55 protein-coding genes and 7 tRNA genes (2 of these 62 running past the window's edge) are annotated in these 54,519 nt (G+C 66.2%); 38 read left to right on the forward strand and 24 right to left on the reverse strand.

Annotation, left to right across the window (positions count from 1 at the left end; translation table 11 throughout):
• The 5 genes from AC5P57_RS10720 to AC5P57_RS10740 form a co-directional block, all read left to right on the forward strand.
• Positions 1-194 carry the end of a DUF4189 domain-containing protein gene (locus tag AC5P57_RS10720; protein WP_495219569.1) on the forward strand. Its footprint begins 244 nt before the window's first position, so 194 of the gene's 438 nt are visible here — the last part of the coding sequence; the start codon falls outside the window, past its left edge; its stop codon occupies positions 192-194.
• Between the two features lie 392 nt (positions 195-586).
• Entirely contained in the window at positions 587-1,111 is a 525-nt protein-coding gene (locus AC5P57_RS10725) for a DUF4189 domain-containing protein (protein WP_262234919.1), read from the forward strand.
• A gap of 320 nt (positions 1,112-1,431) precedes the next feature.
• Positions 1,432-1,968: a hypothetical protein gene (locus tag AC5P57_RS10730; RefSeq protein WP_164135796.1), complete on the forward strand. Its 537-nt coding sequence runs from the start codon at positions 1,432-1,434 to the stop codon at positions 1,966-1,968.
• 57 nt (positions 1,969-2,025) lie between these two features.
• Positions 2,026-3,030, forward strand: a complete 1,005-nt coding sequence (locus AC5P57_RS10735) for an XVIPCD domain-containing protein (protein ID WP_262234920.1) — start codon at positions 2,026-2,028, stop codon at positions 3,028-3,030.
• A 97-nt stretch (positions 3,031-3,127) separates the two neighbouring features.
• On the forward strand, positions 3,128-4,396 hold the full coding sequence (locus AC5P57_RS10740) for a hypothetical protein (RefSeq protein WP_430542864.1): 1,269 nt from the start codon (positions 3,128-3,130) through the stop codon (positions 4,394-4,396).
• A 54-nt stretch (positions 4,397-4,450) separates the two neighbouring features.
• On the opposite strand, the gene AC5P57_RS10745 is transcribed toward AC5P57_RS10740, so the two are convergent.
• From AC5P57_RS10745 to AC5P57_RS10755, 3 genes are read right to left on the reverse strand one after another with little or no spacing between them, the layout of a single operon-like run.
• Entirely contained in the window at positions 4,451-5,776 is a 1,326-nt protein-coding gene (locus AC5P57_RS10745; protein WP_099551007.1) for an XVIPCD domain-containing protein, read from the reverse strand.
• On the reverse strand, positions 5,773-6,426 hold the full coding sequence (locus tag AC5P57_RS10750; RefSeq protein ID WP_099551008.1) for a hypothetical protein: 654 nt from the start codon (positions 6,424-6,426) through the stop codon (positions 5,773-5,775). Before AC5P57_RS10750 ends, AC5P57_RS10745 begins: the two co-directional genes overlap by 4 nt.
• Before the next feature lie 40 nt (positions 6,427-6,466).
• Entirely contained in the window at positions 6,467-7,123 is a 657-nt protein-coding gene (locus AC5P57_RS10755; protein ID WP_430542867.1) for a hypothetical protein, read from the reverse strand.
• A gap of 274 nt (positions 7,124-7,397) precedes the next feature.
• Between AC5P57_RS10755 and AC5P57_RS10760 the strand changes: the two genes are divergently transcribed.
• The gene (locus tag AC5P57_RS10760; RefSeq protein ID WP_262234923.1) at positions 7,398-7,904 is read left to right on the forward strand and encodes a GNAT family N-acetyltransferase; all 507 of its coding nucleotides are present in this window, start codon (positions 7,398-7,400) and stop codon (positions 7,902-7,904) included.
• Between the two features lie 22 nt (positions 7,905-7,926).
• On the opposite strand, the gene AC5P57_RS10765 is transcribed toward AC5P57_RS10760, so the two are convergent.
• The 3 genes from AC5P57_RS10765 to AC5P57_RS10775 form a co-directional block, all read right to left on the reverse strand.
• Positions 7,927-8,133, reverse strand: a complete 207-nt coding sequence (locus AC5P57_RS10765) for a hypothetical protein (RefSeq protein ID WP_262234924.1) — start codon at positions 8,131-8,133, stop codon at positions 7,927-7,929.
• Between the two features lie 56 nt (positions 8,134-8,189).
• The gene (locus tag AC5P57_RS10770) at positions 8,190-8,627 is read right to left on the reverse strand and encodes an acetyltransferase (protein WP_010484891.1); all 438 of its coding nucleotides are present in this window, start codon (positions 8,625-8,627) and stop codon (positions 8,190-8,192) included.
• A gap of 68 nt (positions 8,628-8,695) precedes the next feature.
• On the reverse strand, positions 8,696-9,463 hold the full coding sequence (locus tag AC5P57_RS10775) for an NAD(P)H-dependent oxidoreductase (protein WP_262234925.1): 768 nt from the start codon (positions 9,461-9,463) through the stop codon (positions 8,696-8,698).
• 78 nt (positions 9,464-9,541) lie between these two features.
• Between AC5P57_RS10775 and AC5P57_RS10780 the strand changes: the two genes are divergently transcribed.
• From AC5P57_RS10780 to AC5P57_RS10800, 5 genes are all read left to right on the forward strand, one after another.
• Positions 9,542-9,901, forward strand: a complete 360-nt coding sequence (locus AC5P57_RS10780; RefSeq protein ID WP_099551012.1) for a winged helix-turn-helix transcriptional regulator — start codon at positions 9,542-9,544, stop codon at positions 9,899-9,901.
• Between the two features lie 75 nt (positions 9,902-9,976).
• Complete coding sequence (gene tadA / locus AC5P57_RS10785) at positions 9,977-10,501, forward strand: tRNA adenosine(34) deaminase TadA (RefSeq protein ID WP_099551013.1); 525 nt, start codon at positions 9,977-9,979, stop codon at positions 10,499-10,501.
• A gap of 75 nt (positions 10,502-10,576) precedes the next feature.
• Complete coding sequence (gene orn, locus AC5P57_RS10790) at positions 10,577-11,149, forward strand: oligoribonuclease (RefSeq protein WP_099551014.1); 573 nt, start codon at positions 10,577-10,579, stop codon at positions 11,147-11,149.
• Positions 11,150-11,308: 159 nt separating this feature from the next.
• Positions 11,309-12,184 (forward strand): EcsC family protein, encoded by an 876-nt coding sequence (locus AC5P57_RS10795; RefSeq protein WP_099551015.1) that lies wholly within the window; start codon positions 11,309-11,311, stop codon positions 12,182-12,184.
• 139 nt (positions 12,185-12,323) lie between these two features.
• Positions 12,324-13,439: an alkene reductase gene (locus AC5P57_RS10800; protein WP_099551023.1), complete on the forward strand. Its 1,116-nt coding sequence runs from the start codon at positions 12,324-12,326 to the stop codon at positions 13,437-13,439.
• A 132-nt stretch (positions 13,440-13,571) separates the two neighbouring features.
• Here AC5P57_RS10800 and AC5P57_RS10805 read toward each other — a convergent pair whose 3' ends face one another.
• Together AC5P57_RS10805 and ppsA are read right to left on the reverse strand one after the other, a co-directional pair.
• Complete coding sequence (locus AC5P57_RS10805) at positions 13,572-14,465, reverse strand: mechanosensitive ion channel family protein (protein WP_099551016.1); 894 nt, start codon at positions 14,463-14,465, stop codon at positions 13,572-13,574.
• Between the two features lie 151 nt (positions 14,466-14,616).
• Positions 14,617-16,995, reverse strand: coding sequence for a phosphoenolpyruvate synthase (gene ppsA, locus AC5P57_RS10810; protein ID WP_495219570.1), 2,379 nt, complete (start codon positions 16,993-16,995; stop codon positions 14,617-14,619).
• 144 nt (positions 16,996-17,139) lie between these two features.
• Between ppsA and ppsR the strand changes: the two genes are divergently transcribed.
• From ppsR to AC5P57_RS10835, 5 genes are all read left to right on the forward strand, one after another.
• The gene (gene ppsR, locus AC5P57_RS10815; RefSeq protein WP_006452040.1) at positions 17,140-17,961 is read left to right on the forward strand and encodes a posphoenolpyruvate synthetase regulatory kinase/phosphorylase PpsR; all 822 of its coding nucleotides are present in this window, start codon (positions 17,140-17,142) and stop codon (positions 17,959-17,961) included.
• 206 nt (positions 17,962-18,167) lie between these two features.
• Entirely contained in the window at positions 18,168-18,677 is a 510-nt protein-coding gene (locus AC5P57_RS10820) for a DUF1249 domain-containing protein (RefSeq protein ID WP_099551018.1), read from the forward strand.
• 43 nt (positions 18,678-18,720) lie between these two features.
• Positions 18,721-19,209, forward strand: a complete 489-nt coding sequence (locus AC5P57_RS10825; protein ID WP_495219571.1) for an NUDIX hydrolase — start codon at positions 18,721-18,723, stop codon at positions 19,207-19,209.
• Positions 19,210-19,410: 201 nt separating this feature from the next.
• Positions 19,411-20,040 (forward strand): DUF2239 family protein, encoded by a 630-nt coding sequence (locus AC5P57_RS10830; RefSeq protein WP_262234927.1) that lies wholly within the window; start codon positions 19,411-19,413, stop codon positions 20,038-20,040.
• 118 nt (positions 20,041-20,158) lie between these two features.
• Positions 20,159-21,520, forward strand: coding sequence for an MATE family efflux transporter (locus AC5P57_RS10835; protein WP_142806242.1), 1,362 nt, complete (start codon positions 20,159-20,161; stop codon positions 21,518-21,520).
• 226 nt (positions 21,521-21,746) lie between these two features.
• Here the strand turns inward: AC5P57_RS10835 and AC5P57_RS10840 are convergent, their stop codons facing one another.
• Positions 21,747-22,448 (reverse strand): class I SAM-dependent methyltransferase, encoded by a 702-nt coding sequence (locus AC5P57_RS10840; protein WP_099553111.1) that lies wholly within the window; start codon positions 22,446-22,448, stop codon positions 21,747-21,749.
• Positions 22,449-22,741: 293 nt separating this feature from the next.
• Between AC5P57_RS10840 and AC5P57_RS10845 the strand changes: the two genes are divergently transcribed.
• From AC5P57_RS10845 to AC5P57_RS10890, 10 genes are all read left to right on the forward strand, one after another.
• Positions 22,742-23,356, forward strand: coding sequence for a CDP-alcohol phosphatidyltransferase family protein (locus tag AC5P57_RS10845; protein ID WP_049429661.1), 615 nt, complete (start codon positions 22,742-22,744; stop codon positions 23,354-23,356).
• 22 nt (positions 23,357-23,378) lie between these two features.
• Complete coding sequence (phaE, locus tag AC5P57_RS10850; RefSeq protein WP_099553112.1) at positions 23,379-24,443, forward strand: class III poly(R)-hydroxyalkanoic acid synthase subunit PhaE; 1,065 nt, start codon at positions 23,379-23,381, stop codon at positions 24,441-24,443.
• Positions 24,440-25,507: a class III poly(R)-hydroxyalkanoic acid synthase subunit PhaC gene (gene phaC, locus AC5P57_RS10855; protein ID WP_099553113.1), complete on the forward strand. Its 1,068-nt coding sequence runs from the start codon at positions 24,440-24,442 to the stop codon at positions 25,505-25,507. Before phaE ends, phaC begins: the two co-directional genes overlap by 4 nt.
• 51 nt (positions 25,508-25,558) lie before the next feature.
• Positions 25,559-25,933 carry a YfeK family protein gene (locus AC5P57_RS10860; protein WP_430542865.1) on the forward strand — a complete coding sequence of 125 codons (375 nt, stop codon included), beginning with the start codon at positions 25,559-25,561 and terminating at the stop codon, positions 25,931-25,933.
• Between the two features lie 67 nt (positions 25,934-26,000).
• Positions 26,001-26,204: a PspC domain-containing protein gene (locus AC5P57_RS10865; RefSeq protein ID WP_099553115.1), complete on the forward strand. Its 204-nt coding sequence runs from the start codon at positions 26,001-26,003 to the stop codon at positions 26,202-26,204.
• Positions 26,201-26,653, forward strand: coding sequence for a hypothetical protein (locus AC5P57_RS10870; RefSeq protein ID WP_099553116.1), 453 nt, complete (start codon positions 26,201-26,203; stop codon positions 26,651-26,653). Before AC5P57_RS10865 ends, AC5P57_RS10870 begins: the two co-directional genes overlap by 4 nt.
• A 724-nt stretch (positions 26,654-27,377) precedes the next feature.
• Positions 27,378-27,593: a hypothetical protein gene (locus tag AC5P57_RS10875; RefSeq protein WP_005417149.1), complete on the forward strand. Its 216-nt coding sequence runs from the start codon at positions 27,378-27,380 to the stop codon at positions 27,591-27,593.
• 207 nt (positions 27,594-27,800) lie between these two features.
• Positions 27,801-30,188 carry a Tex family protein gene (locus AC5P57_RS10880; protein ID WP_495219572.1) on the forward strand — a complete coding sequence of 796 codons (2,388 nt, stop codon included), beginning with the start codon at positions 27,801-27,803 and terminating at the stop codon, positions 30,186-30,188.
• Between the two features lie 207 nt (positions 30,189-30,395).
• Positions 30,396-32,585, forward strand: a complete 2,190-nt coding sequence (locus AC5P57_RS10885) for a PAS domain S-box protein (protein WP_262234930.1) — start codon at positions 30,396-30,398, stop codon at positions 32,583-32,585.
• Positions 32,586-32,647: 62 nt separating this feature from the next.
• Complete coding sequence (locus tag AC5P57_RS10890) at positions 32,648-32,947, forward strand: hypothetical protein (protein ID WP_262234931.1); 300 nt, start codon at positions 32,648-32,650, stop codon at positions 32,945-32,947.
• Here the strand turns inward: AC5P57_RS10890 and AC5P57_RS10895 are convergent.
• Positions 32,889-33,179, reverse strand: a complete 291-nt coding sequence (locus tag AC5P57_RS10895; RefSeq protein ID WP_099553120.1) for a putative quinol monooxygenase — start codon at positions 33,177-33,179, stop codon at positions 32,889-32,891. The genes AC5P57_RS10890 and AC5P57_RS10895 overlap by 59 nt on opposite strands.
• A gap of 61 nt (positions 33,180-33,240) precedes the next feature.
• Positions 33,241-34,341 (reverse strand): DUF5694 domain-containing protein, encoded by a 1,101-nt coding sequence (locus AC5P57_RS10900; RefSeq protein WP_262234932.1) that lies wholly within the window; start codon positions 34,339-34,341, stop codon positions 33,241-33,243.
• Between the two features lie 15 nt (positions 34,342-34,356).
• Here AC5P57_RS10900 and AC5P57_RS10905 point away from each other — a divergent pair, with 15 nt between their 5' ends.
• Together AC5P57_RS10905 and AC5P57_RS10910 are read left to right on the forward strand one after the other, a co-directional pair.
• Positions 34,357-35,040: a GNAT family N-acetyltransferase gene (locus AC5P57_RS10905; protein ID WP_495219573.1), complete on the forward strand. Its 684-nt coding sequence runs from the start codon at positions 34,357-34,359 to the stop codon at positions 35,038-35,040.
• Between the two features lie 255 nt (positions 35,041-35,295).
• Positions 35,296-37,122: a methyl-accepting chemotaxis protein gene (locus tag AC5P57_RS10910; protein WP_099553123.1), complete on the forward strand. Its 1,827-nt coding sequence runs from the start codon at positions 35,296-35,298 to the stop codon at positions 37,120-37,122.
• Here AC5P57_RS10910 and AC5P57_RS10915 read toward each other — a convergent pair.
• Together AC5P57_RS10915 and AC5P57_RS10920 are read right to left on the reverse strand one after the other, a co-directional pair.
• The gene (locus AC5P57_RS10915; RefSeq protein WP_099553124.1) at positions 37,119-38,558 is read right to left on the reverse strand and encodes a GGDEF domain-containing protein; all 1,440 of its coding nucleotides are present in this window, start codon (positions 38,556-38,558) and stop codon (positions 37,119-37,121) included. The two genes, AC5P57_RS10910 and AC5P57_RS10915, sit on opposite strands and share 4 nt — an antisense overlap.
• A gap of 200 nt (positions 38,559-38,758) precedes the next feature.
• Positions 38,759-38,844, reverse strand: a tRNA-Leu gene (locus AC5P57_RS10920).
• A gap of 132 nt (positions 38,845-38,976) precedes the next feature.
• Here AC5P57_RS10920 and AC5P57_RS10925 point away from each other — a divergent pair.
• The gene (locus AC5P57_RS10925) at positions 38,977-39,357 is read left to right on the forward strand and encodes a response regulator (RefSeq protein WP_262234934.1); all 381 of its coding nucleotides are present in this window, start codon (positions 38,977-38,979) and stop codon (positions 39,355-39,357) included.
• Between the two features lie 10 nt (positions 39,358-39,367).
• Here the strand turns inward: AC5P57_RS10925 and AC5P57_RS10930 are convergent, their stop codons facing one another.
• A complete protein-coding gene (locus tag AC5P57_RS10930; protein WP_142806236.1) occupies positions 39,368-40,324 on the reverse strand; it encodes an SOS response-associated peptidase family protein in 957 nt (318 codons plus the stop codon).
• 77 nt (positions 40,325-40,401) lie between these two features.
• Here AC5P57_RS10930 and AC5P57_RS10935 point away from each other — a divergent pair, with 77 nt between their 5' ends.
• Entirely contained in the window at positions 40,402-40,818 is a 417-nt protein-coding gene (locus tag AC5P57_RS10935) for a GNAT family N-acetyltransferase (protein WP_099553174.1), read from the forward strand.
• A 140-nt stretch (positions 40,819-40,958) separates the two neighbouring features.
• Here AC5P57_RS10935 and AC5P57_RS10940 read toward each other — a convergent pair.
• The 7 genes from AC5P57_RS10940 to AC5P57_RS10970 all read right to left on the reverse strand — a co-directional run bounded on the left by AC5P57_RS10940 (position 40,959) and on the right by AC5P57_RS10970 (position 42,295).
• Positions 40,959-41,034, reverse strand: a tRNA-Glu gene (locus AC5P57_RS10940).
• 47 nt (positions 41,035-41,081) lie between these two features.
• Positions 41,082-41,157, reverse strand: a tRNA-Ala gene (locus AC5P57_RS10945).
• A gap of 45 nt (positions 41,158-41,202) precedes the next feature.
• A tRNA-Glu gene (locus AC5P57_RS10950) sits at positions 41,203-41,278 on the reverse strand.
• 49 nt (positions 41,279-41,327) lie between these two features.
• Positions 41,328-41,403: transfer RNA gene (locus AC5P57_RS10955), tRNA-Ala, on the reverse strand.
• Positions 41,404-41,587: 184 nt separating this feature from the next.
• Positions 41,588-41,663 (reverse strand) — tRNA-Glu (locus AC5P57_RS10960).
• Between the two features lie 54 nt (positions 41,664-41,717).
• A tRNA-Ala gene (locus tag AC5P57_RS10965) sits at positions 41,718-41,793 on the reverse strand.
• A 103-nt stretch (positions 41,794-41,896) separates the two neighbouring features.
• Positions 41,897-42,295: a heavy metal-responsive transcriptional regulator gene (locus AC5P57_RS10970; protein WP_142806234.1), complete on the reverse strand. Its 399-nt coding sequence runs from the start codon at positions 42,293-42,295 to the stop codon at positions 41,897-41,899.
• A 186-nt stretch (positions 42,296-42,481) separates the two neighbouring features.
• On the opposite strand from AC5P57_RS10970, the gene AC5P57_RS10975 reads away from it, so the two are divergent.
• The 8 genes from AC5P57_RS10975 (at position 42,482) to AC5P57_RS11010 (ending at position 52,484) form a co-directional block, all read left to right on the forward strand.
• Entirely contained in the window at positions 42,482-43,549 is a 1,068-nt protein-coding gene (locus AC5P57_RS10975; protein WP_099553176.1) for a GlxA family transcriptional regulator, read from the forward strand.
• A gap of 80 nt (positions 43,550-43,629) precedes the next feature.
• Positions 43,630-44,433, forward strand: coding sequence for a TlpA disulfide reductase family protein (locus AC5P57_RS10980; RefSeq protein ID WP_262234935.1), 804 nt, complete (start codon positions 43,630-43,632; stop codon positions 44,431-44,433).
• A gap of 30 nt (positions 44,434-44,463) precedes the next feature.
• Positions 44,464-45,306 (forward strand): thiol:disulfide interchange protein DsbG, encoded by an 843-nt coding sequence (gene dsbG, locus AC5P57_RS10985; protein WP_099553178.1) that lies wholly within the window; start codon positions 44,464-44,466, stop codon positions 45,304-45,306.
• A 513-nt stretch (positions 45,307-45,819) separates the two neighbouring features.
• On the forward strand, positions 45,820-47,253 hold the full coding sequence (locus AC5P57_RS10990) for a DcaP family trimeric outer membrane transporter (RefSeq protein ID WP_099553179.1): 1,434 nt from the start codon (positions 45,820-45,822) through the stop codon (positions 47,251-47,253).
• Between the two features lie 76 nt (positions 47,254-47,329).
• Entirely contained in the window at positions 47,330-48,682 is a 1,353-nt protein-coding gene (gene adiC, locus AC5P57_RS10995) for an arginine/agmatine antiporter (RefSeq protein ID WP_006461445.1), read from the forward strand.
• Between the two features lie 20 nt (positions 48,683-48,702).
• Entirely contained in the window at positions 48,703-50,991 is a 2,289-nt protein-coding gene (locus AC5P57_RS11000) for an Orn/Lys/Arg family decarboxylase (RefSeq protein WP_262234936.1), read from the forward strand.
• Between the two features lie 28 nt (positions 50,992-51,019).
• Positions 51,020-51,922, forward strand: coding sequence for a cation diffusion facilitator family transporter (locus AC5P57_RS11005; protein WP_262234937.1), 903 nt, complete (start codon positions 51,020-51,022; stop codon positions 51,920-51,922).
• A gap of 127 nt (positions 51,923-52,049) precedes the next feature.
• The gene (locus tag AC5P57_RS11010) at positions 52,050-52,484 is read left to right on the forward strand and encodes a RidA family protein (RefSeq protein ID WP_099553182.1); all 435 of its coding nucleotides are present in this window, start codon (positions 52,050-52,052) and stop codon (positions 52,482-52,484) included.
• On the opposite strand, the gene AC5P57_RS11015 is transcribed toward AC5P57_RS11010, so the two are convergent.
• The 3 genes in view from AC5P57_RS11015 to AC5P57_RS11025 are tightly spaced (each overlapping or abutting the next) and all read right to left on the reverse strand, a layout consistent with a single transcriptional unit that may run on beyond the window.
• Positions 52,481-53,194 (reverse strand): energy transducer TonB family protein, encoded by a 714-nt coding sequence (locus tag AC5P57_RS11015; protein ID WP_099553183.1) that lies wholly within the window; start codon positions 53,192-53,194, stop codon positions 52,481-52,483. The two genes, AC5P57_RS11010 and AC5P57_RS11015, sit on opposite strands and share 4 nt — an antisense overlap.
• On the reverse strand, positions 53,187-53,987 hold the full coding sequence (locus AC5P57_RS11020) for a ChaN family lipoprotein (RefSeq protein ID WP_262234938.1): 801 nt from the start codon (positions 53,985-53,987) through the stop codon (positions 53,187-53,189). The genes AC5P57_RS11015 and AC5P57_RS11020 overlap by 8 nt, the downstream gene beginning before the upstream one ends.
• Positions 53,974-54,519 carry the final stretch of a TonB-dependent receptor gene (locus AC5P57_RS11025; protein WP_262234939.1) on the reverse strand. 1,926 nt of this gene lie beyond the right edge of the window, so only the last 546 of its 2,472 coding nucleotides appear in the window; the start codon falls outside the window, past its right edge; the stop codon is at positions 53,974-53,976. The genes AC5P57_RS11020 and AC5P57_RS11025 overlap by 14 nt, the downstream gene beginning before the upstream one ends.

Here is a 54,519-nt window from a genome sequence, read left to right on the forward strand (position 1 = left end):
TCGCGTACCGAAACCAGTGTGCCGCTTGGGTAGTTCCTCAGAGCCAAGGCAATGGGGCGCGTGGTGGCGTTGCGAGCGGTCAAGACTTGAAGGAAGCCATTGTGCAGGCACAAAAGATCTGCGTGGATCCGACTGGAACGCAATGCAAAGTTGCCTACTCAGCGTGTTCTGAACCGGTCTATGAGGCGTTCTAGCGAAAGAGCCCTGACTGCCAGTGCCCGGAGCGTGTTGATTCCCCAAGGCAAAGGCAAGCTTGGAGATGCTGATGTGAAGGTGATATTCGTGCGAAGGGCGTCTATTTGATCGGCAGTAATGTGTTGTGCTGGGGTGCTGTACTCCGATCGAGCCTGCGCTGATGCACAGTCTGACGCGATTGACCTTGAGCGTTCAGCGTGGCTACGCGACCATGGTGCTTGCCGAGCACTCCGGTTGGAATCGCAGAGTTCTCCAATGATCAGGTGCCCGGCCAGCCTGGGCCTTGTCTGCTCTGCGGAGCCCTCCCAATCCGGGAGGCAAGTTTGGGCAGCGATCGTCTGCTCAGGCCGTCCCACCTCCCACAATGGGCAGCAAAGGAATGAGTCTCCCGATGAAACGGATCCACCTCGCTTTTCTTCCGTGTCTGCTGATTGCAGGCCTGCTGCCGTTCACTGCGCTTGCCGAAGGCAACTGCCCGCAGGGCATGTATCCCATCGGTGGCCAGGGTGTACAGGGCTGTGCGCCCATTCCGGTGAGCAGCTCAGGATCCCCGTACAACAATCGCCCCAACTGGGCGCAGACCGTGCGCGGCGTGGCGATGGATGCCCGCGGCGATACCTTCATCAGCAACTCGATGCGCTCGCGGGGCAAGGCAAAGCGTGCATCCATGAAGGAGTGCAAGGAGTTCGGGAAAGGCGAATGTACGTTGGCGACCCTGTTCCAGGCGCAATGCGTGGCGGTCGCCCACGCGGGTCTGGGCACGGAAACCACCAGCGTCGCCACCGCCATGTCCGAACAGGGAGCGGTCGTTGTCGCGATGCAGCAATGCAGCGCGAAGGCGGCATGGAAGCAGCTGCCGCAGGGTCAATGCGGGATTGCCAGAACGGCCTGCACAGCGGATCTGTTCATCAGGTAAGGCGCCATTCACGCTAAGCCCCGTTTTCTGTGATCAATTCCGCTTTTCGATTTCCTTGCCCTTCGACGCGGCAGAACGCCTCGCGGTAAGCTCCCCGCGCGTCATGAAAATGACGCGCCAGTGCTGCCGAATGCAGGAGTTCTTCCGTCCAATGAGGACGCTGTCAGCCCCTGCAGCGGGTGACGCTCGCCATCATCACGGCCTTGCCGTACGCAAGGCTATGATCCCTGCCCGCGCAGGCGCGGATAAGCCGGAACGCCGCGTTCCGGCTGGGCAGGGAGGCGGGCATCGGCATGACCACATTGAAGGAGTGGGAGGGGATGGACGACAGGGTTGGCGCACACATGGACGATGCCCTGGCATTCGTTCCGTCCGGTGCGAACCTGCTGGAAGCTGTCAGGGGCGAGCTCAACGGCGATGGCATCGAGTATCAATTGCTGGTCATCGACCAGCCGACGCCGGAAGGGCTGGTGCCCGGTCAGCACGGACCAAACCGGGTGCTGCTGTTGCTGCGCGCTGACGGGCGCGGGCGTTGGCAGCTGGCTGCGCGCAACGACAAGCTGGTGCCGTGTTCCACCCGGGGTGGCCTGGCCGGCGACCCTTTTGCGTATGCAATGGTCGAGGAAGGCACCTTCAGCGTGATCACCAACGGCGGTAGCCGCGAGCGCTGGAGCAGCACCTACCGGTTCCGCTATGCGCCCGCGGACAAGGCCTGCTGGGTGGACGGGGTGAGACGCAAGGTCGTGGATATCGAGACCGAAGCGACCAACATCCGGGATTACTCGGTGGCGGAACTGGGCAGGGTGCGGTTCGAGGACTTCGACCCGTCCAGTGTCGCCGAGGTGTCGCTTCCATGAGCCAAGCTCCAACCGGCGGAAGGGAATCCGCGCTGATGAAGATTCAGGAGTTGCACTGTGTCGACCGATAGAGAGTCGCAGCTGTTGCGGCAGGCGACCAAAGCCGGCATCGACTCCCCGCTTGAACTGGCCAATTTCATGGCCCAGGCAGGGCACGAGTCGCGCGGCTTGAGCCGGCTCAACGAGAGTTTCAACTTCACCCGGGGAATCTCGCAGATCCCGGTGGAGGCTGCGTGGCGCAATGGCAACGCTGTGCTGGAGAGCGCCCGCCAGGAAGCGCTGCGTGGCCGCCCGGAAAACCTGGCCGAGCTGATGTACGGCGGGCGCATGGGCAACGACGCGCCTGGTGACGCGCTGAAGTACCACGGCCGCGGCTATCTGCCGCTCGTCGGCAAGGAAAATTACGAGCGTGCCGGCAAGGCGCTGGATCTGGACCTGGTGAATCAGCCGGAGCTGGCCGCGCAGCCCGAGCACGCAGGCCGTATTGCCGTCTGGCAGTGGCAGACGCGGGTGCCGGAGGCGGCGCGCGAGGATGTGCGCGAAGCAACGCATGCGCTCAATGGCGCGCTCAATGGCATCGAGGCACGCCGGCAACGCTTCGAGGTCTGGCAACAGAAGTTGACGCCGGACGTGATGGCGCGATTGGATCGAGGTGAAGTCGGTGCGCGGGCGCAGACCGTTGCACGCGACATGTCGCATGCCGGTGAGCCCGGCAATGCGTTGTTCGAGGATGCGCGCCGGCACCTGCAGCAGCTGGGACCGCAGAGTGGGCTGCGCAATGCACAGGATCTCGACAATGCCGCTGGTGCGTTGGCGTTGGGCGCGCAGAAGGCGGGGCTGTCGCGCATTGATCATCTGCTGGCCGGCAACGACGGCCGCACGCTGTTTGCGGTGCAGGGCGCGTTGGGTGATCCGGCCATGCTGCGTGCGTCCGTAGACCGGGAGCAGGCCGCACAGCAGCCACTGGCACAGAGCAGCCAGCAGTTGGCGGCCAGTGTTGCGCAACAGGACCCGGCGGCCGCACTCGCCCGCGAACAGGAGCAGCGTTCTCGATCCATGTAACACCTGATGCCGGCGGGCAGGGGGCCCAGCCGGTGCTTTACGTACGACGCGTGGCGCCCTGTGGCGCCGACATGGAAACCCAACGTAAGGACACTACATGCGAATCGTTCCCTTGAAGGCCCGGCACGCGGCTGCCCGCTGCAATGCATCCGCGCGCCGTCTGCCGCCGCTCTGGCTGCTGTCACTTGGACTAGCCGCAGCGTCGGCACAGGCTCAGGAGGCAGCGGTACCCGTCGGGGAGGCGCCCCTTGCTGCCGGGGCGCCCGTTGCCCCGCCTGCAGGGGCGGCGCCCGCTGCAGCACCCACGGCGGCGCATGCCGTTGTCGCTGCGCCGGCTCCCGAAGTACCAGTTGCCGTGACACCTCCTGCGGCACCTGGGGTGGACGCGCAGGCGATGCCGTCTGCGGAACCGGCGCCCGTGCCCGTTGTGCCCTCAGTGGCGGCGCCTGTGGCTGCACCGCCTGCCGCCGTCGAGCCAACCGTTCCGGCGATGGCACCGGCACCGCCCGCATTGGCCATCGTGCCGTTGCCGCCCGAGCAGGCGACCGAGCGTGCGCTCGGTGCCCGTTGTCCGGTGGATCTGGCCGGGCGACTGGCGGCCCAGGGCGAGCTGCTGATCGGCGCCTGCCAGGGCACGATGCCGGCGCATCTGGCCGCGCTGCTGGTCGCGCTGCCCCAGCAGGACATCCACCTGCCGCGCAGCTGGCGCGAGCGTGAGGTGCGGCAGAAGACGTGGTTCAAGGCGGTGCCGGGCTATGGCCAGCGCCCGGACTTCATCGTGCGGATGGGCGACATCTGGGTGCGCTCGCTGGAAGGGCGCGACGTCGGCAGCACGTTCTATCTGGTGTCAGCGCCGTTCACCTGCAGCGATCAGGTCGCCAACCGTGATGAGTACGGCGCGGAGCCGGTCCGCGTGCCAGCGGGGGATTGCCGCGAGGCCTATGTGGCCCAGCGTGTGTATCAGGTCCGCGGCGATGCCGCACCGCGGGATGTAACGGCCGAGGCCATGCCGGCCATGCCGCCGTTGACGGAAGCCGATCGCGCACGCCAGCTGGCCCGCGAAGGCCGGATCACACTGGACCACAGCAAGCTGCAGTACGGCCCGGCCATGCGATGGTTCGTGCAGTACCCGGAGTCGGCGCAGAAGGGCGGTCCGCGTGCCTACAGTGACTGGAACCGCGAGCACCTGGCCTTCGTGGTCTGGACCGGGGATCGCTTCGAGCTGCGCGAGAAGGTTTCGCGCAGCCAGTGGCCCTGTGACCCGGTGGCGCCGGGGGATCGGGCCTGTGGCGGCTTCCCGGATTCTGGCCCGGATCTGTTTGTGACCGCCAGTACGTCCGCGCCGGTCGCGGCCACCAGCCCCTGAGGCGCGATGCTGAAGTAAAGCGGGAGCCGGAATGACCGGCTCCCGCGCTGGCCATCAGGCCTGCATGCTGCGGGTCTGGTTCTGCTGCTGTTCCAGCTGCTGGTCGCGCTCCAGTGCAAGGCGCTGCCCCGTGGCCTGCTGGTCGATGCGCTGGCTGCTCTGTTCCAGCGGTGTGTTCATCGCCACCGCCGTATCCACCGACACGCGAAGGTGAGCGGGGTCGCCGCCCTGGCCCTGCACCGCGAAGCTGCGCGAGGCATCGGCATTCATCACCACTTCGTCGATGCGCTTGCCACCTGCCGCGTGCATCTCCGCCGCCAGGCTACCGGCCAACTGCGTACTCATCACATCCGGCACGCGGCCGACGCGAACGTCCTGCGCATGCACGCCACGGATCGCATCGTTGAACAGCGGGTTGCCCAGGTGGTTGGCATCGTCCATGCGCAGCATGCTGGTGTGATGGCCGTTCTTCTCCGCCTCGCGACGGGCCGGCTCACCGGGTTGCAGCGGGCCACGGATGTGGTCGTACAGATCGATGGCGCCGCCCGGGATACCGCGTGCCGCGCGGGTGACGCCACGGCGCAGTGACTCGACGTCATCGCGGTACTCCTCGATCATCTTGGCGTTGTCTTTCGCCAGCTTCTGGGTTTCTGGATGTTTCAGCACCGAGCCTTCGTCGAGGAAGTTGCCCAGTTTGTGCGCGCCGAACGAGCTGGTCGCCGCAATGATCGGCCGGTCCGGAATCAGATCACGCAGGGCGTGATTGCTGAAGCCGTTTGCCGCGAGCGTCTTGATCTCGTCGGGCTTGGCATAGATGCGGACCTGACCGAAGTGCGGCGAGGCAGCGCTGACCGGATCGGACGCCATGACGTGGTTGATCATGGTGTTTCCGCCTTCCGGGATGCGGTAGCTGAGGCTGACCGCGCCGTAGGCATTGAATGTCTCGCCCTTGACGTTGAAGTGGTGCGAGGTGATCTGGGCGAGGGCGCCGCCGAGGGAATGACCGGTGACGGTGACCTGGGGCGCGCGGCCTCCAAATGCAGCTTCCTGCTTCGCGTAGTCCAGCGCGCTCTTGGTCAGAGCGATGGCATCGGGGGCCTGCACATTGGTGCGGGCAACCACCATGCCTCCGTCGGTGAGGATCGCATCACGGGCGATCTGCTCGGTGCCGCGGTGGGCGACGACGATCTCGTTGGTATCGGTGCGCTGGTATATGGTGCCCTGATAGCCGTTGAGCCGGTTGTCGACGTGCTGCAGTACCTTGTACTCGTGCCCGTTGAGGATGACTTTCTCTTCCTGGCCCGGCGCGCGCCGGCCGACCGCGCGATCCTTGTAGGCGTCATCGGACAGCGCGGCATAGTCCTGGCTGGTGATGGTCATGGGGTGACCTCGCTGGCGCTGAGGCTCATGGTGAACAGCTTGCCCTGCAGCTCGGCGACGTAGTCGGCAGGGTTGGACTTGCCGGTGGCCGGATAGTCGGCTGCAAGCGGCGCGCGCGGATAGGCCGCGTCCGGATAGTAGAGGGTGTGCGCGCTGCCTTCGGTCAGCGGCTTGGCGTCGACGAAGGTCAGGAAGCGGGTCTCGCCTTCGGCGCCGGTGGCCTTCAACATCGCGCCGGCACCGCTGAACTGCCACCGGCAGACGCCGCGGCCGTAGTAGTCCTCATCCAGCATGCGGTCGAGATAGACGGTGCCGCGATACTCGCCGTCGGTAATCTTGCGCAGCTGCACCGGCTCCTGGCTGGTGATGCGTGCGGCGGTGCCGGTGGCCGGTTCGATGTGGCCGCACTGGTCTTCGTTGCTGACATCGTACTGGGCGACGCCCTCGACGACCGCGAAATCACCGGGGGCGTCCTTCAGGCGCAGGACCAGTTCATAGGCCTTGCGCGGGTTGGGGTTGAGCTTGGCGAGGCCGCGCCCACCCTGGGCGACATCGGCTTCAGCAGCGGCACGTTCCTGGTTCATGGCGGTCTCCGGGTTGCAGGCGGTCAATAGAAGCAGAGCAAGGCACGGAATCATCTTGTGGCGCAATGTCGGCCTCCTTGGGGGTAGGGGTTGTTGAACTGGCAGCTCATGGCACGAGCTTCTGCACAGTGGTGGTGGTTGAGAACAGCGCGTCGCGCAGATCTTCGCTGTACCCCGACGGATCTTCCTCGCCACTGGCGCCAAAGTTGGCGACAGTGTCGGCGCGCGGATAGATAAGGTTTGGGTAATAAAGCGTAAGAGGTGAGTCGCTCTCCATGCGCTCCTTGTCGGCGAACGTAAGGAATCGCGTATCCGCCTCGCCGGTCGTAGCGCGCAACATCGCACCGACACCCGTCAGCGTCCAATGGCAGACGCCACGCCCGTAGTAATCCTCGTCCTGCATGCGGTCGAGGTAGAACGTACCGCGGTATTCGTTCTCGTCGACCTTGTGTAGTTCCACCAACTCCTGGCTGGTGATACGGCTGGCGGTACCGGTCGCCCACAGGACCCGGCCGCAGTCCCTGTGGTTGCTGACGTCGTACTGGGCAACTCCCTCGACCACCGCGAAGGGACCGGGGGCATCCTTCAGGGTCAGTACCAGCTCGTAGCCCTGCTGCGGTGACGGGTTGAGCTTGGCCAGGCCGCGTCCACCTGCGGCAACGTCACGCTCTGCGTCCGCGTAAGGCGAGCAGGCCGTCAGCGCCAGCAAGAGGCCCATCGGTACCAGATGGCGTCCCTTGCGTGTCGGCATGGCTACATCCATGGCGGCATCCTGCATCGTGCGTCCGTGTCCATATATCCTTCCCTGGTGACAGGTTTATCGATTATGGAGTGTTCTGGAAACCTGGCGCCAGCTGCGGCAAGGCGTGGGTGACGGAATTTTGACGCACTCAGCGTTCGGCGGCGTCGCCGAATCGATTGCGGCACAGGCGATTCGAGGTTCGCGGAGCGATTACGCTTCGCGTTCGGCATTTCTCCATAAATTTGTGACAGAAATCACTAATTCACGCAGCTCTCACGCAAGCGAACATTACGCAATGAACTACGCGATCCGTGCCGAAGCCATTGATGATCACGCCACCCTCCATGCGCTCACCGAGGCCGCGTTCCGCGAGGCCCCGCACAGCAGCCACACCGAGCAGTTCATCGTCGATGCGTTGCGTTCGCGTGGGGAACTGAGCATTTCGCTTGTCGCCGAAGCTCAGCGCCAGGTGGTCGGACACATTGCACTGTCGCCGGTGACGATCAGCGATGGCAGCACGGGCTGGTTTGGCCTGGGCCCGATTTCGGTATTGCCCGCGTGGCAGGGGCAGGGCATCGGTGCGGCCCTGATGCATGCCGCACTCGAAGCACTGCGTCAGCAGGGTGCACATGGCTGTGTATTGCTGGGTGAGCCGGCCTATTACGGTCGCTTCGGCTTCCGTGCCGAGCCGGGCCTGGTGCTGCGGGGTGTGCCGCCGGAGTACTTCCAGGCACTTTGCCTGCAGCCTCCGTTGGCACAGGGCGAGGTGCAGTACTCACCGGCCTTCGAGGCGACGGCCTGATCCGGGCCTGGCACGTTTCTGCTCAGGGCGCGCGCCAGACGGTCGGTTCGGGTTGCGGCTTCGGAATGCGGTAACCGCCGATGTGCTCAAGCAGTTCATTGGTACGGCGCTGCTCGACCAGTGCCTCACGCAGCAGGTTGCGCACGGCGAAGATGGCGAACGGCACCAGGATCCAGACCAGGCTGATGCCCAGCGCAAACAGGGTCAGCAGGGCTTTTGCACCATCCATGCAGCATTCCTTGGTCGAAAGCAGCCACGCTAGCACGTGGCTGCTGCCGACGGATGTCAGCCGTTGTGCCGAAGGTGGATCAGCGGATACGGACGGCCTTGCGAATCGAGTGGTGAGCGGCCGCTTTCGACGAAGCCCATGCGCAGGTAGAAGCCGACGGCCTGTGCGTTCTGTTCGTTGACGTCAGTGCTCAGCTGCGGATGCTGGGCCAGTGCGTGCTGCAGCAGTTGCCGGCCGATGCCGGTGCCACGTACGTCCGGATCGATGAACAGCGCTTCCATGTGCGTGCCGTCGATCAGCATGAAACCGAGGGGGCGGTCCTGAGCGTCGACGGCCACGGTCATCGGTGCCTGCGGCAGGAAACCGGCGACTTCGGCATCGATCGCCTGGCGATCTTCCGCGCTGAGGAAGTCATGGGTGGCGTCGACGGCGCGGCGCCAGAGGTCGACAAGGGCGGCGCCGTCGTCGGCGCGCGAGGGACGGAGGGTGGTCATATGTTCACCAAGGTGCTTGACAGGAATGCGCAGTATGAAGCTTTCCGGCCGTGCCTGCAGGTGCGGATTCATCCCGCGTTGCGATGGCGGATGAAGGGACTGTAGGCAGTCGCTTCCGCGCGCAGTACCACACCATCCTCGAAATCGCCGCTGTCGTTGAAGGGCACGGTGGGCCACTGCGGCCATTGCGCCAGGCGTTCGCGGTAGTAGTGGGTTGCTGCGGCCAGTGCCTCGTCGTGTGCCTGCACGCGCTCCGGTGCCAGCCCGGAACGTACGCCATGCACCACATGCGGCTCCATCACCTCGAAGCCGACGTAGCGCAGGCTGTACATCAACGGCCACAGCAACAGCCGGGTATCGCCTTCGCGGCCATCGACCGCGCAGGCCCGCGCCGACGAACCGGTTGTCACGCTCAGCAACGCACGGTTGCCCTGCATCACGCCATGTTCGTGACGCTGCCGGCTGGTGTACATCGGCCCGTAGACCAGCACGCGGTCCAGCCAGCCCTTGAGGATGGCCGGCGCCGCGAACCACCACAGCGGGAACTGCAGAATCACCAGGTCCGCAGCCCGCAGCAGTCGCAGGTGACGCTGCACATCGGCGGGCAGCTGATCCTGTTCGGCGTTGTAGCGTTGTTCGCGCTGGGCATCGAAGCGGTCCGGTCGCAGGCGCCGTGGATGGTGCCAGGCCGCTTCCAGCGGATCGAAGGCTTCTGCATACAGGTCGACCACGTCCACCTGCAGGTGGTCGTGTCGCAGCTGCTCGGCCGCCTGCACGGCCAGGTGGGCATTGAAGGAGCGGGGTTCGGGGTGGGCAAGCAGGATCAGCGCGCGCATGGGACGAGGTGTTCGAGGAGTGTGCGACCATCCTCGCGGTGCCGGTATGCCCCGGCAATTACGCACCTTGAGGTAACCATGGCGTTCCCCGGAAATGTCTATGCCGCCGATTGCTCGGCGCGCGATGCGCTGGCGCTGATCTCCGGCAAGTGGGTGATGCTGCTGTTGCCGGCGTTGGCGCAGGGCCCGCAACGCAACGGTGCGCTGCTGCGGAAGATCGAAGGCATCTCGCAGAAGGTGTTGACCCAGACCCTGCGGCAGCTGGAGCGCAATGGCCTGGTCGAGCGGTGCGAACTGGGTAGCAAACCCTTGCATGTGGAGTACCACCTGACCGAGGTCGCGCGCGGCCTGGTCGAGACGCTGTCCGCTCTGGACCGCTGGGCCGAGCACAACTTCCCGGCGCTCGACGCGGCCCGCGAGCGTTTCGACGCACGTTAGCGGCGCCTGCACGGCCCCGGGCGTACAATGCGGCCCCGGCGGCCATCCTGGCCCAGGTGAAAAGCGAGAACCGCCATGACCGATGTCCTGGGTGTACCGGTGCACGACGCTGATGAACACTGGATGCGCCATGCACTGGCCTTGGCCGAGCGCGCACAGCGTGAGTTCGATGAGATCCCGGTTGGTGCGGTGCTGGTAAGCGCCGATGGCCAGCTGCTGGGCGAGGGCTGGAACCTCAATATCGCCTCGCACGATCCCAGCGCGCATGCCGAGATCGTGGCCATGCGGGCAGGGGGGAAGCTGCTGGCCAACCATCGCCTGCTGGGCAGCACCCTGTACGTGACCCTCGAGCCGTGCGCGATGTGCGCGATGGCGGTCGTGCATGCACGGGTATCGCGCCTGGTCTACGGCGCCAGTGATCCAAAGACCGGTGCCTGCGGCAGTGTGTTCGACCTGCTCGGCGATGCCCGCCACAACCACCGGGTCGAGATCCACGGCGGGGTGCTGGCCAAGGAAGCGAGCACGCGCCTGACCAATTACTTCCGTGCCAAGCGCGGCAAGCCGCCGCTGCTGCTGGAAGACCACGTCGGCGAGGGCTGAGGGGCGAACGGGTATGATGGGCGCCTCTTTCCTTCACCGGTAGGCCGCGCGCCTGCCCAGCAACGAGGCGACACAATGGCGGACACCGGCGCGGCCAACGAACGACTGATCTGGATCGACCTGGAAATGACCGGGTTGGACACCGACAACGATTCGATCATCGAGATCGCCACCGTGGTCACCGACGCCCAGCTCAACGTGCTGGCCGAAGGTCCGGAATTCGCCATCCATCATCCGCTGGAAACGCTGGAGGCGATGGACGAGTGGAATCGCAACCAGCATCGTCGTTCGGGCCTGTGGCAGCGCGTGGTGGACAGCACCACCACCCTCGGCCAGGCCGAGGCGCAGACGGTGAACTTCCTGGCGCAGTGGATCCCGTCGGGCCTCTCGCCGATGTGTGGCAACTCGATCTGCCAGGACCGCCGCTTCCTGCACCGCCAGATGCCGCGCCTGGAGAAGTACTTCCACTACCGCAACCTGGACGTGTCCACGGTGAAGGAACTGGCAAAGCGCTGGGCGCCGACCGTGGCCGCTGGCGTCGGCAAGAACAGCAACCACACCGCGTTGAGTGACGTGCACGATTCGATCGCCGAGCTGCGCCACTATCGCCAGTTCATGGGCGCGCTGTCGGGCTTGCCCACGACCTGAACAACGACGCCGGGCTTGGCCCGGCGCTACCGGGTGACACGCGACTTGGTAGTGCCGGCCGCTGGCCGGCAATTCGGCGGCTTTCGTGAGGTGTATCGGGTTGCCGGCCAGCGGCCGGCACCACCCTCCGTTCAACTCCCTGGCGCTAAGATCGGCGCCATGAACGAGCCCATCCTGCTTCCCCGCGATATTGCCCACGACGCCCGCGACTGGTCCGACCTGCAGCGGGCGGTGGCCCTGCTGGAAGCGCCAACCCTGACCGCGCGCATGGCCAATCTGGTCGGCACGCCGCTGGAGTTCGCGGTGAAGGCGCTGCCCAGCTCGGTCTCCAACCGCATCCACGGTGCGGTGCAGGCGGCGCTGTCCAAGTCGGCGCAGGCGGCGCTGTGGAGCATGGACAACACCCCCGGCAAGGGCGCATCCACCCGCTGGCACAAGCTGGCCGCAGCGACCTCCGGTGCGGTGGGCGGCGCCTTTGGCTTTGCCGCGCTGTTCATCGAGCTGCCGGTGTCGACCACCATCATGATGCGTGCGGTGGCCGACGTGGCCCGCAGCGAAGGCTTCGACCTGTCCGAGTTCAGCACCCGGCAGGCCTGCCTGGAGGTGTTCGCGCTGGGCGGCAACTCGCCGCGCGATGACGCCAGCGAGACCGGCTATTACCTGGCCCGCGGCTTCACCACCGACGTGATGCGCCACCTGTCGGCCGAGCTGGCCGGGCGCGTGGTGACCGGCCGCGACCTGACCCTGGGCGTGGCACCGAAGGAGGCCGGCAAGCTGCTGGCGAAGATGGTGGAGAAGGTGGCGGCGCGCTTCGGCGTGGTCGTCACCGAGAAATTCGCTGCGCAGGCGGTGCCGATTGTCGGTGCCGCCGCCGGTGCAACACTGAATACCATGTTCACCGACTACTACCAGGACATGGCGCGTGGCCACTTCATCGTGCGCCGACTGGAGCTGAAGTACGGGGAAGACGTGGTGCGCACCTGCTATGACCGGGTGGCGCATGGCGCGATCAGGATCGAGCCCAGCCTGGAGTAGATCCACGCCGTGCGTGGATGAGCCTTCATGCATGGCCATCCTTGCCTGCCGGGCACAACTGTTTTGCCACAACACGCCTGTTGCCTTTCGCAGGCGGTCCCCATTCTTGCTGGCACTCCCCCCGCAAGAGATGTCCGCCATGTTGTTCACCTCCCACCGCCTGGGCGCGCTGACGCTCCCCAACCGCATCGTGATGCCGCCGATGACACGCTCGCGCGCCGCCGACGGCAACGTCGCCACCGCGGAAATGGCCGCCTACTACGCGCAGCGCGCCGGTGCCGGCCTGATCGTCAGCGAAGGCACCCAGATCAGCCAGCAGGGCCAGGGCTATGCCTGGACCCCGGGCATCCACAGCGCCGAACAGATGCAGGGCTGGCGCCAGGTGACCGATGCGGTGCACGCCGCCGGCGGCCGCATCTACGCCCAGCTGTGGCACGTGGGCCGCGTTTCACACGTGGCGCTGCAGCCGGACGGTGGCGCACCGGTATCGTCGTCGGCCCTGCTGGCTGAAGGCGTGAAGGTGTTCGTCGATCCGACCGGTGCCGGTCCGGAGGCGGGCGTGGGGGAGATGATCCAGCACTCGATGCCGCGCGCGCTGGCCGAAGACGAGATTCCGGGCATCGTCGCCGATTATGCGCAGGCCGCGCGCAACGCGCTGGAGGCGGGCTTCGATGGCGTCGAGCTGCACGGGGCCAATGGCTACCTGATCAACCAGTTCATCGACTCGCAGGCCAACCGGCGCACCGACGGCTATGGCGGCGCGTTGCAGAACCGGCTGCGCTTCCTGCGAGAGGTGGTGCAGGCGGTAGTGGCAGTAGCCGGCGGTGATCGCGTGGGCGTGCGCCTGGCGCCGCTGACCACGCTGCAGGGGGCGGTGGACGATACGCCGCAGGCGACCTATCTGGCTGCCGCACACCTGCTCGGTGAGATGGGCGTGGGCTACCTGCACATTGCAGAGGCCGACTGGGATGATGCACCGCCGATGCCGGTGGCCTTCAAGCAGGCGCTGCGCATGATCTACCCGGGCACGCTGATCTACGCCGGCAAGTACACCGCCGAGCGCGCCGAGCAGGCATTGGCGGAAGGCTGGGCCGACCTGATCGGCTTCGGTCGCCCCTTCATCGCCAACCCGGACCTGCCGGAGCGCCTGCGCCTGGGTGCGGATCTGAATCCGCCGGACCGTGCGACGTTCTTTGGCGGTGGTGCGGTCGGCTTCACCGATTACCCGACGCTGGAAGAGAGCGTCGCTGCCTGATTCTGGAGGCTGCCGGCCAGCGGCCGGCACTACCGGTGTATGGAGATGGGGTGGGTGCCGGCCATCGGCCGGCACTACCAGGGTGCGCGGGGCAGGGTAGTGCCGGCCGCTGGCCGGCATTTCTGTCTGGGATCAGGGCTTGTCGCGCACCAGCGCATCAGCCTCTATGACGCCACCATCCTTGCCATGCAGGTACAGGTGCATGTCCTGCTGCGGGTACGGGATGTTGATGCCGGCCTTGTCATAGCCCAGCTTCAGCTGTTCCAGCAGCGTGACCTTGGTGCCGAACCAGTCGGCCGACTTCACGTAGCAGCGGATGCCCAGGTTGATCGCATGCGCACCCAGCTCATACACCACCACGTCCGGTGCTGGCGTCTGCAGCACGCGCGGGTCGGCCTTCATCAGTGCCAGCGCGGTATCACGTGCCAGCTGGATGTTGTCCTCGTAGCCGATGCCGATCACCAGTTCGACGCGGCGCGTCGGTTCGGCGGTCAGGTTGATGATCGGCGCGGCGGTGATCAGCGTGTTCGGAATGGTGGTGTGCTGGTTGTCGGCGCCGGTGATGACGGTCTGGAAGATGCGTACTTCGCGCACCGTGCCGGTCTGTCCGGCCACGGTCACCACATCGCCCACGCGGAACGGTCGCAGCGTCACCAGCATCACGCCCGAGGCGATGTTGGACAGTGAATCCTTCAGGGCCAGGCCAACCGCGAGGCCGGCGGTGCCGAGCACGGCCAGCAGCGGGGTGATCTTCACGCCCAGCGTATCGATGGCCAGCAATGCCACGATTACCAGAGCGGTGGCGTAGACCACATTGCGCAGGAAGCTGCCCAGCATCGGGTCCACGCCCATGCGCGCTGTGGCGCGCGGCATCGCGTTTGACAGGCGTCGCGCTGCCCACATGCCTACCAGGAACACAATGATCGCCGCCAACAGTGGCACGCCATAGGTTTCCAGCAGATGTTGCCAGTCGAGGGTGTGGAGCCAGGGCGTTGTGGCGGGCGCGGGTGCTGCTGCGGCGATCATGCGGGAGTCCTGTGCTGCGAAGTGGAGTCTGCGCGGGGCAGGGCGTACGTGGACGCCAGAAACAGCAAGCCCCGCAGAGGCGGGGCTTGCGTGCATCAGCAGTATCGGCTGACGCCGATGAACACGACGTCAGCCTGCGGCCTTCACGGCATCAACCGTTGGCCTTCAGCTTGGCCAGGCGCAGCCAGGTATCGACCACGGTATCCGGGTTCAGCGACACCGACTCGATGCCTTCCTGCATCAGCCATTCGGCCAGATCCGGATGATCGGACGGGCCCTGGCCGCAGATGCCGACGTACTTGCCCTTGGCACGTGCCGACTTGATCGCCATCGACAGCAGCTTCTTCACCGCCGGGTTACGTTCGTCGAACAGGTGCGCGACGATCGACGAGTCGCGGTCCAGGCCCAGGCTCAGCTGGGTCAGGTCGTTGGAGCCGATCGAGAAGCCGTCGAAGATTTCCAGGAACTCATCAGCCAGCAGTGCGTTGGACGGCACTTCGCACATCATGATGATCTTCAGGCCGTTCTCGCCCTGCTTCAGGCCGTTCTGTTCCAGCACCTCGATGACCTTGCGGCCTTCTTCCAGGGTGCGCACGAACGGAATCATGACCCACAGGTTGTCCAGGCCCATTTCGTTGCGCACGCGCAGCACGGCCTTGCATTCCAGCGCGAAGGCGGCCGAGAAGCTCGGGTCGACGTAACGGCTGGCGCCGCGGAAGCCGATCATCGGGTTCTCTTCGTGCGGCTCGTAGTTGCTGCCGCCGATCAGGTTGGCGTATTCGTTGGACTTGAAGTCCGACAGGCGCACGATCACGGCGTTCGGTGCAACCGAGGCGGTGAGGGTGGCGATGCCTTCAGCCAGGCGGTCCACATAGAAGCCGACCGGATCGGAATAACCGGCGATCTTCTCGTCGATCTTCTTCTTGGTCGCCGCATCCTGACGGTCGTATTCCAGCAGCGCGTTCGGGTGGATGCCGATGTGGCTGGCGATGATCATTTCCAGGCGGGCCAGGCCGATGCCGGCGTTCGGCAGCTGGCCGAAGTCGAAGGCACGTTCCGGGTTGGCCACGTTCATCATGATCTTCAGCGGTGCCGGCGGCATGTTGCCCAGATCGGTGGTGGTGCGCTCGAAGCCGAGCTTGCCTTCGTAGATGAAGCCGGTATCGCCTTCAGCGCAGCTGACGGTGACCAGCTGGCCATCTTCGATCACCTTGGTGGCGTTGCCCGAACCGACCACGGCCGGCACGCCCAGTTCGCGCGCGATGATCGCGGCGTGGCAGGTACGGCCGCCACGGTTGGTGACGATGGCAGAAGCGCGCTTCATCACCGGCTCCCAATCGGGATCGGTCATGTCGGCGATCAGCACGTCGCCCGGCTGCACGCGGTTCATGTCGTCCAGCGTCTTGACCACGCGGGCCACGCCCGAACCGATCTTGGCACCGACGGCGCGGCCTTCGGCCAGCACGTTGCCGCCCTTTTCGGTCAGCGCGAAGCGCTCGATCTGGGTGGCGTGGCTGCGCGACTTCACCGTTTCCGGGCGCGCCTGCACGATGAACAGCTTGCCGCTGACACCGTCCTTGGCCCACTCGATGTCCATCGGGCGGCCGTAGTGCTTTTCGATGACCAGCGCCTGCTTGGACAGTTCCTGCACGTCCTCGTCGCTGATCGAGAAGGTGTTGCGCAGTTCGACCGGGGTGTCCTCGATCTTCACGCGCTCACCGGGGACATCCGAATACACCATGCGGATCGCCTTGCTGCCGAGCGAGCGGCGCAGGATCGCAGGCTTGCCGGCCTGCAGGGTGGGCTTGTAGACGTAGTACTCGTCCGGGTTCACCGCACCCTGCACGACCATTTCGCCCAGGCCGAACGAGGAGGTGACGAACACCACGTCGCGGAAGCCGGACTCGGTATCCAGGGTGAACAGCACGCCGGAGGAACCGACGCCCGAACGCACCATCAGCTGCACGCCGGCGGACAGGAACACGTCCTCGTGCTTGAAGCCGTGGTGCACGCGGTAGGCGATGGCACGGTCGTTGTACAGCGAGGCGAACACTTCCTTGACCTTGTGCACGACGTCGTCCGCACCGGTGACGTTGAGGAAGGTCTCCTGCTGGCCGGCGAAGGACGCATCCGGCAGATCCTCGGCGGTGGCCGACGAGCGCACGGCAACGGCCACGTCGCCACCGCCGTTGTCGGCGCTCAGCTTGGCGTAGGCGGTGCGGATGTCCTGGTCCAGCTGCGGCTGCAGCGGGGCATCGATCACCCAGGTGCGGATTTCCTTGCCGGCCGCGGTCAGCGCGTTGACGTCCTCGACGTCCAGCGTGGCCAGCTTGTCGAAGATGCGCTTGGACAGATCGTTGTGCGCGATGAAGTCCTTGAAGGCTTCAGCGGTGGTGGCATAACCGCCCGGCACCGAAACGCCCAGACCGGCCAGGTTGCCGATCATCTCGCCCAGCGACGAATTCTTGCCGCCTACGCGGGCCAGATCGGCCAGACGCAGTTCGTGCAACCACAGGATGTTCTCGTTCAAGCGCGATGCTCCGTTTGGCCATCGCCCGAGGCGGGCTGAGTGGCCGCGTCCGTAGGAAGAAGCCGATATGATGCCGGGCAGAGCACCGTCGGCACAAGCTTGTGCTGGCGGCCTTTTTAAGCTTCGTAGGGGGTAAAAGCGCGCATGTCGACCATCCGTCCGGTGTTCTACGTTTCCGATGGAACCGGTATCACCGCTGAAACCATTGGGCATAGCCTGCTCACCCAGTTCTCCGGGTTCAGCTTCATTACCGACCGCATGTCGTTTGTCGACGACCCCGAAAAAGCGCGTGAAGCCTGCGCCCGGATCCAGGCGGCGGGGGAGCGGTACCAGGTCCGGCCGATCGTGGTGAACTCCTGCGTGGACCAGAGCCTGAGCCTGATCCTGGCCGACAGCGGTGCGCTGATGCTGGATGTGTTCGCACCGTTCATCGAGCCGCTGGAGCGTGAACTGGCCAGCCCGCGCCTGGCCCGGGTCGGCCAGGCCCACGGCATGGTCGATTTCGACACCTACCACCGCCGCATCAACGCGATGAACTTCGCCCTGACCCACGATGACGGCATCGCGGTGAACTACGACGATGCCGACGTGATCCTGGTGGCGGTGTCGCGCGCCGGCAAGACGCCTACCTGCATCTACCTGGCCCTGCATTACGGGGTGCGCGCGGCCAACTACCCGCTGACCGACGAAGACCTGGAAAGCGACCGCCTGCCGCCGCGCCTGCGCAACTACCGGCGCAAGCTGTTCGGCCTGACCATCGACCCGGACCGCCTGCAGCAGATCCGCCAGGAGCGCCGCCCGAACTCGCGCTACGCCAACCTGGACACCTGCAAGCGTGAGGTGGCTGCGGCCGAGGTGATGTTCCAGATGGAGCGGATCCCGACCCTGAGCACCACCCATACCTCGATCGAGGAGATCTCCAGCAAGGTGCTGGCCACGCTGGGGCTGCAGCGCGAGCTGTATTGAGGCGCGCGCCACGTTCGCCGGGCATTGCCCGGCGCTACCAGTGGATGCTGCGCGCTGTAGAGCCGAGCCCACGCTCGGCTGCTCTTCGGCCAGAACCCGGTGGCCCAGCCGAGCATGGGCTCGGCTCTACAGGGGGATCACAGTCGGTGGCTTGGCTGTGGCTCGAACCGCCCCCACGTTGAAGCACCAACGTGTAGGATCGACCCATGGCCCGAGCCTTGCCCCGTACCGAACGCATTCCCCGCCTGAGCCGGTTGAGCTGGCTCATGGGCCTGTACGCGGAAAACTACCGCCATCTGGTGCGCCTGTTCGAACCGGCCGGACTGGCGGCGGGCAGCTACATTTCCTCGATCGGCGACGGCCTGGATGTCCGCCTGGACGTGATCGAGTGCCACCGCTACACGGTGGAGCTGCGTCTGACCTACGACCTGGCCGATCCGGTCACCGGCGAGCCCGATCCGTCGGCCTATGTGCGCCTGTACCGTGACGCCCGCCAGGCCGAGACCACCCATTGCTACGTCGGTCGCCGCTGGCAGGACACCATGGGCCTGTACCCGCCGCCGGCGGAGCTGATCAGCCACCGCATGCGGATGAACACCTTCCTCGGCAAGTGGTTGGAATACCTGGCCGAGCGCGGCCACGGCGTGGCCACCCTGCGCCGTGATCCCGAGGGCGCAGGCGCGCCCGCCGAACGCCGCCTGTCGCTGGTGCGCTGATCGGCCATAATCCACGGCTGACCTGCTGCTGGATGCATGCCCCATGCCGTATACCCCGATCGTCGCCACCCTGGGCTACGTGCTGTCGCCTGATCGTCGCCAGGTGCTGATGATCCATCGCAATATCCGCCCCGGTGACCACCACCTGGGCAAGTACAACGGGCTGGGCGGCAAGATCGAACCGACCGAAGACGTCGCGGCTGGCATGCGCCGCGAGATCGCCGAGGAAGCCGGCATCCACTGCACCGGCATGCGCCTGCGCGGCACCATCAGCTGGCCGGGTTTCGGCAAGCACGGCGAGGACTGGCTGGGCTTCGTGTTCGTCATCGATGGATTCGAGGGCACCCCGCACGGTGGCAACCACGAAGGCACGCTGGAGTGGGTGGACCTGGACAAGCTGGACACGCTGCCGATGTGGGAGGGCGACCGCAACTTTCTGCCGCTGGTGTTCGACGCCGACCCACGCCCGTTCCACGGCGTGATGCCGTACAAGGACGGCCGCATGGTCAGCTGGTCCTACAGCCGGCTGTAACCCGGCGAATCGGGTGGGGGGGCGATCTTTCGGGTGGGGATCAACCTTTCGGGTGGGGATCAACCTTTCGGGTGGGGATCAACCTTTCCGGTGGGTGCCAACCTTGGTTGGCACGCTCTCCTGGCTTATTAATATCCGGGCAATATTGACGAATACAAATTACCCGGGCAATATTCGGGCATCGCCTCTGATGTCATTGCCATGCCTGCGTCCCGACTCCCTCCCTTCAGTTGCTTCGACGGCCACCGCCTGGTCGCTTCCGGTACACCGGAAGTGGCTGCGCTTGCGCTGAAACAGCTGCGCGCCGGCAACGCTGCCGGTCCGCTGCTCGTGTTCGACAACGCTACCGGCCGCACCCGTGATTTCGATACGCGCGGTAGCGACGCAGAACTGCTGGCGCGGGTCATCGAAGCGTTTACCGCCGCCGTCGAGGCGGATGCCGACGTCACTGCCGAAGATGTGCCGGCAACGCCGCGTGGCCGTGGCCGCCCCAAGCTGGGCGTGGTCGCCCGCGAAGTGACCCTGCTGCCGCGCCACTGGGCGTGGCTGGCCGAGCAGCCCGGCGGGGCCTCGGTAGTGCTGCGCAGGCTGGTGGAGGCGGCCAGCCGTGCTGGTGCGGACAAGGACCGGCAGCGCCGCCACAGCGAGCGTGCCTATCACTTCCTGCAGACGATCGCCGGAGACCTGCCAGGTTTCGAGGAAGCGATCCGTGTCCTGTTCGCGCACGACCGGGCGGGCCTGGAAATGGCGTTGCGCAGCTGGCCCGGGGATGTGCGCAATCACGCCCTGCGCCTGGCCTTCGATGATTCTTCGGACCACGCAGACGACTGAGCCACCGCGCCGTTGCTGAGCGGCGGCGCCACCTGACCGCGGGCCACGGCCTGCTTTCCCTGTGCTTGCTTTGCTGGCGGAAACGCCGGGCAGGGCAGCGCCTTGCCCAGAGAACCCCATGGACACCCCCGCACATCCCATCCCCCCGGTCGCGCCGCCCCTCTGGCGCACCTATCTGACCCTGCTGCTGCCGATGCTGCTGACCAACGCATTGCAGCTGGCCGCAGGCACGCTGGACAACATCTACCTCGGCCATCTGCTGGGTACGCAGGCGGTGGCCGCCGCCGCAGCGTTCTTCCCTGTCTTCTTCCTGCTGTTGGCCCTGGTAATGGGTCTGGCGACCGGTGCGATGGTGCTGATCGGCCAGGCCTGGGGCGCGGGCCGGCCGCAACAGGCTCGCGCGGTGGCCGGCAGTGCGGTGGCACTTGTCCTGCTGTTGTCAGTGCTGGTGATGGCGGTGGGCGGCGGTTTCGCGCCACAGCTGCTGGCAGCACTTGGCACGCCAGCGCCGATCCTCGGCGAATCCATCGTCTATGCCCGTGTTCTGCTGCTGGCTGCACCGGCGTTCTTCCTGCTGTGGCTGGCCACTGCGGTGAGCCGTGCGGTGGGCGATGCCAAAACGCCGCTGCATGCGCTGCTGCTGGCCACGGTGGTCGGCCTGCTGTGCACGCCGCTGCTGATCCTGGGCTGGGCCGGCCTGCCGCAGCTGGGCGCGGCCAGTGCGGCAGTCTCGGCGGCGCTCGCCTCGCTGCTGGCCCTGGCCTGGCTGATGTGGCGGTGGCAGCGGATGGGTCACCCGTTGGCACCGGGGCATGAGTTGCTGCAAGCCATCCGCTTTGATGGCGCGATCATTCGTTCGATGCTGCGCATCGGCGTACCTTCATCGCTGCAGATGCTCAGTCTGGCCGTTGCCGAGATCGTGTTGCTCGGCTGGATCAACCGCTATGGCTATACCGCCACGGCAGCCTATGGTGCGGTCAACCAGTTGATGAGCTGGGTGCAGCTGCCGGCCATGTCGCTGGGCATCACCGCCACCATCCTCGCCGCGCATGCGATGGGGGCAGGGCGTGCGGCACGATTGCCCGCCATTGCCCGCACCGGCGTGATGCTTGGACTGGTGATGCTGTGCGGGGTGGTGATGCTGGTTGTGGCGCTGGCGCCCTGGCTGAGCGGCCTGATCCTGGCGGCGACCGACGTGCGCGAACTGGCCGCGTTGCAGTTGCGCACCGTGGTGTGGGGCGTGTTGGCGATGGGTATCAGCGCGGTGCTGGTCGGGGTGATGCGCGGCAGCGGCACGGTATGGCTGCCAGCGTTGCTGGGCATGGTGGCGGTATTGCTGCTGGAGCTGCCGCTGGCGATGTGGCTGCAGTCCCGGTACGGTCTGGCCGGGCTGTGGTGGGCGTGGCCGCTGGGACTGGTGGCGATGCTGGTGATGCAGGTGTTGTGTTTCGCGCGTTGGCGACGGATGCGGGCGGGGTAGTGCCGGCCGCTGGCCGGCAATCCGGAATGTCCGAGGCAGCCGGCCAGCGGCCGGCTCTACCACTCGGTCGGATCGCATCCGGTGCGGTGGCTACGGTGGGCCTGGCCGCTGGTGATGCAGGTGTTGTGTTTCGCTCGCTGGCGACGGATGCGGGCGGGGTAGTGCCGGCCGCTGGCCGGCAATCTGGAATGGCCGAGGCAGCCGGCCAGCGGCCGGCTCTACCACTTCAGCGCCGATGCGCCAGCAGCAGGTGGAAATGCTTCTCCCGCGTCTGCCCGTCATTGCCGGCGGCGGTTTCGCGATGGCTGCGCCAGGCCGAGACGTGGAAGCCCGATACCCGCAGCGCCAGCTCCACCGCGTCCAGCTCATGCAGCTGGAAGTCGGCGGCGAATGGCAGACCGCGCATGAAGCTGGCATCGCCGAACGCCAGGCACAGCCGGCCTCCCCGGTGCAGTACGCGCGCCAGCTCGTCCAGCACCGGGGCCAGGTTCGGCCAGAAGTACAGGGTGTTGACCGCCAGTGCGGCATCCATGGACGCCTCGTCCACCGGCAGCGCATGGGCATCGCCAAGCCGCATTGCCGCCCGGTCGCCCAGGCCGGCGCTGGCCAGCCGCTGGTTGCCGGCCTCGACCATGGCCGTGGACAGCTCGATGCCGAGATAGTGGCTGCCGCTGGCCTGCAGCATCAATGGCGCGAAGGCCGCATTGCCTGGGCCGATCTCCAGGACCCGTTCGCCGGTGCCGACGGCCAGCAGCCCGATTGCAGCGTGGTTGAGCGTGGCGTTGCTGCGGTTCATCGAGTCGGCCACCGCCAGCGCGGCGTCGCCATGGGGCTGCCGCAGCTGCGCGGCCAGGGTGGAAGCATCCAGCATCGTCGTCGTCCATCGAAGAGATTCGGACGTGGCGGCGGCGGGTCCACCGGTGACCATAACGCTGACCTTGCGGCTTGGGAAGTAGGAAAACCCCGCTGCAGGGTGATGAGGAAATGTCCAGCGTCGCAGTCGGTGAGATCTGGTTGTCCACAGGGGGTGTGGATTACGCGTGGGCAACTTTGTGGATAAGCCGCGACAGGCGCCACCCCCCTAGGCTGTCAAGATGGGTGGCGAAAAATTCACCGCTGGTGAGGATAGGTGAGGGCATGGTGAAGAATCGGCCTGGCCGGCGCTGTCACCCATGGCGGTGCTCGCGGTAACCTGTGGGCCTTGATGCTCCGTGAGACCCCATGAAACGTCACTTCTCGATGCTGCGCGAATTCCAGCTGGCCGACTGGTTCACCCTGGCCAATGCTTTCTGCGGCACCGGTGCGGTGTTCGCCGCGATGCGTTTCCTGCAGGACGGCGAGCGCGGCTACCTGCTGTTCGGCATGGCGCTGATCCCGCTGGCCTTCATTTTCGACGCCCTTGACGGGCGCATCGCGCGCTGGCGCAAATCCAGCTCCACCCTGGGGCGCGAGCTGGACTCGCTGTCGGACGTGATCTCCTTCGGCGTGGCGCCGGCGGCGCTGGCCTATGCGTGCGGCATGCAGGGCGGCTGGGACTGGCTGGTGCTGAGCTACTTCGTGTGCTGCGGCGTCAGCCGCCTGGCGCGCTACAACGTCACCGCCGAGGCGCTGGCCGGCGACGAGGGCAAGGTCAAGTATTTCGAGGGCACTCCGATCCCGACCAGCCTGGTGCTGGTGATCGTGCTGGCGATCGCCGCCGGTACCGATGCCATCGGCCAGGACCTCTGGTTTGGCCAGTGGCAGATCGGCCCTTGGCAGCTGCACCCGATGGTGCTGCTGTTCGCCCTGTCCGGGTCGCTGATGATCAGCAAGACCCTGCGCATTCCCAAACCATGAGCCAGCCCTGCGGAGGCCTGCGATGACCAGCTCGGCCCACGACGCCGGCAGCAGCGATTTCGAGACCCTTGCCCGGCAGTACTTCGGTGCCTGGGGGGATGCCCTGCGCCATGCGACCACGCCCGGTGCACCGGCCGGCGATGACCCCGGCAGCTGGCAGCGCCTGTTTGACTGGTGGGGCCAGCTGTTGCCCGAACAGGGGCAGGGTGCGCCGGAAGATGCCGTGCGCCGTTTCCGCGAACAGGCCGGCAGCTGGTACGGCACGATGCAGGAAGTGGCGGCACGCTTCGCTGGACGCGATGCCAGCAGCGCCGATGTGGCCCACGCCTGGCGCGAGGCGGTGCAGGGGCAGGGCGACGGCATGCTGCAGTGGATGCTGCAGGGCGCGCGGGGCAGCACCCAGGCCGGCGCCGCCGTGCCCGAATTCGCCGCGTGGCTGCAGCAGTTCCAGCTGCAGGCCGGCCCGTGGCTGCAGAGCCCGGCGTTCGGGCCCGGCCGCGAACACCAGGCGCGCTGGCAGGCCCTGCTGCGTGCGCAGGAGGAATACCAGCAGCACTCGCGTGCCTACGTCGATCAGATCAAGCAGGCGCTGGACGAAGCCTTCGCGTTGTTCGAGCAGCGCCTGGCGGAGCACGAACAACCGGGCAGCCAGCTGACCAGCGCCCGCGCGATGTTCGACCTGTGGATTGAAGTGGCGGAGGAAGCCTACGCCAAGGTTGCGATGTCCGAGCCGTTCCAGCAGGTGTATGCCGCGCTGGGCAACGCGCAGATGCGCCTGCGCGCCGGCCTGCAGCGCGAGGTGGAACAGATGAGTGAACGCATCGGTCTGCCGACCCGCAGCGAGATGGACGCTGCGCATCGCCGCATTGCCGAGCTGGAGCGCAGCCTTCGCCGCCTGCAGGCACAGGTGGCGGTGCTGGCGGGGACCGCCGCGGTGGATCCGGTGTCGCAGCCGGCGCCGGCTAAGGTGAAGCCGGCCGCGCGCAAAGCCGCGAAGAAGGCCGCGCCGTCGAACAAGCCGGCCGCGAAGAAAACACCGGCGAAGAAGGCTGCCGCACGCACCACCTCGCGGGCGCGTGCCCGATGAAAGGACCGCTGGGCTTCAACGCCGATGACCTGATGCAGGAAACCCTGGCCATGCAGCGCAAGCTGATGGAAGGGCTGAAGCTGCTGCCGCAGGTTGAAGACGTGGACTATGGCGTGACTGCCCGCGAGGAAGTCTGGCGCGACGGCAAGGTGGTGCTGTACCGCTTCGTAGGCGAGCAGGCACCCACCCGCCGCACGCCACTGCTGATTGTCTATGCGCTGGTCAACCGGCCGTACATGGTGGACCTGCAGGCCGACCGCTCGCTGGTACAGAAGCTGCTGGCGTTGGGCCAGGACGTCTATGTGCTGGACTGGGGCTACCCGGACCGCTCCGAGCGCTTCCAGACCCTGGAGGATTACCTGCTGCGCTACATCGATGGCGCGGTGGATGCGCTGCGCGCGCGCAGCGGTGGCCCGGTGGACCTGCTCGGCATCTGCCAGGGTGGCGTGTTCGCGCTGTGCTATGCGGCACTGCGCCGGCAGAAGCTGGGCAAGCTGATCACCATGGTCACCCCGGTTGATTTCCAGACCGCCGACAACATGCTCTCGCACTGGGCACGGCAGGTGGACGTGGATCTGCTGGTCGACACGCTGGGCAACATTCCGGCCGACCTGATGAATGCCAGCTACCTGATGCTCAAGCCATTCCGCCTGAACGTGCAGAAGTATGTCGGCCTGCTCGACATCCTTGATGACAAGGCGGCGCTGGAGGATTTCCTGCGCATGGAGAAGTGGATCTTCGACTCGCCGGACCTGGCCGGTGAAGCGTTCCGTGACTTCATCAAGCAGTTCTACCAGGGCAACGGGCTGGTGAAGGGCACGGTGCGGATCGGCGAGGAAGCAGTGGATCTCGCGAAAGTGACCCTGCCGGTGCTGAACATCTACGCCGAACAGGACCATCTGGTGCCGCCGGATGCCTCGCGCGCGATGCGTGGGCGACTGGGCACGACCGACTACACTGAATCCAGTTTCCGTGGTGGCCACATCGGTATCTACGTGTCCGGCCGCGCGCAGCGCGAAGTGCCGGCGACGATCGATGGTTGGCTGAAGGCGCGTGACGCGTAACGCCTGCTTCGGTTTTGTAGCGTCGAGCCATGCTCGACTGCATGGAGAATGATGATGTCGCAACGGATTTCGATGCTGCTTGCCGCGCTGCTGCTGGCAGCGCCTGTGGCCCACGCCGCCCCCGGCCCGCAGGCACAGCGCGAGATCGTCCAGCTGATCTCCAGCCTCGATGGCTCGCAGTGCCGGTTCCAGCGCAATGGCAGCTGGCATGACGCCGCCGAGGCGCGTGCGCACCTGCAGCGCAAGTACGATTACCTGCTGAAGAAGAACCAGGTGGACAGTGCCGAGCAGTTCATCGAGCGCGCGGCCAGCCAGAGCAGCATGACCGGCAAGCCCTACCGCATCCAGTGCCCGGGGCAGCCTGAACAGACCGCAGCCGCCTGGTTCGGTGCGCGCCTGCAGGCCCTGCGCCAACGCACGCCGTAGACATGGGGGCGGTGTAGATTCGACCCATGCTCGACTGGTTCTGCCCGCAAGCTGAGGAGACACCGCCATGAACACCACGCCCAAGACGCTGTCGCGTTCATTGAACGACCGCATGATTGCCGGCGTGATGGGTGGCATCGCCCATCGCTTCGGTTGGAATGTCACGCTGCTGCGGGTGATCTACGTGCTGCTGTCGCTGGCCTCTGCAGCTTTTCCCGGCATCCTGGTCTACCTGATCCTGTGGCTGCTGATGCCGAACGAGGCCGATTGAAGACTGCGCAGCAGCCCTGGACGGTCTGGCTGCGCGCGCTGCAGGTACTGGGCGCGCTCTGGACGTCCCCCAACTCCCTGCTCGGCGTGATCGGCGGCCTGGCCGGCATGCTCGGCGGCGCGACGCCGCGCTGGAGCGGGCGGGACTGTGCGCTGGTGTTCGACCGCTGGCCGTGGGGGCCGGGCGGGGCGATCACGCTGGGCAATGTGATCCTGCACACCGGGCATGACCTGGGCATTTCCTGCCGGACCTATGCGCATCAGGCGGGCTGGGGCGTGGAGCCGCTGATCCGGCTGGACGACCACGAACGCGCACACGTGTACCAGTACATGGTGCTGGGGCCGCTGTACCTGCCGGTGTACCTGCTGTGCGGTGGAGTGAGTGCACGGAATCCGTTCGAGCGGGCGGCCGATCATTTCGCCCGGTTCGGGCGTGGTTGGTGGCCGTAGTTTCCAGCCAACGGCGCAGCCCCTCGTGGGCGGTGATGCTGGGTCGCCAAATGCAAAACCTTCGCGCTGGTCGGTCGGGTTGGGTTCGCGGGGGACGCCGTAAACCCATCCATGGGGGCTTGGCCGCGGCATCCATGCCGCGGACACCCCCGCGAACCCAACCCGACCGCCCTCTGACAGATGGCTGAGGCCTGTACCACCCACGGTAAAGAAAAAGAACAGCAGAAGCGGGTCGCGCGCTGCGCTTGCTCGCGAGCGGGGCATGGCTTGGCTCTACAGGAAGCAACAAATCAGCCGGCCAGGCCGCTTTTGCCTTTGATCTTCTTTTTCTTTTCCGTGGCTGGACGTGCCCGAAAACTGTCGGGGGTCGGTCGGGGTGGGTTCGCGGGACCGTTGGCGCCATGGATGGCGCCATCGAGCCCCCATGGACGGGTTTACGGCGTGTCCCGCGAACCCACCCCGACCGACCCAATCACATGAAGCGCATTTCGCGACCAAGCCACGAGGGGCTGCGCCGTTGGCGGGAACACACCTGGATTCGTTAGGCGAAAGTTAAAGATCCGTAAGCATTCTGCTGCGATCCCGCAGTCATCTGCATGCAACCGATCGTCATTAGCCTTCGTGACGTTCCAGTCAGGTTCGACGCGGTAAGCTCTCCCTCGATGAGCTCGCAGCATCGCTCATCGAGTGCAGTACGCAGTAGCAATTTGGAGGAAGACATCACATGGCAATCGTTCTTTATGTCGGTGGTAGCAAGGATGGCGAGAAGGGCGTGGTGCCCTACGGCTTCAGCAAATCCCGCGCCGACACCGCGCTGGGGCCGGAGTTCTACACGGAGCGGTTCATGGAACTGCAGGGTGTCGGCAAGGTCCGCCTGATGGCCCTGGAAGGCATGCGTGACGACATCGTCATGCAGCGCGCCGCCCGCCACTACCGCTGACCTTCGCAGCACGCGGCAGGGCGCGCCCACCATCGCGCGCCCGCGCCGGCATCCCAGCCCCGGGCCAGTCCGAGCCCTCTCTCCGCCAGGATGCCGGCGTCCAATCCGGCCTCGCCGCTGAACCTTGCCCCCTGTCAATGCCTTGTCCGGCTGCGTCGTCGATTGCCAGAATGGGGTCTTCCCGTAACGCGGCACAGACCTGAAGCAATGCACGACGCCAAGAACGCCCAGAGCGCGCTCGCCCAGCAGATCGCCCAGACCATCGCCGACGAGATCGGTGCCCAGTCCGCCCAGGTACGTGCCGCCGTCGGCCTGCTCGACGAAGGCGCCAGCGTTCCGTTCATCGCGCGCTACCGCAAGGAAGTGACCGGGGGCCTGGATGACACCCAGCTGCGCAACCTGGAAGTACGCCTGACCTATCTGCGTGAGCTGGAGGAACGCCGCGCGGCGGTGCTGGCCAGCATCGGCGAACAGGGCAAGCTCAGCGATGAACTGCGTAACGACATCCTCGCCGCCGATACCAAGAGCCGCCTGGAAGACCTGTACCTGCCGTACAAGCCCAAGCGCCGCACCCGCGCGCAGATCGCCCGCGAGGCCGGCCTGGAGCCGCTGGCCGATGGCCTGCTGGGCGACCCGACGCAGGATCCGCAGGTCTTCGCCGCCACCTTCGTCGATGCCGACAAGGGCGTGGCCGACGCCAAGGCCGCGCTGGAAGGCGCGCGCGCGATCCTGATGGAGCGCTGGGGCGAAGACGCCGCGCTGGTCGGTGAGCTGCGCACCTGGTTGGGCGACACCGGCGTGATCCGTGCCCGCGTGGCCGAGGGCAAGGAAACCGAGGGTGCCAAGTACCGGGATTATTTCGAGCATGCCGAAGCGCTGGCGAAGATCCCCTCGCACCGGTTGCTGGCGCTGTTCCGTGCGCGCCGCGAAGAGATCCTGTTCCTGGAGCTGGACCCGGGCAGCGATGCCGAAGCCGGTCACCAATACGCCGAAGGACGCGTGGCGCGCAGGGCCGGCATTGCCGACCAGGGGCGTGCCGCCGACCGCTGGCTGCTGGACGCCTGCCGCCTGACCTGGCGCGCCAAGCTGCACACCCATCTGCTGCTGGACCTGTTCAACCAGGCCCGCGAAAAGGCTGAGGCTGAGGCCATAGCGGTGTTCGGTGACAACCTGAAGGACCTGCTGCTGGCGGCACCGGCCGGCCCGAAGACCGTGCTCGGGCTGGACCCGGGCATCCGCACCGGCTGCAAGATCGCCGTGGTCGATGCCACCGGCAAGCTGGTGGCCACCGACACCATCTACCCGCACGAGCCACGCCGCCAGTGGGACCAGTCGCTGCAGACGATCAAGCAGCTGTGCGCCAAGCACAACGTGGAACTGATCGCGATCGGCAACGGCACCGCCAGCCGCGAAACCGACAAGCTGGCCGGCGAAGCGATCAAGGCCGCCGCCAACCCGAAGCTGCAGAAGGTGGTGGTGAGCGAGGCCGGCGCGTCGGTGTACTCGGCGTCCGAGTTCGCGGCCAAGGAGTTCCCGGGCCTGGATGTGTCGCTGCGTGGCGCAGTGTCGATCGCCCGCCGCTTGCAGGATCCGCTGGCCGAACTGGTCAAGATCGAACCCAAGGCAATCGGTGTCGGCCAGTACCAGCACGATGTGGATCAGTACCGCCTGGCGCGGGCGCTGGACGCGCGCGTCGAGGACTGCGTGAACGCGGTCGGCGTATACGTGAACACCGCCTCGGCCGCGCTGCTGTCGCGGGTGTCCGGCCTGTCGGCCACGGTGGCCGAGAACATCGTGCGCCATCGTGACGACAACGGCCCGTTCAAGCGTCGCAAGGACCTGCTGAAGGTTGCGCGCCTGGGCGAGAAGACGTTCGAGCAGTGCGCCGGCTTCCTGCGTATCGCCGATGGTGACCAGCCGCTGGACGCCTCGGCGGTGCACCCGGAAGCCTATCCGGTGGTCGAGCGCATCGTGGCCAGCACCGCGCGCCCGATCAAGGCGCTGATCGGCGATGGCAGCTTCCTGCGTGGCTTGAAGGCCGAGCAGTTCACCGACGACACCTTCGGCGTGCCGACCGTGCGCGACATCCTGAAGGAACTGGAGAAGCCGGGCCGCGACCCGCGTCCGGAGTTCAAGGCCGCGCGCTTCGCCGAAGGCGTGGAGGACATCAAGGACCTGCGCGAGGGCATGGTGCTGGAAGGCGTGGTGAGCAACGTGGCGGCCTTCGGTGCATTCGTCGATATCGGCGTGCACCAGGACGGCCTGATCCACATTTCGGCGCTGTCCGACACCTTCGTGAAGGACCCGCGCGACGTGGTCAAGGCTGGCGACATCGTCAAGGTGAAGGTGCTGGAAGTGGATGTGCCGCGCAAGCGCATCGCGCTGACCCGGCGCCTGGACGATACCCCGGGGCAGGCCACCAGCCGCCCGGGCCAGCGCGAAGAGCGCGGCCAGGGCCAGGGGCCGCGCCGTGACGCAGGCGGGCAGAACCGCGGGCCGAACCGGGGCCAGGGTAACAGCGGGCGGCCAGCCCAGTCGGCGCCGCCGGCCAACAACGCCCTGGCCGAGGCCTTCGCCCGCGCCAAGCGCAGCTGAGGTTCGTGCCCCCCGTCACGGTTGATCCGCGGCGGGGGACTTGTCGGTTTTCCCCGTGATTGCGCACACTTGCGCTGGAGGGGAGGCGTTCGGCCCCCCGCTGTCGCTGGGGAGGGCCATGACGCCAGCACGACCCGTCGTCTTCGTTGCACGCTGCAGCGCATTGCTGCGGCCAACGCCTGCCTGCGCGGGCCGGAGGGAGCGTTGATGGCGGGCCAGGGCACCAACGGCAACGGGTTGCTGGAGCGCCGCCTGCAGGAGCTGGCCGAAGAGCGTAGGCGGCTGGCGATGATCATCGATGGCACCGCCGCGGGCACCTGGGAATGGAACGTGCAGACCGGCGAGATGCGGGTCAATGCGCGCTGGGCCGAGATTGTCGGTTTCCGGCTGGAAGAGCTGGAGCCGATCTGCCAGAAGACCTTCCTGAAGCTGGTCCATCCCGATGACATAGCGCTGTCCGACGCGGCACTGGACGAGCATTTCGAGGGACGCACCGACAACTACGCGTGCCTGCTGCGGATGCGCCACAAGAACGGTCAGTGGATATGGATACAGGACCGTGGCCGCGTCTTCGAATGGGACGGGCAGGGCCGGCCGCTGTGGATGGCCGGCGCGCATGCCGACGTGACCGAACTGCAGCAGGCCCGTCATGATGCGGCCGAGACCCGTCAACGCCTGCAGGCCGTGGTCGATGCCTCCGATGAGGTGGCGGTGATCGCCACCGATACCGATGGCACCATCACCCTGTTCAATACCGGCGCGCAACGCCTGCTGGGCTACAGCGCGGCCGAAGTGGTCGGCCAGCGCCGGCTGGATGCCTTCCACGATCCGCAGGAACTGAATGCCTGGCTGCGACCGCTGGCCGATGCCGATGGCCATCTGCCAGGCGTGTTCGAGGCACTCAGTGCGCGTGCCGATGGCCAGACCTATTCGCGGCAATGGACGCTGCTGCGCAAGGATGGCCAGCCACGCCAGGTACGCCTGTCGATCAGCCGCATGGACGGTGCCGACGGTGCACGCATCGGCTATGTCGGCATGGCCATCGACATCACCGAGATCCTGCAGGCGCGAGCCGAGGCGCGCTTGTCCGCGGAGAAGTTCGCCGGTGCGTTCACCTCGGCTGCACTGGGCATGGCGCTGGTGTCGCTGGAAGGGCGATGGCTGGACGTAAACGATGCGCTGTGCCGGATCCTCGGCTATCCGCGGGAAGAGCTGCTGCAGGTGGATTTCCAGCGCCTGACCCATCCCGACGACCTGCAGACCGACCTGTCGCTGGTGCAGGACCTGTTGGCCGGGCGGCGCAGCCACTACCACCTGGAGAAACGCTATCTCGATCGCGACGGCAAGGTGATCTGGGCCCGGTTGTCGGTCTCGCTGGTGCGCAGCGAGCATGGCGAGCCGGTGCATTTCGTGTCGCAGATCCAGGACATCACCGCCCAGCGCAGCAGCGAGCAGCGGCTGTTCGAGAGCGAGCAGCGCAGCCGCATCACCCTGGATGCCGTGGCCGACCTGGTGCTGAGCGTCAGCCTCGATGGCCGTATCGACTACGCCAATGCCGCCGCAGTACGCACGTTGGCCGGCGATGGCGCGTTGTCGCTGGCCGGGCACAAGGTGCAGGATGTGCTGGCGCTGACCACCGAGTACGCGCCGGGGTCGATGCTGGACGTGTCGGTACTGCTGGATCCGGAAAGCAACGCGGTGGACCTGCATGCCGACCTGCTGCTGCGCCTGGGTGCCGCCACGGTGCCGGTGGACCTGACCCGCGCCTGGTTGCGCGATGACGAGGGCCACGTGCGAGGCGCGGTCTGGGTGCTGCGCGACGATACCCAGCAGCGTGCCCGCCAGCGCGAGGCGCGCCATCTGGCCGAGATCGATCCGCTGACCGAACTGAGCAACCGCCGTGGCTTCGAGGTGCATCTGCAGCAGGCGATCACCCGCGTTGAACGTACCGGCCAGGCCGCGTCGCTGATGTACATCGATCTGGACCGGTTCAAGCCGATCAACGATACCTGGGGCCATCTGGCTGGCGATGCGGTGCTGTGGGCGGTGGCCAGCGTTCTGCGTCACGGGGTACGCGATTCGGATGTGGTGGCGCGGCTGGGCGGCGACGAGTTCGCGGTGATCCTGTCCGGTTGCACGCCGCGTCGTGCTGCCCGCATTGGCGGTGAGCTGCTGCACACCCTGGCGTCGCTGTCGATTCCGTGGGACCAGAACCGGTTGCGCGTAGGGGCCAGCATCGGCATCGCGCCGCTGGCCGGCGGGATGAGCGTGGACCAGGCGGTGGCCGCGGCCGATGCCCAGTGTTACCGGGCCAAGGCGATGGGCCGTAACAACGTGCAGGTGCAGGGCGAGGCCAGCGAGCTGCCAGGCGACGACGTCGACGCGGCCGAGGGTTGATCTCATCCAGTGAGAGGACGGGCGCGAATACTCCGCCCACCTCCTCTCGTACAGGTGATCCCATGAATGTCTGGAACCCGATGACGGTGCGCGCCTTCGCCCCGGCCATGGTCGGTTGGTGCCTGACCCTCGCCGCCTGGCTGCGGCTGGAGGAGGTGCGTGAGGACCGTCTGGCCCAGGCAATGCTGCCGGCGCTGCAGGGAAGCGTGGTGGCGCTGCTGGCCCTGACCCTGGCGTGCACGATGGCGGCCAGCCTGGTGCTGTGGCGGCACCGTCGCCGGGATCACGGCGACGGTGCCGGCACTACTGAGGTGCAGCATCCATCAGCAGGAACCGGCATGGCGCGCGCTGGAAGGCATTGATCTGCGGCACCAGCCGCTGGAAATGCTCGCTGGCACAGTGGATGTCCAGGGCGGCGCGGTCCGGCCATTGCTCGATGAAGACGAAATGCCCGGGATCCTTCTGGTCCACGAACAGTTCATAGCCAAGGCAGAGCGGCTCGCGCTGCGTGCACGCGACCAGTTCCCGGTACAGCGGAAGCACAGTGTCCACGGCATCGGGATGTATGAAGTCTTCGGCGATGACCTTGAGCATGCAGGCACCTGTGGATGGGGCCCTGCAGGATAGTGCCGGCGGGTGGCCGGCACCCAGCCCGTCAACGCAATACTGCGTCCGCACTGACCAGCTGCACATCGTGCATCTGGTTGAGGTAAGCCTCGTAGTAGCCCTTGTGCGAGGCACCGACAATGGTGAGCATGCGGGTGCCCGGGTGTTGGCCGAGCACGTCGCGCATGTTGGCGACCATGCGCAGGTTGCGGGTTTCCCAGTAGCCGAGGTACTTGCGTCCGAAGGCATCGGGTGACGGCTCGACCAGGGTCGCGCCGAAGTCGCTGTTGTAGACGGTCATCGCCGTGTCCGGGGCGTTGTAGTCGCGATAGAGCGCAAGCAGGCCGTCGGGCTTGGCCAGGTTGGCGTGCAGCGGTTCGTCGGCGGCGAACCGCGCCGTGGTTGCCGGGTTGTCCCAGGCCGCCTGAAGCGCCGCGCCATAGGCCTTCTCCTGCTCCTTCGGGACAGGCGCGTCGGCGGTGTGGTCATCGACCGACCACAAGCGCTCCAGGCCCAGGCGTGCAGCGAGGACGCCGGCGATCATGCCGGCCTCGTCGCGCCTGGCAATGCGTTTGTCGAGGAACTGCACCAGCTCCGGGGTCAGGCTGTCTGCGGCGCGACGTTCGTCGATGGGCAGGCGCAGCCATTGCACCACCGCCGAACCGTTCTCGCCTGCGGCCAGGAACACGGCCGCGAGGCGGCGGCGCTGGGCCGGCGTAGGGGCTTTCGGCCATTGTGCGAGGAGGCGCTCCATCTCGGCATTGGCGCTGGGAACGTCCAGGCCGGTCGCGGCCTGGGCCGGTGCCGGGTCGATGCAGTAGGTCTCGACACTGTCCGCGTAGCGGGTAGGGTTGCGGCGCATGAAGTCGCACTGCAGCCCGGACAGGTTCTCCACGGCGATGGCATTGGGCTGCCATGCCTGCAGGCGCTCGAGCAGAGGCTCCAGCAATGGCTGCAGAATGTCCGGTGTGAAGGTCTTCGGCAGGCCGGACAGATGCGGGCTGCCCAGCACCAGCACCTCGTTGGTGCGGCCTGCGGGCGGCCCCTTCAGCTGGTCGGGGTGAAAGGCCGGCCGATAGGTGGCATCGGCGGCAAGCGCGCCGATGCTGCACAGGCCGAGGATGACGAAGCTGGTGAGGCGAACGAACATACGATCTCCTTGTAGATGAACATCCTGCGGATCGCTGCATGCTCGCCATTTCCGCCCGGCAGGGGACCTCCCGTTGGTCATGCAAACCTTTTTGCCTTGAGCTGCATCCATCTGCCGAGTGATGCTGTATTCCGTGCCCAGGCAATGCAGAACATGACATCCGATCACTGGAGCATCGACAGTCCGCGGCTGTGCCTCCGGCCATTTACGTCCGGTGACGCTGACGAGGCGTTTGCGGGCATCACCCCCGGGTTGACCCGCTACATGGCCTTCGAGCCGCCCCCGTCAAAGGAGGCATTTGCCGCCGTCTGGCAGGCGTGGCTGCCTGCCATTGCCGATGGGAGCGACATCACGTTCGTGATCCGCAGGCGCGAGGATGGCGTGTTCCTGGGACTGGCCGGCCTGCATCGCACCGGTGATGCAGAGCCCGAACTGGGTATCTGGATCGCTGAAGCAATGCATGGCCATGGCTATGGGCGGGAAGCAGTGGCGGCGGTGTGGTCTGCGGCGTCGCAGCGACTGTCATGCGCGGCGTTCCGCTATCCGGTGGCCGAGCAGAACCGGTCCAGCCGTTCGCTTGCTGAGTCCCTCGGGGGACAGCCCGCAGCACGTGAGCAGGGTGTGAAGTACACAACGATCATCTATCGCCTTCCTGCTGTAATGCACGGAGTTGCGACGGAGGTCGCGGAATCCCGCTAAAGCGGCTGACGGCATCGCCGATATCCCCTCTGGATCCCGCTCCAGTCGCCCGCTGCAGGACCCCAGGCTGCCCCCGATGGGCGGCCCGCGCTGTGTGTTCCGCCGCTCCCGGATGCCGATCGCACCCGCACCAGACGTTCTTGCCAGCCGCTCGAGGGGTGCCCGCAGGCACCTGTAGTCCCAAGCAACTGAAGTTGCCGCCGGGCATCCCGCCCGTCGGGTCGCAACCGCTTACCGGACACCGAGGATCAGACAATGCTCATTCCAGGCTTCACGGCGGGCGCGCAGGCGCCGGCCGAGCTGCATACCCGTTGGTCGCCGTGGCGCGCGCTGCTGGGCGCCCTGGCCCCGCAGCACCGTACCGGCACTGAACCGGCAGCGACCGATCGTGCCGAACTCGAGGCCCAGGTCGCAGCGCTGCACCGCGTGCAGGCGGTCATCGAGTTCGCGCTCGATGGCACCATCCTGCAGGCCAATGACAACTTCCTGCAGGCGGTGGGCTACCGGCTGGAGGAAATCCAGGGCAAGCATCATTCCCTGTTCGTCGATCCCGAGCAGGCGCGCAGCGCCGAGTACCGTGACTTCTGGGCGCGGCTGGGACGCGGCGAATATGACGCAGGGCAGTATCGACGCTTCGGCAAAGGCCAGCGCGAGATCTGGATCCAGGCCTCCTACAACCCGGTGCTGGATCGCCAGGGGCGACCGTACAAAGTGGTCAAGTTCGCCACCGACATCACCGCACAGAAGCTGCAGGCGGCCGATTCGGCCGGGCAGTTGGCGGCAATCGGCAAATCGCAGGCAGTGATCGAATTCAGCATGGACGGGCGCATTCTCTCGGCGAACGAGAACTTTCTCGAAGTCACCGGCTACGGCCTCGATGAGGTGCGTGGACAGCACCACTCGCTGTTCGTCGAGCCAGGCCATCGCAGCAGTGACGAATATCGCCGGTTCTGGGAGAAGCTCGGGCGTGGCGAGTATGACGCCGGGCAGTATCGACGCCTGGGCAAAGGCGGGCGTGAGGTCTGGATCCAGGCCTCCTACAACCCCATCCTCGACCTCAACGGCAAGCCGTTCAAGGTCGTCAAGTACGCAACCGACATCACCGCGCAGGTGCATGAGAACCAGGCGATGCAGCGCGCAGTGGCGCAGACCCGCGAGGTGGTGGCCGCGGCCAAGCAGGGCGACCTGACCCGGCGCGTTGCCACGGCGGACAAACAGGGTTCCATTGCCGAACTGTGCGAGGGCGTGAATTCGCTGGTCGAGGCGATGGCCGCGATCATCGGCCAGATCAAGTTCGCTGCCGACACCATTGCGGTGGGTGCGACCGAGATCGCGCAGGGAAACAGCGACCTGTCGCAGCGCACCGAGCAGCAGGCGGCCTCGCTGGAGGAAACCGCGGTGTCGATGAAGGGGTTGGCCGAGACCGTGCAGCGCACAGCCACCAACGCGCGCCAGGCGAGCCAGCTGGCCGGCGGGGCCGCCGATGTGGCTGCGCGCGGCGGCAGTGTGGTGCATGAAGTGGTCGAGACGATGGCGGTGATCAACGCCTCCTCGCGGCGCATCGTCGATATCATCGGGGTGATTGATGGCATCGCTTTCCAGACCAATATCCTGGCGTTGAACGCAGCGGTGGAGGCCGCACGCGCGGGCGAACATGGTCGAGGATTTGCCGTGGTCGCCACCGAGATCCGCGAGCTGTCCCAGCGCTCGGCCAGTGCCGCCAAGGAGATCAAGCATCTGATCGATGAGTCGGTGGCGAACGTCGGGGCCGGCACCGCCCAGGTGGAAAGCGCGGGCCGGACCATGGACGAGATCGTGACCAACGTCCGCCGGGTCAGCGATCTGATGACCGAGATCAGCACTGCCTCGCAGCAGCAGAGCGACGACATCCAGCAGATGAACCATGCGGTTGACCTGATCGACCAGGGCACGCAGCAGAACGCTGCCCTGGTCGAGGAGGCGTCGGCGGCGGCGCGCAGCATGGAAGAGCAGTCGGCACAGCTGCTGCAGACCGTCGCCGGTTTCCGCGTGCAGGACGGGGCAGGGCATCTGCATGGAGGGGCGACCCTGCGGATCGTCTAGGTGCGCGGGCCCACAGGCTCATCGGACGGCTGCATGGCCGAGGCAAGGTGCACACGGTTGCGCCCGGCATGCTTGGCCCGGTAAAGGGCCTGGTCGGCATGGCCGACCAGGTCTCCCGGCGCGTACTCATCGCTGGCGGCCTGCCAGGCCACGCCTACGCTGATGGTCACATGGCCCTCGGCAGCAGGCAGTGCGGCGCTTTCGACCGCAGCACGCAGGCGTTCGCCCAGATGCAGCGCGTGCATCGCCTCGGGCGATGGCAGGGCCGCAATGAACTCCTCGCCGCCATAGCGGGCCAGCAGGTCGTCACCGCGCTGCAGGCAGCCGTCGAGGATGCCGGCGACGGCACGCAGGCGCCGATCACCTTCGGGGTGCCCGTAGGTGTCGTTCAGCCGTTTGAAGTGGTCGATGTCGATCATCAGCACCGCCAGGCCCTGGCCCTGGCGGCGCGCGCGGCGGTGGGCCCCATCCAGCGACTCATCGAAGCTGCGCCGGTTGCCCAGCCCGGTCAGTGGATCTCGCCGCGCCAGCGTTTCCAGTTCATCGCGCTGGCGCTGGATCTCGATCTGGCTCAGCACGCTGCGCAGGGCGTAACCCAGCATCGCACCGATGAAACCTACCGTGGCCAGGTTTGGCTGCAGGCGCGCGACCAGCAGCGCCACCATCATCAGCAGCAAGGGCAGCATCAGTGGGACGCCGGCGTCGACGATGCGCCGCAGGCTGCGGGATACCTCCACTGCCGGGTAGCGGCGGTGGCTGCCGGCCAGGACGGCCAGCAACACGAACAGCCCGCTGATCAGCAGGTCGCCCCAGCCGCCGTCAGGTGTCTGCGGCTGGTAGGTGTTGATGTAGAGCGCCAGCAGGAAGTAGCCCAGCGCGTAGATCGCAAGTGTGCGGAAGAAATCGCGGCGGTCGGGATTGTCCTCGGCCAGGAAACGGATCAGCGCGAAGCAGAACACCAGGCTGTTCTGCACGCTGCTCATGGTGTTCAGGCACTGCGTCCACAGCGCGGTGTTGAGAGGCGCCATGGCGCGCGTATGCAGGTAGTACAGCAGCCAAAGCAGGGCAATGATCGCAAGGTCCACCGCACGGATGAAGCGGTTCCCGCCGCCCGGGCTTGCAGCTACATAGGTCAGGGGGATCCGGTAGAACACGTACAGGATCAGTGTCGAGGCGGTCATCTGCGCAGGGGTGAGGCCGGCCACATTGCGGTACAGCAGGGCAAGCAGGGCGAGTGAGAACAGGCCGACGGCCGCGCCGAGCAGCCGCCACTTGCAGGCCGCCTGGCTGACACGTGCGCGCCGCACGCAGGCCAGTGCGGCCAGCAGCGGCGCGGTGATCAGCAACAGGTAGGAGCCGACAGGGTCCTGCGGGCCGACCAAGGCAATGACGAGTGCGTGCGTGACCAGAAAAAACAGTGCAGCACGCAGCGTCATGCATTCCCCCGCCCCCGGATCCGGCGGGATCACGATAGGCAGATGTACGTGAGTCTGGCAAGAAAAGTGTGCGCTGCGTCTAGAGGCAACCCTGTCAGCGGTCGCAGTTATGCGTCAGTGCAGTGACACAGGAGCGGCCACATGGGCATGCATCGCCTGAAAAGCAAAAGGCCAGGTCGAGGACCTGGCCTTTGATGCTGTGGTGCCGGTGAAAGGACTCGAACCTTCATGGGGTCACCCCCGGCTGATTTTGAGTCAGCTGCGTATACCATTCCGCCACACCGGCAGGCAGCGTGTGAGTGTAACCGAGGAGGGTGGGGCTTTCATAGGGGCAAGGCAGATCGGGGCGTTTCCTGTCGGCATCGGCTCTGTGATGGCTATACTGCGCCGGCTTGAATGCCTCCAGGAGCCATAGCCGATGACAGTGTTGCAGGACCTGAGGGTGCTGGTGGTCGAGAACGACGAGATGAGCGCGGCGCTGCTGCAGATGCAGCTGGTGCATGCCGGCGCGGCCGTGGTCGGGTTGGCGGCGAGCGTGGCAGAGGCATTGCGCATGCTGGAAGACTCGGCCCCGGATGTGGCCCTGCTGGACTATCGCCTGGCCCGCAACGAGACCAGCGAGCCGGTGGCGGCAGCATTGTCGGCGCGTGGCGTACCGTTCGTGCTCGCTACCGGAATGCTGGCTGAGCAGTTGCCCGAGTCGATGCTGGCCGGAATACTGCTGGTCAAGCCGTACCTGTCGGCGGATCTGACCCGGGCGCTGACCCGTGCGGTGGGCCGTTCCAGCGCAACGGCGTGAGAACGGCGCTTCAGCCGGCCTCGTCGTACACGTATCGGATGTCCTCGCGGTCGTCGAGGATGCGGTACTGCCCGGCCAGGTTGTCCGGGTCGGGATTGAGCCACGCATCGAGATGTTCCCTGCGGATAGGTATCACGCCGCGATCGTGACCTGCCGCGGCGACATCGCGTGGCGGGGTGTCGGTGATCGTGGCGAACGAGAGCAGGCGTCCTTCCGGTCCCTCCCATTCCGCCCAAAGGCAGGCCAAAAGCAGGTCGCGGGGCGGATCGGGGCGAAACTCCAGCACCACATCCTGTTCCTTTTCCGCGGCGCCCAGCGCGCGCCCTGCGATGGCGTGGCGTGGTACGTGCTCATAGAACGCCCGCACCACGACAACGCCGTGGCGAAGGCCGAACGCGCCGCGCCAATAGCCTTCCAGGCTGTCACGTCGTGCGTTGTAGGTGCCGGGGTAGAGCACGTCGTTGCGTGCCGGTTTGTCGGGCAGCCGGCACTGGTAGCGCATCGGCTTGATCACCCGGCGGCCGTTCTCGCTGACCATCACCGGCGCGTAGGTGCCGGGGAAAATGCGGTTGTCGCGCGGCAGTAGTTGGACCCGGTGCAGGTCTTCGAGCCGGGCCTGGGCGCGTTCGATGCGGTTGCCGGCCACGCGCAGGTCGTTGCGTGCCTTCTGGGTGGGGCGCGTGGCGAGCGTTGCATGGGCGATATCGCGGCGCTCGCGTTGGCCGGCCAACTCCGCCTCCAGAACCTGGCGTTCCAGTGCATGCCAGTGCTGGATCTTCGCGACGATGTCGCGGCCCTGTCCGGTGCGTGCGCCGGCAAAGCCGTCATCCATTGCTTTCGGAGTTTTCGGTCGCTTCTTGCCGGGGTCGTGTGCGTACAGTTCGGCGAACTCCTCCAGCGACAGGATGGCACCGAACTCGCGGACCAGCGTGGCGTAGTCGGCGCGGATCAGGGCGGAATAGCACATGGGAACTCTGCAGGCTTGGGTCGCAGTCGCTGCGACGTGGATACGGCAGGATAGCCCGACCTACAGGGAGATACCGCATGAATGATTCCGTCAGCTGCCAGTTCCGCGAGGCTGTCCCCACGGTTGAAGACTACTGCCGGCTGCGTGTGCTGGCCGGCCTCAGTGCCAAGAGCCACGAGGCGGCGACGCGGGCGCTGCCCAACACCCTGTATGGCGTGTGTGCCTACCAGGGCAATGAGCTGGTAGCGATGGGCCGCATCGTCGGCGATGGTGGGTGCCACCTGCAGGTCTGCGATATCGCGGTGCTGCCGCGCCTGCAGGGGCAGGGCCTGGGCAAGGAAGTGATGCGGCGCCTGGATGGCTGGATGCAGGCGAACCTGCCGCCATCGGCGTACGTCAGCCTGCTGGCCGATGGTGAGGCGCACCGGTTGTATGCGCAGTTTGGTTTTGCGCCGACAGCACCGGCGTCGATCGGGATGTATCGCCGGTTCTGAGGTGCGGCGGAGGTGAAACCATCCACGCATGGCGTGGATCTACCCGGGCCCTGCAGTGGATCCCCGCCATGCGCGGACAGGGCCTTCCCGGGAATCGCAGGCAAAGAAAAACCCCGGCCGAAGCCAGGGTTTTCAAGAATTGGCGTCCCCACGGGGATTCGAACCCCGGTCGCCACCGTGAAAGGGTGATGTCCTAGGCCTCTAGACGATGGGGACGCACGAAAACTTCAAGTTGTAGATGCTTCGACGGCCTAATGTCGAAGTGGTGGAGCCAAGCGGGATCGAACCGCTGACCTCCTGCATGCCATGCAGGCGCTCTCCCAGCTGAGCTATGGCCCCATGAAACTCCGGATGATCTGCCGGGAGCAGAGTCCGTTTTAAAACTGGCGTCCCCACGGGGATTCGAACCCCGGTCGCCACCGTGAAAGGGTGATGTCCTAGGCCTCTAGACGATGGGGACGCACGAAAAACTTCAAGTTGTAGAACTCTCGACGGCCTAATGTCGAAAGTGGTGGAGCCAAGCGGGATCGAACCGCTGACCTCCTGCATGCCATGCAGGCGCTCTCCCAGCTGAGCTATGGCCCCGTGTTACCGAGCCGCCTATCATACCTGCGTGTTCACGTTTGTGGAAGCTTTTTTTCAACTTTTTTCGTTCCGGTTCAACCGCAGCCACGAGGGCAGGGGAACCGCAACGCCACAGCCTGAATGCCGGTAGGCGGTGAACAAAAAAGACCCGGTTATCGGCCGGGTCCTCGTTGTTCGTGATGAGTGGCGTCCCCACGGGGATTCGAACCCCGGTCGCCACCGTGAAAGGGTGATGTCCTAGGCCTCTAGACGATGGGGACGCAATTCTCATCAATGTTCTTTAGCGACCTTTCGACGGCCTAATGCCGAAAGATTGGTGGAGCCAAGCGGGATCGAACCGCTGACCTCCTGCATGCCATGCAGGCGCTCTCCCAGCTGAGCTATGGCCCCACGTCGCTGAGGAGCGAAATAATAGCCTTGCCCCAGGGGGTTGGCAAGCATTTGTTGCACTTTTCTTCACGTGCGTTGCAATGCCGATCTGCGCAAGGGATGTCTATGTGTTGTCGTCGGTCAGCGCCGCCAGGATCGGGCATTGGTCGAGGGTGCCATGACCGGGGCATGCATCGACCAGCTGCGAAAGCGCGGTATGCATGCGCTGCAGTTCGGCCATCCGTTGTGCAATGTCCTGCAGGCGGGCCTGGGCGGTGTCGCGCACGCTTCCCATGTCCTGCCGGTGGTGATCGCTGAGCGCCAGCAGTTCGCCGATTTCCTCGAGGCTGAATCCCAGTGCTTTGGCGCGGCGGATGAAGCGCAACCGGCGCAGGTCCGGCTCGCCGAAGATGCGGTAGCCGCCAGCCGAGCGCGCCGCTGTCGGCAGCAGCTGCTGCCGCTCGTAATAGCGGACCGTATCGATCGGAACGCCCGCCTGACGGGCCAGTTGTCCAATGTTCATGGCAGTTTTCCTGCGGATCCTGCCGCCATTGTGAAGCCTGGAGTCTGGTCGAGAGTCAAGGCTTCAGCCCGGCACGCGCATTCAGCCCACTTTGCAACTTTCTTCATAGCCCCGCAGATGGGCCTGTTCCTACCCTTCGCCTGAACCGGCCGTTCGATGGCCTGCAACGAACCGAGGAGGTGGTCTGTGGAGGGAGTCAGGAACGAAGCATTCGTCGAGGTTGCGGTGGTCGAATACCCGGGAGGGGACCCCTCCGCCGCCTCGGTGCTGGCCGAAATGGCCCACGTCGCCAACCGCCTGGCCCAACAGCAGCGCCGACCGTTCAAACGCGTGCTTGTCACCCGCTGGATCGTGCCCGCCAGCCAGACCGGTGTACATCGCATCGCGGGTGCTGAAATGCTTGACGCCGCCATTCCTGCGGTAATCGCGGTTCCCGGCCAGATCAGCCCTGGAGCCTGTCTGCGCGCCGAGGAGGTCCTGCTGGACTGGTTGCGGGCCCACTATGACGGTGGCAGCCTGCTGGCTGCTGCCAGTGAGGGGGTCGGTGTGCTGGCCCGTGCGGGACTGCTGGCCGGAAGAACGGTCAGCGGCCCGGATCTGGGGCGACATCCGGGGTTGCAGGCGCAGGCGGTGAGCTGGGTCCCCAGTGAGCGGGCGCTGGTCGATGATGGTGATCTGCTGACCGTTGGCGGATCGCAGGCCTGGCGTTTCCTCGGGCTGCGTTTGCTGTATCGGCTGCACGGGCAGGGCGTGGCGAGTGCGGTCGCGCAACAGCTCGGGATCGTCGTGCCCGCAGGCATCCAGCAGGATCTTGAGCGTTTCAGTGCCAACTTCGCCCACGGTGACCGCGATGTACTGAAGGCCCAGCGCTGGCTGCATACCACTGCGGCACGAGGGGCCACTCTGGCCGCGATCTGCGAGGTTTCCGGATTGGAACCGCGCACCTTGCAGCGGCGCTTCCTCCGGGCGACCGGTCTGCGCCCGATCGAGTACTGCCAACGGCTGCGCATTGCCAAGGCGCAGACCCTGCTGCAGCAGGGCGCAGGCATCGAAGAGGTGGCCTGGGGTGTGGGCTACGCTGATCAGAGCGCGTTCCGGCGTCTGTTCCTCCGCATCGTGGGCATGACACCGGCCAACTATCGTCGCCACGTCAACTGCAAGCGGCGGGAACGACCGTTGATGCCGTCGGTGGCCGGCAGTCTGCGCGGCCTGCAGACGCCCCCCGGCATGCAGTTGGGGCGGAGTGCGGCCTGATGACGGGTGGCGGGCCAGCGCTTGCAACCTGGGCGTGACGCTTTGACCATGCAGTCAGTGGAACTTGAGCAGGTGGGCTGATGTCGAGTGTTGGACCGGTACCGATGCCGGTGGTGTTGATCCTCATGTGCACGTTGCTGGCCATGATCGTTGCCCGTCTTTGGCCGCGCAGGGCCGTCGGAATGCCGCTGCCGTCGGCAGCAAGCATGGTGCTGGACATGCTGCTGATCGGCCTGTTGTGTGGTCGTATCAGTTTTGTTGTGCTGAATTTCGCGCTCTATCGATCGGAGCCCTGGAGCATCCTGCAGGTCACCGATGGTGGCTATCACCTGATGGTGGTGCTGGTGGCCGGGCTGGCGTGGGGATCATGGCGTCTGCGGCCGTGGCGTCAGTTGCGTGCACCGGTACTGACGAGCGCACTTGTGGGGGTGCTGCTCTGGGCTGCTGGGGGGCAGCTGCTGTCGGCCTGGCAGGAGCGGCAGATGCCATTGCCAACGCTGCAGGTCGCGGACCTGCAGGGCGGAACGGTTGACCTGCAGCAGTTCCGCGGCCGGCCGGTGGTGCTGAACCTGTGGGCCACATGGTGCGGCCCCTGCCGACGGGAGATGCCGGTGCTCGCAGCGGCGCAGCAGGCACATGGCAACGTGCAGTTCGTCTTCCTCAATCAGGGCGAAACCCTGGATGAGGTCCAGGGTTTTCTTGCCGGTGAGCGACTGATGCTGGGCAACGTGTTGCTGGATGAAGAAGCGGCCGCTTCAACAGTGCTGGGTGTACAGGCCTATCCTTCGACACTCTTCTTCGATGCCGATGGACGCCTGCGTGAACTGCACCTGGGCGAGCTGACCGCGGCCGGCCTTGAACACAAACTGCGCCGGCTGCGGTAGCCTGCGCGGGCATCTCACTACGGAGTTCCCATGTTGTCGACTTCCCTGCGCACCGCCCCGGCGGTGCTGTTGCTGCCGGTCATGCTGGCATTGGCCGCCTGCAGCCAGGCACAGACGCCGCCGGGCAAGGCCCCCACGGCACCGGCGACGAGTGCTGCGGCCTCTGCCGCCAAGGGCGATCGCCCTGCAGTGCTGAAGGGCATCGAAAAGCACGGCTTCGAGGTCGTTGCCGAATTCGATGCGCCCGGTGGCCTGCGCGGTTTTGCTGGTGTGGTGGGTGGTCAGCAGCCTGCAGCGGCCTATGTCACGGCCGATGGCAAGCACGTGCTGGTGGGCAGTCTGTTCGATGCCGAAGGCAATGATGTGGCTGCCGAAGCGGTCGAGAAGCTGGTCGCCGCACCGATGTCGGCCAAAATGTGGACCAAGCTCGACGCCAGCGCCTGGGTGCGTGACGGCAAGGCCGACGCCCCGCGCGTGGTCTATACCTTCAGTGATGCCAACTGCCCCTATTGCCACAAGTTCTGGGAGGCGGCCCGTCCGTGGGTCGACGCCGGCAAGGTGCAGCTGCGTCACATCATGGTGGGTGTGATCCGCGAGGACAGCCCGGCCAAGGCCGCAGCCATTCTCGCGGCACGTGATCCGAGTGCGGCGCTGCTGGAGAACGAGCGCCAGTTCGACCGTGGCGGCATCAAGGCGCTGCCGAGCATCAGCCGCGAGATCGCCGGCAAGCTTGATGCCAACCAGGTATTGATGCTGGAGATGGGGTTCCAGGGCACCCCGGGTATCCTGTTCCAGGATGCACAGGGCCAGGTGCAGCGCCGGGCTGGATTGCCGCAGGGTGACGACCTGCAGACGGTGCTCGGTCCGCGTTGATCCATGCCTGCATGCTGATGTAGACCACAGGCCCGCATGGTGACATGCGGGCCTGTTGCGTTCCGTGCCCCAGGCGAACACAACCGCTTGCGCATAGTCTGTTCGCCGTCACGTCTGAATCGTGACTGAGATCAAGCGTCGTGCCTTGATTCCAATCAAGGCCAAAAACGACAAACGGACTAGCCTTTGACGCATGGAATACAGCGTCAACGCGCCATGGATGCCGCGCCGCGGCTGCCCTGATCCGGGCAGGTCGGCACAGCCATTCACGACACTCTCACTTCCTGCTTGTTACCCAGACCGCTGCGGTCGCCACCTCTCTGGCAGCGCGACCTTGATGGGGTCGACATGGGTGCAGGCGGGACAGTGTCATCGTCCTGTTGCCTGCCACGCGCAGGCTGGCCGATGTCGTCGACGCAGTACCCGCATTTCCAGCAACGGCAACGCGAAGCCAGGGCGGCGCATGCGTGCGCTCCGGAACCGTGATGCGAGTGTTCGTCCGGGGAGTATGCAATGCGTTTGGCGGTACTGAGTCTGGCGTGTATGGGGGCACTGGCGATCACGCCGGCGTACGCCCACCAGGGTGACGCGGAGGATGCGCAGGCATTGCGGCGTGAGATTGCCGCAATGCGCCAGGCGCTGGAAGGCATGCAGCAACGGCTGGACCGGCTGGAGCAGCGCGATGCTACGCCTGCGCAGGCAACAGCCATGCCTGCAACGGCGCCGATTGCCTCCGCCGCCCCTTCCGATGTGATCCATCGCACCCAGGTGCCGGGTGTGGCGCAGCCGGTACTGCCGCAGCGCGATTCGGTCGCTGATCCATCCACTGCCGCATCGCGACCGGACAGTGCGGCGGGCCCGACCGATCCCGATCTGAAGGGATTCTTTGCCATTCCCGGCACCGATACGGTGATCCGCATCGGCGGCTACGCCAAGCTGGATGCGATCACCGATTCGCGCGCGGCCGGGGACGAGGACCAGTTCATTCCCTCGTCGATGCCGGTCGGCGGCAGCCACCGCGATGTCTCCAACTTCAACATCCACGCCAAGCAGACCCGCTTCAGTTTCGAGGCGCGGCGCCCGACCACGCACGGCAACCTGCGTTTCTATCTGGAGAACGACTTCTTCGGCAGCAGCGATGGCTATGAATTCCGCCTGCGGCATGCTTATGGGCAGCTCGGTAATACCTATGCCGGCTATGGCTACTCCAGCTTCATGGACCCGGACAGCCTGCCCGACACGTTGGACTTCGCCGGGCCGGGCGGCGCCGGCTATCTGTTGGTGGCCGGCATCCACCACAGCTTCGCGATGGGGAAGGGCAACACGCTGACCGTGGCGGCCGAAGACCCGAAGACTGAACTTGCTGGTGCCAGCGACGAGCGGGCTGCGGTGAACCGCCTGCCGGATGTAACCGTGACCGCGCGCCTGGAGCGTGACTGGGGCCATCTGCAGCTGGGCGCGGTGGCGCGCAGCCTCGCCTATGACGGAGAGGGCGAGCGCGACCGGCGCATGGCCGGTGGCCTGCAGCTGAGCGGCTCGGCCTCGGTGGGCGAGCGTGACCTGTTGCTGTTCGGTGCGCTGGGTGGCCGCGGCCTCAGCCGTTACACCGCCGACCTGACCGGCTCCGGGCTGGACGCGGTGGTTGGTGCCGACGGCCGTCTCGACGCGCTGGACCTGCACGGCGGCTTCGTGGGCTACACCCATTACTGGTCCGAGCTGTGGCGATCGAACCTGATCTTCGGCCAGCTGACCCTGGAGCGGAATGCTGCACTGGCGGCCGACGCATTCCGTCAGAGCCGCTACGGCGTGTTCAACCTGATCTGGAGCCCGGCACCGTCGTGGACGATGGGCATGGAGCTGCTGTATGGCCGCCTGGAACAGCAGGGTGGCGCGCGCGGCGACACCGTCCGGGTGCAGGGCAGCCTGCAATACAACTTCATCAGATAGGCGCCAGCGGTCGTACGCCAGCGTAACCGTCCCCACGCCCGGTTGCACCGGGCTCATGCCAGTACAGGAGATTGTCATGGCAGAAGCAAAGAAAATCGGGGTGGTCGGAGCCACCTTCCTCGTCGCCGGCAACATGATGGGCTCAGGCGTGTTCCTGCTGCCATCCAGCCTGGCCAAGATTGGTACCGCCTCGATCTGGGGCTGGCTGATCACCACCGCGGGCGCGCTGCTGCTGGCCTTCGTGTTCGCCAAGCTGGGCAAGCTGGCACCGAAGGCGGGCGGCCCGTACGCCTATGCGCGTGACTGGTTCGGGCCCTACATGGGCTTCCAGACCAACACCATCTACTGGTTCGCCAACTGGATCGGCAACGTCGCCATCCCGATCGCGGCGGTCGGCTACTTCAGCTACTTCTTCCCGATCCTGTCCGAGCCGCTGGTGCGCTGCATCGCGGTGCTGGTGCTGGTGTGGGCGCTGAGCTTCGCCAACATGATCGGCCCGGCCTTCGTCAGCCGCGTGCAGACGGTCACCACCAGCTTCGCGCTGGTGCCGATCCTGGGCATCGCCATCTTCGGCTGGTTCTTCTTCGATGCCGACATCTTCAAGGGCGCCTACAACGTGTCCGGTGAATCCAACTTCGGCGCGATCTCCAGCGCTGCGGCACTGACCCTGTGGGCCTTCATCGGCGTTGAATCCGCTTCGGTCACCGCTGGCGTGGTGGAGAACCCGGAAAAAAACGTGGCCCGTGCCACCCTGGCCGGTGTGTTCCTGGCCGCCATCGCCTACATCGCCAGCTCCTCGGTGATCATGGGCATGGTGCCCAACGGCGAGCTGCAGACTTCCGATGCGCCGTTCGCACTGGCTGCCGCCAAGGCCGTCGGTGGCTGGGGCGGTGCGCTGGTCAGCCTGTGCGCCTTCATCGGTGCTGCCGGTTCGCTGGGTGGCTGGATCCTGCTGACCGCGCAGAGTGCCAAGGCAGCCTCCGACGACGGCCTCTTCCCGAGCATCTTCAGCAAGACCAACAAGGACGACGTGCCGGTCAAGGGCGTGCTGATCGTGGCCGTGCTGATGACCCTGGCGGTGCTGGTCACTTCCACCTCGGAAACCGCGTCGGCACAGTTCGACGTGATCACGTCGGCGGCCGTGGTGCTGACCCTGCTGCCCTACATCTACTCGTGCGTGGCCTGCTACTTCGTGGTCGAGCGCTCGCACACCCTGGTCCACACCGGTGCGTTCTGGACCCTGACCAGCCTGACCGTCGTGTACTGCCTGTGGGCGATCTACGGCTCGTCGGGAACCATCGTGCAGTACGCCTTCCTGTTCGTGCTGTTCATCACCGTGTTCTATCCCTTCTTCAGCGAGGAGCGCCGCCAGCAGCGGCAGCGCGCCCGCGAGGCCTCGGCCATCAGCGCCGGTGCCCAGCGTTCCTGAGTTCGACAAGGAGAATCAACGTGTACTTCAAGTCCCTGGACTATCCGGTCATTGTCATCGACAACGACTACGAGTCGCCGCGCATCGGCGGCATCCTGATCCGTGCCCTGGTGGAAGAGCTGCGCAGCAACGACCAGCGCGTGCTGTGCGGCCTGAACCTGGATGATGCCCGCGCCGGTGCCCGCACCTACGTGGCGGCCTCGGCGGTGCTGATCTCGATCGACGGCAGCGAAGAGGTGGATGGCGAGTTCCAGCGCCTGACCGCCTTCCTGCGCGAGCAGAGCGCGCGCCGCGCCAACCTGCCGGTGTTCCTGTACGGCGAGCGCCGCACCATCGAAAAGGTGCCGAGCAAGCTGCTCAAATACATCCACGGCTTCATCTTCCTGTTCGAAGACACCAAGAGCTTCATCTCGCGGCAGGTGATGCGCGCGGCCGAAGACTACATGAAGAACCTGCTGCCGCCGTTCTTCAAGGCGCTGATCCATCATGCGGCCGAGTCGAACTATTCCTGGCATACGCCGGGCCATGCCGGCGGCGTGGCGTTCACCAAATCGCCGGTCGGCCGTGCATTCCATCAGTTCTACGGCGAGAACACCCTGCGCAGCGACCTGTCGATCTCGGTGCCGGAGCTGGGCTCGCTGCTCGATCACACCGGCCCGATCAAGGACGCCGAGAACGAGGCGGCACGCAACTTCGGTGCCGACCATACCTTCTTCGTCACCAATGGCACCTCCACCGCCAACAAGATCGTCTGGCATGGCACGGTGGCGCGCGGTGACGTGGTGTTCGTCGATCGCAACTGCCACAAGTCGCTGCTGCACGCGCTGATCATGACGGGCGCGGTGCCGGTGTACTTCACCCCCAGCCGCAACGCGCACGGCATCATCGGCCCGATCAGCCTGGACCAGTTCACGCCGGAATCGCTGCAGCAGCGCATCGCCGCCAACCCGCTGGCCAGCCAGGCCTACCAGGCCGGCTCCAAGCCGCGCATCGCGGTGGTCACCAACTCGACCTATGACGGCCTGTGCTACAACGCCGAGAAGATCGCTGACGAGATCGGCAGCGCGGTCGATTTCCTGCATTTCGATGAAGCCTGGTATGCCTATGCTGCGTTCCATCCGTTCTACGAGAACCACTACGGCATGGCCAAGGGCAAGCCGCGTGAGCAGGATGCGATCATCTTCACCACGCATTCGACCCACAAGCTGCTGGCCGCGTTCTCGCAGGCGTCGATGATCCACGTACGCAATTCGGCGCAGCGCAATCTGGACGCGGAGCGCTTCAACGAGTCGTTCATGATGCATACCTCGACCAGCCCGCACTACGGGGTGATCGCGGCCTGTGATGTGGCGTCGAAGATGATGGAAGGCGACGCTGGCCGCTCGCTGGTGCAGGAAATGCACGACGAAGCCATCGCCTTCCGCCGCGCGATGCTGCATGTCCGCGATGACCTGGGGCGTGACGACTGGTGGTTCAGCGTGTGGCAGCCGACCCAGGTCGAGCGCAGCCTGGACAAGGGCGATACGCCGGCACCGCTGGTGGCCAAGCGCGAGGAGTGGTACCTGCAGCCGGATGCACACTGGCACGGCTTCGAGAACCTGGTTGACGACTATGTGCTGATCGACCCGATCAAGGTGACCCTGCTGACGCCGGGCCTGGCAATGGACGGCAGCATGGGCAAGCTGGGCATCCCGGCGGCGGTGCTGAGCAAGTTCCTGTGGGGCCGCGGCATCACTGTGGAAAAGACCAACCTGTACTCGGTGCTGTTCCTGTTCTCGATGGGCATCACCAAGGGCAAGTGGAGCACCCTGGTCACCGAGCTGATGGCATTCAAGGAGCTCTACGACCGCAACGCGCCGCTGAGCCAGGCACTGCCGACGCTGGCCGCCGATTATCCGAACGCCTATGCGGGCTGGGGCCTGCGTGACCTGTGTGACGCGCTGCATGCGTTCAACCAGGAATTCGCGGTGGCCAAGGTGATGCGCGAGATGTACGTGGATCTGCCGACGCCGGTGATGACCCCGGCCGATGCCTACAACCATCTGGTGAAGGGCGAGATCGAACGGGTCGACATCGAGCAGATCAGTGGCCGCATTGCCGCGACCATGCTGGTGCCATACCCGCCGGGCATCCCGACGATCATGCCGGGCGAACGCTTCGGTGCCAGCGATGAACCCATCATCCAGTCGCTGCGCATCGCCCGCGAACAGAACGCGCGCTTCCCCGGTTTCGAGTCGGATGTGCACGGGTTGATCATCGAGCAGGAGGGTGATGCGGTTTCGTACAGGGTGGAGGTGCTGAAGGCCTGACCGGCAACGGTCGGCCTTTCGGCGGACGATGGATACCGCGCGCGAGCAACGCATCCTGAAGTTCTCGATCGGGGTCACCCTTGCGGTGAGCGCGGTCGGCTTCGGCGGTGGCCTGCTGGTGGGATCGCAGGCCATCCTGTTCGACGGCGTGTACAGCCTGGTCGACGTCGCCCTGACCTTGGTGTCGTTGTCGGTGCTGCGACTGGTGGCGCGGGAGCAGAGCCCGCGCTTCCAGTACGGCTACTGGCACCTGGAGCCGATGGTCGAGGCACTCGGCGGGGTGATCCTGTCGCTGGCCTGCGTGTATGCGCTGGCCAACGCGGTGATTGGTTTGACCACGGGCGGGCACGAAGTGAAATTCGGGCCCGCGCTGTGGTGGGCGGCATTGCTGAGTGCCAGCAACCTGGCGATGGCGGCGTTTGTCGCCCAGCGGGCGCGGCACCTGCGCTCGGCGCTGCTGTGGCTGGACGTGCGTGGCTGGCTGCTGGGTGGGTTGATGAGCCTGGCGGTGGTACTGGCCTTCCTACTGGCCCTGGCCCTGCAGGGGGGCGAATGGCACCACTGGGTGCCGTACCTGGATTCGATCGTGCTGGCGTTGATCAGCCTGGCGGTGTTGCCGTTGCCGGCACGCAGTGCGTGGAAGGCCATGCGCGAAGTGCTGCAGGTGGCGCCGGACGATCTGGACCGGCGCGTGCAGCAGGTGATGCAGGCGTTCGTGGCCGAGCGCGGCTATGCCGGTTTCACCAGTCATGTGGCGAAGATGGGACGGATGCGCTTCATCGAGATCCATGTGTTGGCCGACCCGGCCATGCCGCTGGGTTCAGTGGGTGAGGTCGATGCGATGCGCGACGAGATCGCGGTGCGGCTGGATGCGCGCGGCAGCACGTTCTGGCTGACCATCGATTTCACGGCAGACCCGGCGTGGACGTGAGCGGGGCTCGGCTCTACAGGCCGGCGTGATCGTTGCGCGTGGCAGACCGGTCTGTTGCACCGGATCCGTTTGACCTCAACCCGGGTTGAGGTCACAGACTGCCGGCAACCCCTACGAGGCACGCGGCATGAACCTGCTGACCACACCGGACCTCAGCCATGGCCTGCTGGAGCTGTTCAATCCACCGGGCCTCTATGATCCTTCGGCCAACGGCTACTCACACGTGGCGGTGGTGCGCCTGCCGGCACGGGTGATCCACGTCGCCGGGCAGGGCGGTGAAGATGCCCAGGGCCGTCTTTCGCCCAGCTTCGAAGACCAGGTCGGGCAGGCGCTGGACAACCTGCAGACCGCGCTGCGCTCGGCGCAGGCAAGCCTGGCTGATGTGACGCGGTTGCGCATCCTGGTGGTCGGCCACGATGAGGACCGGCTGGGCATCATTGCCCACCAGGTGCGGCGGCGCTGGCCGAACCGTGCGGCGCCCACCTGCACGCTGATCCCGGTGCCGCGACTGGCGCTGGACGGCATGCTGTTCGAGATCGAGGCGGAGGCCTACGCCGCCTAGCGCAGGTAGTACTCCACCGGCACCACCAGTTCCTGTGGTGCCTTCAGTTCATCGGGAATGGGCGGCAGCGGCTGCGCACGACGGAAGGTCTGCAGCGCAGCGTCATCGAGCATCGGTTGGCCACTGGACTGCTCCAGCCGCAGTGCCAGCAGGCGGCCTTCGCGGTCGATGCTGGCCCTGACCCAGGCAGTGCCCTGCTGCCGGCGCGAGCGGGCGGCGGCAGGGTAATAGCGGTAACGCTCCAGCCGCGCCATCAGGCGGGCTTCCCACTGGTCGCTGGCGGCGCCGGCCTGGAAGTCCGCCGGTGGCGCGTCTGGAGCGGGCGGAGCGGCCGTGATCGATGCCGGTGCGGGACTGGCATCGGTCGCGGCCGCCGGCGGGGCGACCGGCAGCGGCTTTCGACCCGTCCCGCCCGTTTCGCTGGCGGCCAACTCGCCCTCGCGCGCGGCGGTGGGCTTCGGTGGCGGGGGCGACTTTGTCGGTTGCGATGCACGCGCCTGCTGCGCCTGGCTGGGGGTGTCGGCCTGGCGCTCCTCTACGGGCTGTGGCGGCGTGGCCGGTGCCAGCAGGCGCAGGCTGATGCGCACGTCCTGCTCCGGCGGCGGCAGCATCGGCGGCACAGCGACCCAGTGCACCAACAGCAGCAGGGGCAACAGGTGCAGGACGACGGTGATCGCGATCGCCTGCCAGTGTTGGCCACGCTCACTCATCGTCCAGCACCCACAGCAGATCGGCATCCGTCGCATCGACGGTTTCACCCGGCGAAGCCAATGCGATCACCAGCGCAGGCGTAGCCGCTGACAGGTACCCCGGCACCCCGGTACCGCGCAGTACATGCCAGCGCCCCGCGACCAGCAGCGCCGGCGCGGGCGCATCGAGCAGCACCTGTGCCATGCGCGCGTCGCGGGCCTGTTGCACGGCCAGCATTCCTTCCAGCATCGGTGCTGCGTCTGCGTGCTGGGCCAGCACCACCGCCGACAGGCGCTGGCGGGCAGCGGCCACCGGGAACCGCACACCCTCGGTGGACGCGAGCAGCGCGTTGACCTCGGCACGCGACAGGTTGCCGCCGAACAGCGGCGTACCTGCATCGGCAGCATCCTGTACCAGCCCGCCATACGCAGCCCACGGCCAGCGCGTATCCCAGTCCAGCAGTTCCTGCAGGCGTGCACCTTCGGCCTGGTTGCCCTTGGCCAGCCAGCGCTGCACCCGCTGCAGGCGTGGCTGGCGCTCGCTGGCGATCATTTCCAGCACCAGCGAACCCTGCGGGCGCTGCCGCTGCAGGGACTGCAGCAGCCAGCGCTGGGCGGCGTGGTCTCCGGCGAGATCATGGCGTTCACCCAGCAGCAGCCTCTGGGCGTCCGCCGCACGCGTCACGAATGCGGCTTCGTCCAGGTGTTGGCCGTTGGCCAGGTCGATCACCGTGCCAGGCATCGGCTGCGCGCTGGCCACTGTCGCCAGCGCGAGCAGGCATACGGGCAGCCAGCGACGGCTAGAACGCCACATTGACGCCCATCGAGACGGTACGGCCACGGCCGTTGCCGCGGTCCAGGATCGGGCTGAAGATGCTGTCGATCGAGGCATTGTTGTCATAGGCCTTGTTCTGCAGGTTTTCGATGTTCAGCCACAGCGTGGTGTTGGCCTGGGGCTTGAAGCTCGCGTAGAAGTCCAGCAGCACGCCGGTGCCGCCGGTCTTGCGGGTCTGGAAGAAGTCGTAGCCTTCCTCGGTCGGGCCGGAGTACTCGGCGCGCAGTCCGGCCTGCACGCGCTGCTGCCACCAGCGGCCGCCCACGTCCAGCGTCCAGTAGCGGTCGGGCAGGGCGGTGATGTCTTCCAGGTTGACGAACTCGATGGCCGGCGCACTGGTGCGCGAGCGGGTCCAGCTCAGCGTGGCGTGGTAGTGCTCGCTGGCGTAATGCGCTTCCAGTTCGATACCGCGCATGCGCACCACGCCGGGGTGGTTCATCCAGCGCGTGGTGGCGCTGAAGTCGTCGGCGTCCAGCACATCGGTCCAGGCGTTGAGTTGCGGATCGCTGTC

Source organism: Stenotrophomonas sp. YJH_SMC_79 (assembly GCF_059367995.1).

Excerpts from the sequence above, each read along its gene's own strand:
- AC5P57_RS10725 (WP_262234919.1), top strand. The coding sequence starts at position 587 with ATGAAACGGATCCACCTCGCTTTTCTTCCGTGTCTGCTGATTGCAGGC.
- AC5P57_RS10730 (WP_164135796.1), top strand. The coding sequence starts at position 1,432 with ATGGACGACAGGGTTGGCGCACACATGGACGATGCCCTGGCATTCGTT.
- AC5P57_RS10740 (WP_430542864.1), top strand. The coding sequence starts at position 3,128 with ATGCGAATCGTTCCCTTGAAGGCCCGGCACGCGGCTGCCCGCTGCAAT.
- AC5P57_RS10745 (WP_099551007.1), bottom strand. The coding sequence starts at position 5,776 with ATGACCATCACCAGCCAGGACTATGCCGCGCTGTCCGATGACGCCTAC.
- AC5P57_RS10755 (WP_430542867.1), bottom strand. The coding sequence starts at position 7,123 with ATGGATGTAGCCATGCCGACACGCAAGGGACGCCATCTGGTACCGATG.
- AC5P57_RS10760 (WP_262234923.1), top strand. The coding sequence starts at position 7,398 with ATGAACTACGCGATCCGTGCCGAAGCCATTGATGATCACGCCACCCTC.
- AC5P57_RS10765 (WP_262234924.1), bottom strand. The coding sequence starts at position 8,133 with ATGGATGGTGCAAAAGCCCTGCTGACCCTGTTTGCGCTGGGCATCAGC.
- AC5P57_RS10770 (WP_010484891.1), bottom strand. The coding sequence starts at position 8,627 with ATGACCACCCTCCGTCCCTCGCGCGCCGACGACGGCGCCGCCCTTGTC.
- AC5P57_RS10775 (WP_262234925.1), bottom strand. The coding sequence starts at position 9,463 with ATGCGCGCGCTGATCCTGCTTGCCCACCCCGAACCCCGCTCCTTCAAT.
- AC5P57_RS10780 (WP_099551012.1), top strand. The coding sequence starts at position 9,542 with ATGGCGTTCCCCGGAAATGTCTATGCCGCCGATTGCTCGGCGCGCGAT.
- tadA (WP_099551013.1), top strand. The coding sequence starts at position 9,977 with ATGACCGATGTCCTGGGTGTACCGGTGCACGACGCTGATGAACACTGG.
- orn (WP_099551014.1), top strand. The coding sequence starts at position 10,577 with ATGGCGGACACCGGCGCGGCCAACGAACGACTGATCTGGATCGACCTG.
- AC5P57_RS10795 (WP_099551015.1), top strand. The coding sequence starts at position 11,309 with ATGAACGAGCCCATCCTGCTTCCCCGCGATATTGCCCACGACGCCCGC.
- AC5P57_RS10800 (WP_099551023.1), top strand. The coding sequence starts at position 12,324 with ATGTTGTTCACCTCCCACCGCCTGGGCGCGCTGACGCTCCCCAACCGC.
- AC5P57_RS10805 (WP_099551016.1), bottom strand. The coding sequence starts at position 14,465 with ATGATCGCCGCAGCAGCACCCGCGCCCGCCACAACGCCCTGGCTCCAC.
- ppsR (WP_006452040.1), top strand. The coding sequence starts at position 17,140 with ATGTCGACCATCCGTCCGGTGTTCTACGTTTCCGATGGAACCGGTATC.
- AC5P57_RS10820 (WP_099551018.1), top strand. The coding sequence starts at position 18,168 with ATGGCCCGAGCCTTGCCCCGTACCGAACGCATTCCCCGCCTGAGCCGG.
- AC5P57_RS10825 (WP_495219571.1), top strand. The coding sequence starts at position 18,721 with ATGCCGTATACCCCGATCGTCGCCACCCTGGGCTACGTGCTGTCGCCT.
- AC5P57_RS10830 (WP_262234927.1), top strand. The coding sequence starts at position 19,411 with ATGCCTGCGTCCCGACTCCCTCCCTTCAGTTGCTTCGACGGCCACCGC.
- AC5P57_RS10835 (WP_142806242.1), top strand. The coding sequence starts at position 20,159 with ATGGACACCCCCGCACATCCCATCCCCCCGGTCGCGCCGCCCCTCTGG.
- AC5P57_RS10840 (WP_099553111.1), bottom strand. The coding sequence starts at position 22,448 with ATGGTCACCGGTGGACCCGCCGCCGCCACGTCCGAATCTCTTCGATGG.
- AC5P57_RS10845 (WP_049429661.1), top strand. The coding sequence starts at position 22,742 with ATGAAACGTCACTTCTCGATGCTGCGCGAATTCCAGCTGGCCGACTGG.
- phaE (WP_099553112.1), top strand. The coding sequence starts at position 23,379 with ATGACCAGCTCGGCCCACGACGCCGGCAGCAGCGATTTCGAGACCCTT.
- phaC (WP_099553113.1), top strand. The coding sequence starts at position 24,440 with ATGAAAGGACCGCTGGGCTTCAACGCCGATGACCTGATGCAGGAAACC.
- AC5P57_RS10860 (WP_430542865.1), top strand. The coding sequence starts at position 25,559 with ATGATGTCGCAACGGATTTCGATGCTGCTTGCCGCGCTGCTGCTGGCA.
- AC5P57_RS10865 (WP_099553115.1), top strand. The coding sequence starts at position 26,001 with ATGAACACCACGCCCAAGACGCTGTCGCGTTCATTGAACGACCGCATG.
- AC5P57_RS10875 (WP_005417149.1), top strand. The coding sequence starts at position 27,378 with ATGGCAATCGTTCTTTATGTCGGTGGTAGCAAGGATGGCGAGAAGGGC.
- AC5P57_RS10880 (WP_495219572.1), top strand. The coding sequence starts at position 27,801 with ATGCACGACGCCAAGAACGCCCAGAGCGCGCTCGCCCAGCAGATCGCC.
- AC5P57_RS10885 (WP_262234930.1), top strand. The coding sequence starts at position 30,396 with ATGGCGGGCCAGGGCACCAACGGCAACGGGTTGCTGGAGCGCCGCCTG.
- AC5P57_RS10890 (WP_262234931.1), top strand. The coding sequence starts at position 32,648 with ATGAATGTCTGGAACCCGATGACGGTGCGCGCCTTCGCCCCGGCCATG.
- AC5P57_RS10895 (WP_099553120.1), bottom strand. The coding sequence starts at position 33,179 with ATGCTCAAGGTCATCGCCGAAGACTTCATACATCCCGATGCCGTGGAC.
- AC5P57_RS10900 (WP_262234932.1), bottom strand. The coding sequence starts at position 34,341 with ATGTTCGTTCGCCTCACCAGCTTCGTCATCCTCGGCCTGTGCAGCATC.
- AC5P57_RS10905 (WP_495219573.1), top strand. The coding sequence starts at position 34,357 with ATGAACATCCTGCGGATCGCTGCATGCTCGCCATTTCCGCCCGGCAGG.
- AC5P57_RS10910 (WP_099553123.1), top strand. The coding sequence starts at position 35,296 with ATGCTCATTCCAGGCTTCACGGCGGGCGCGCAGGCGCCGGCCGAGCTG.
- AC5P57_RS10915 (WP_099553124.1), bottom strand. The coding sequence starts at position 38,558 with ATGACGCTGCGTGCTGCACTGTTTTTTCTGGTCACGCACGCACTCGTC.
- AC5P57_RS10925 (WP_262234934.1), top strand. The coding sequence starts at position 38,977 with ATGACAGTGTTGCAGGACCTGAGGGTGCTGGTGGTCGAGAACGACGAG.
- AC5P57_RS10930 (WP_142806236.1), bottom strand. The coding sequence starts at position 40,324 with ATGTGCTATTCCGCCCTGATCCGCGCCGACTACGCCACGCTGGTCCGC.
- AC5P57_RS10935 (WP_099553174.1), top strand. The coding sequence starts at position 40,402 with ATGAATGATTCCGTCAGCTGCCAGTTCCGCGAGGCTGTCCCCACGGTT.
- AC5P57_RS10970 (WP_142806234.1), bottom strand. The coding sequence starts at position 42,295 with ATGAACATTGGACAACTGGCCCGTCAGGCGGGCGTTCCGATCGATACG.
- AC5P57_RS10980 (WP_262234935.1), top strand. The coding sequence starts at position 43,630 with ATGTCGAGTGTTGGACCGGTACCGATGCCGGTGGTGTTGATCCTCATG.
- dsbG (WP_099553178.1), top strand. The coding sequence starts at position 44,464 with ATGTTGTCGACTTCCCTGCGCACCGCCCCGGCGGTGCTGTTGCTGCCG.
- AC5P57_RS10990 (WP_099553179.1), top strand. The coding sequence starts at position 45,820 with ATGCGTTTGGCGGTACTGAGTCTGGCGTGTATGGGGGCACTGGCGATC.
- adiC (WP_006461445.1), top strand. The coding sequence starts at position 47,330 with ATGGCAGAAGCAAAGAAAATCGGGGTGGTCGGAGCCACCTTCCTCGTC.
- AC5P57_RS11005 (WP_262234937.1), top strand. The coding sequence starts at position 51,020 with ATGGATACCGCGCGCGAGCAACGCATCCTGAAGTTCTCGATCGGGGTC.
- AC5P57_RS11010 (WP_099553182.1), top strand. The coding sequence starts at position 52,050 with ATGAACCTGCTGACCACACCGGACCTCAGCCATGGCCTGCTGGAGCTG.
- AC5P57_RS11015 (WP_099553183.1), bottom strand. The coding sequence starts at position 53,194 with ATGAGTGAGCGTGGCCAACACTGGCAGGCGATCGCGATCACCGTCGTC.
- AC5P57_RS11020 (WP_262234938.1), bottom strand. The coding sequence starts at position 53,987 with ATGTGGCGTTCTAGCCGTCGCTGGCTGCCCGTATGCCTGCTCGCGCTG.